This window comes from Actinomadura sp. 6N118, from assembly GCF_044326415.1.
Lineage (GTDB): Bacteria > Actinomycetota > Actinomycetes > Streptosporangiales > Streptosporangiaceae > Spirillospora.
Map to the genome: position 1 here is coordinate 227,394 of NZ_JBIRAZ010000011.1, position 57,179 is coordinate 284,572.

Annotated in this window: 51 protein-coding genes and 1 riboswitch (2 of these 52 cut by a window edge); of the genes, 19 read left to right on the top strand and 32 right to left on the bottom strand. The window is 69.5% G+C overall.

What is annotated here, in order from left to right; all coding sequences use genetic code 11:
• The 7 genes from ACH34W_RS28275 to ACH34W_RS28305 all read right to left on the bottom strand — a co-directional run.
• A protein-coding gene (locus tag ACH34W_RS28275) for a sensor histidine kinase (RefSeq protein WP_395964125.1) crosses the window boundary here: on the bottom strand, positions 1 to 254 show its 5' portion. It extends 967 nt beyond the left edge of the window; 254 of the gene's 1,221 nt are visible here — the first part of the coding sequence; its start codon is at positions 252 to 254; the stop codon falls past the left edge of the window.
• A complete protein-coding gene (locus ACH34W_RS28280) occupies positions 251 to 940 on the bottom strand; it encodes a response regulator transcription factor (protein ID WP_395964126.1) in 690 nt (229 codons plus the stop codon). Before ACH34W_RS28280 ends, ACH34W_RS28275 begins: the two co-directional genes overlap by 4 nt.
• Positions 941 to 1,007: 67 nt before the next feature.
• Positions 1,008 to 2,354, bottom strand: coding sequence for a cation:proton antiporter (locus ACH34W_RS28285; RefSeq protein ID WP_395964127.1), 1,347 nt, complete (start codon positions 2,352 to 2,354; stop codon positions 1,008 to 1,010).
• Positions 2,317 to 3,843 (bottom strand): cytochrome P450, encoded by a 1,527-nt coding sequence (locus ACH34W_RS28290; RefSeq protein ID WP_395964128.1) that lies wholly within the window; start codon positions 3,841 to 3,843, stop codon positions 2,317 to 2,319. Before ACH34W_RS28290 ends, ACH34W_RS28285 begins: the two co-directional genes overlap by 38 nt.
• Entirely contained in the window at positions 3,837 to 4,877 is a 1,041-nt protein-coding gene (locus tag ACH34W_RS28295; RefSeq protein WP_395964129.1) for an alpha-hydroxy acid oxidase, read from the bottom strand. Before ACH34W_RS28295 ends, ACH34W_RS28290 begins: the two co-directional genes overlap by 7 nt.
• Entirely contained in the window at positions 4,861 to 6,456 is a 1,596-nt protein-coding gene (locus ACH34W_RS28300; RefSeq protein WP_395964130.1) for an NAD(P)-binding domain-containing protein, read from the bottom strand. Before ACH34W_RS28300 ends, ACH34W_RS28295 begins: the two co-directional genes overlap by 17 nt.
• Positions 6,457 to 6,495: 39 nt before the next feature.
• Positions 6,496 to 7,998, bottom strand: coding sequence for a class I adenylate-forming enzyme family protein (locus tag ACH34W_RS28305; RefSeq protein ID WP_395964131.1), 1,503 nt, complete (start codon positions 7,996 to 7,998; stop codon positions 6,496 to 6,498).
• Between the two features lie 92 nt (positions 7,999 to 8,090).
• Here ACH34W_RS28305 and ACH34W_RS28310 point away from each other — a divergent pair, with 92 nt between their 5' ends.
• Together ACH34W_RS28310 and ACH34W_RS28315 are read left to right on the top strand one after the other, a co-directional pair.
• Positions 8,091 to 8,780: a sulfotransferase family protein gene (locus ACH34W_RS28310; RefSeq protein ID WP_395964132.1), complete on the top strand. Its 690-nt coding sequence runs from the start codon at positions 8,091 to 8,093 to the stop codon at positions 8,778 to 8,780.
• A gap of 308 nt (positions 8,781 to 9,088) precedes the next feature.
• On the top strand, positions 9,089 to 9,526 hold the full coding sequence (locus tag ACH34W_RS28315; protein WP_395964133.1) for an SRPBCC family protein: 438 nt from the start codon (positions 9,089 to 9,091) through the stop codon (positions 9,524 to 9,526).
• Positions 9,527 to 9,539: 13 nt separating this feature from the next.
• Here the strand turns inward: ACH34W_RS28315 and ACH34W_RS28320 are convergent, their stop codons facing one another.
• Entirely contained in the window at positions 9,540 to 9,851 is a 312-nt protein-coding gene (locus ACH34W_RS28320) for an L-rhamnose mutarotase (protein ID WP_395964134.1), read from the bottom strand.
• A 14-nt stretch (positions 9,852 to 9,865) separates the two neighbouring features.
• Complete coding sequence (locus ACH34W_RS28325) at positions 9,866 to 10,516, bottom strand: GntR family transcriptional regulator (RefSeq protein WP_395964135.1); 651 nt, start codon at positions 10,514 to 10,516, stop codon at positions 9,866 to 9,868.
• A gap of 95 nt (positions 10,517 to 10,611) precedes the next feature.
• On the opposite strand from ACH34W_RS28325, the gene ACH34W_RS28330 reads away from it, so the two are divergent.
• The 5 genes from ACH34W_RS28330 (at position 10,612) to ACH34W_RS28350 (ending at position 19,070) form a co-directional block, all read left to right on the top strand.
• The gene (locus ACH34W_RS28330; RefSeq protein WP_395964136.1) at positions 10,612 to 11,721 is read left to right on the top strand and encodes a glycerate kinase; all 1,110 of its coding nucleotides are present in this window, start codon (positions 10,612 to 10,614) and stop codon (positions 11,719 to 11,721) included.
• Between the two features lie 90 nt (positions 11,722 to 11,811).
• Entirely contained in the window at positions 11,812 to 12,624 is an 813-nt protein-coding gene (locus ACH34W_RS28335; RefSeq protein ID WP_395964137.1) for a methyltransferase domain-containing protein, read from the top strand.
• Positions 12,625 to 12,742: 118 nt separating this feature from the next.
• On the top strand, positions 12,743 to 14,476 hold the full coding sequence (locus ACH34W_RS28340; protein WP_395964138.1) for an FAD-dependent oxidoreductase: 1,734 nt from the start codon (positions 12,743 to 12,745) through the stop codon (positions 14,474 to 14,476).
• Between the two features lie 107 nt (positions 14,477 to 14,583).
• Positions 14,584 to 15,819, top strand: a complete 1,236-nt coding sequence (locus ACH34W_RS28345) for an Ig-like domain-containing protein (RefSeq protein ID WP_395964139.1) — start codon at positions 14,584 to 14,586, stop codon at positions 15,817 to 15,819.
• A gap of 71 nt (positions 15,820 to 15,890) precedes the next feature.
• Entirely contained in the window at positions 15,891 to 19,070 is a 3,180-nt protein-coding gene (locus ACH34W_RS28350) for an ATP-binding protein (RefSeq protein ID WP_395964140.1), read from the top strand.
• 113 nt (positions 19,071 to 19,183) lie between these two features.
• Here the strand turns inward: ACH34W_RS28350 and ACH34W_RS28355 are convergent, their stop codons facing one another.
• From ACH34W_RS28355 to ACH34W_RS28365, 3 genes are all read right to left on the bottom strand, one after another.
• The gene (locus tag ACH34W_RS28355; protein WP_395964141.1) at positions 19,184 to 19,978 is read right to left on the bottom strand and encodes an ABC transporter permease; all 795 of its coding nucleotides are present in this window, start codon (positions 19,976 to 19,978) and stop codon (positions 19,184 to 19,186) included.
• Positions 19,975 to 20,925: an ATP-binding cassette domain-containing protein gene (locus ACH34W_RS28360; protein ID WP_395964142.1), complete on the bottom strand. Its 951-nt coding sequence runs from the start codon at positions 20,923 to 20,925 to the stop codon at positions 19,975 to 19,977. Before ACH34W_RS28360 ends, ACH34W_RS28355 begins: the two co-directional genes overlap by 4 nt.
• Before the next feature lie 78 nt (positions 20,926 to 21,003).
• A complete protein-coding gene (locus tag ACH34W_RS28365; protein ID WP_395964143.1) occupies positions 21,004 to 21,753 on the bottom strand; it encodes a GntR family transcriptional regulator in 750 nt (249 codons plus the stop codon).
• Positions 21,754 to 21,877: 124 nt separating this feature from the next.
• Here ACH34W_RS28365 and ACH34W_RS28370 point away from each other — a divergent pair, with 124 nt between their 5' ends.
• The gene (locus tag ACH34W_RS28370) at positions 21,878 to 22,264 is read left to right on the top strand and encodes an ATP-binding protein (protein WP_395964144.1); all 387 of its coding nucleotides are present in this window, start codon (positions 21,878 to 21,880) and stop codon (positions 22,262 to 22,264) included.
• Positions 22,265 to 22,266: 2 nt separating this feature from the next.
• Here the strand turns inward: ACH34W_RS28370 and ACH34W_RS28375 are convergent, their stop codons facing one another.
• Together ACH34W_RS28375 and ACH34W_RS28380 are read right to left on the bottom strand one after the other, a co-directional pair.
• Entirely contained in the window at positions 22,267 to 23,472 is a 1,206-nt protein-coding gene (locus tag ACH34W_RS28375; protein ID WP_395964145.1) for an FAD-dependent monooxygenase, read from the bottom strand.
• A gap of 121 nt (positions 23,473 to 23,593) precedes the next feature.
• Positions 23,594 to 26,359, bottom strand: a complete 2,766-nt coding sequence (locus tag ACH34W_RS28380; protein WP_395964146.1) for an ATP-binding protein — start codon at positions 26,357 to 26,359, stop codon at positions 23,594 to 23,596.
• A gap of 129 nt (positions 26,360 to 26,488) precedes the next feature.
• Here ACH34W_RS28380 and ACH34W_RS28385 point away from each other — a divergent pair, with 129 nt between their 5' ends.
• Complete coding sequence (locus ACH34W_RS28385; protein ID WP_395964147.1) at positions 26,489 to 27,085, top strand: TIGR03086 family metal-binding protein; 597 nt, start codon at positions 26,489 to 26,491, stop codon at positions 27,083 to 27,085.
• A 120-nt stretch (positions 27,086 to 27,205) separates the two neighbouring features.
• Here the strand turns inward: ACH34W_RS28385 and ACH34W_RS28390 are convergent, their stop codons facing one another.
• From ACH34W_RS28390 to ACH34W_RS28415, 6 genes are all read right to left on the bottom strand, one after another.
• A complete protein-coding gene (locus ACH34W_RS28390; RefSeq protein WP_395964148.1) occupies positions 27,206 to 28,468 on the bottom strand; it encodes a DUF4032 domain-containing protein in 1,263 nt (420 codons plus the stop codon).
• A gap of 4 nt (positions 28,469 to 28,472) precedes the next feature.
• Positions 28,473 to 29,810, bottom strand: a complete 1,338-nt coding sequence (locus ACH34W_RS28395; protein WP_395964149.1) for an ABC transporter ATP-binding protein — start codon at positions 29,808 to 29,810, stop codon at positions 28,473 to 28,475.
• A 2-nt stretch (positions 29,811 to 29,812) separates the two neighbouring features.
• Complete coding sequence (locus ACH34W_RS28400) at positions 29,813 to 30,643, bottom strand: carbohydrate ABC transporter permease (protein ID WP_395964150.1); 831 nt, start codon at positions 30,641 to 30,643, stop codon at positions 29,813 to 29,815.
• Complete coding sequence (locus ACH34W_RS28405; RefSeq protein WP_395964151.1) at positions 30,643 to 31,575, bottom strand: carbohydrate ABC transporter permease; 933 nt, start codon at positions 31,573 to 31,575, stop codon at positions 30,643 to 30,645. The genes ACH34W_RS28400 and ACH34W_RS28405 overlap by 1 nt, the downstream gene beginning before the upstream one ends.
• Positions 31,576 to 31,626: 51 nt before the next feature.
• Positions 31,627 to 32,988 (bottom strand): extracellular solute-binding protein, encoded by a 1,362-nt coding sequence (locus ACH34W_RS28410; protein WP_395964152.1) that lies wholly within the window; start codon positions 32,986 to 32,988, stop codon positions 31,627 to 31,629.
• A 386-nt stretch (positions 32,989 to 33,374) separates the two neighbouring features.
• Complete coding sequence (locus ACH34W_RS28415; RefSeq protein ID WP_395964153.1) at positions 33,375 to 34,388, bottom strand: SCO0930 family lipoprotein; 1,014 nt, start codon at positions 34,386 to 34,388, stop codon at positions 33,375 to 33,377.
• 142 nt (positions 34,389 to 34,530) lie between these two features.
• Here ACH34W_RS28415 and ACH34W_RS28420 point away from each other — a divergent pair, with 142 nt between their 5' ends.
• The 3 genes from ACH34W_RS28420 (at position 34,531) to ACH34W_RS28430 (ending at position 38,485) form a co-directional block, all read left to right on the top strand.
• Positions 34,531 to 35,790 (top strand): hypothetical protein, encoded by a 1,260-nt coding sequence (locus ACH34W_RS28420; RefSeq protein ID WP_395964154.1) that lies wholly within the window; start codon positions 34,531 to 34,533, stop codon positions 35,788 to 35,790.
• 53 nt (positions 35,791 to 35,843) lie between these two features.
• Entirely contained in the window at positions 35,844 to 36,932 is a 1,089-nt protein-coding gene (locus tag ACH34W_RS28425; protein ID WP_395964155.1) for a quinone-dependent dihydroorotate dehydrogenase, read from the top strand.
• Positions 36,933 to 37,183: 251 nt separating this feature from the next.
• Positions 37,184 to 38,485 carry a sodium:proton exchanger gene (locus ACH34W_RS28430; protein ID WP_395964156.1) on the top strand — a complete coding sequence of 434 codons (1,302 nt, stop codon included), beginning with the start codon at positions 37,184 to 37,186 and terminating at the stop codon, positions 38,483 to 38,485.
• On the opposite strand, the gene ACH34W_RS28435 is transcribed toward ACH34W_RS28430, so the two are convergent.
• The 4 genes from ACH34W_RS28435 to ACH34W_RS28450 all read right to left on the bottom strand — a co-directional run bounded on the left by ACH34W_RS28435 (position 38,454) and on the right by ACH34W_RS28450 (position 42,429).
• On the bottom strand, positions 38,454 to 39,941 hold the full coding sequence (locus ACH34W_RS28435; RefSeq protein ID WP_395964157.1) for a methyltransferase: 1,488 nt from the start codon (positions 39,939 to 39,941) through the stop codon (positions 38,454 to 38,456). The genes ACH34W_RS28430 and ACH34W_RS28435 overlap by 32 nt on opposite strands.
• Before the next feature lie 40 nt (positions 39,942 to 39,981).
• A complete protein-coding gene (locus tag ACH34W_RS28440) occupies positions 39,982 to 40,812 on the bottom strand; it encodes an N-acetylmuramoyl-L-alanine amidase (protein WP_395964158.1) in 831 nt (276 codons plus the stop codon).
• Positions 40,813 to 40,949: 137 nt separating this feature from the next.
• Positions 40,950 to 41,186: a hypothetical protein gene (locus ACH34W_RS28445; RefSeq protein WP_151561099.1), complete on the bottom strand. Its 237-nt coding sequence runs from the start codon at positions 41,184 to 41,186 to the stop codon at positions 40,950 to 40,952.
• 229 nt (positions 41,187 to 41,415) lie between these two features.
• The gene (locus tag ACH34W_RS28450; RefSeq protein ID WP_395964159.1) at positions 41,416 to 42,429 is read right to left on the bottom strand and encodes a LacI family DNA-binding transcriptional regulator; all 1,014 of its coding nucleotides are present in this window, start codon (positions 42,427 to 42,429) and stop codon (positions 41,416 to 41,418) included.
• Positions 42,430 to 42,694: 265 nt separating this feature from the next.
• Between ACH34W_RS28450 and ACH34W_RS28455 the strand changes: the two genes are divergently transcribed.
• Positions 42,695 to 43,402: a TetR/AcrR family transcriptional regulator gene (locus ACH34W_RS28455; RefSeq protein ID WP_395964160.1), complete on the top strand. Its 708-nt coding sequence runs from the start codon at positions 42,695 to 42,697 to the stop codon at positions 43,400 to 43,402.
• Positions 43,403 to 43,787: 385 nt separating this feature from the next.
• Here the strand turns inward: ACH34W_RS28455 and bldC are convergent, their stop codons facing one another.
• Together bldC and ACH34W_RS28465 are read right to left on the bottom strand one after the other, a co-directional pair.
• Complete coding sequence (gene bldC / locus ACH34W_RS28460; RefSeq protein WP_012850682.1) at positions 43,788 to 43,991, bottom strand: developmental transcriptional regulator BldC; 204 nt, start codon at positions 43,989 to 43,991, stop codon at positions 43,788 to 43,790.
• Between the two features lie 238 nt (positions 43,992 to 44,229).
• On the bottom strand, positions 44,230 to 45,108 hold the full coding sequence (locus ACH34W_RS28465) for a hypothetical protein (protein ID WP_395964161.1): 879 nt from the start codon (positions 45,106 to 45,108) through the stop codon (positions 44,230 to 44,232).
• Between the two features lie 175 nt (positions 45,109 to 45,283).
• Here ACH34W_RS28465 and ACH34W_RS28470 point away from each other — a divergent pair, with 175 nt between their 5' ends.
• Together ACH34W_RS28470 and ACH34W_RS28475 are read left to right on the top strand one after the other, a co-directional pair.
• Positions 45,284 to 46,369, top strand: coding sequence for a Leu/Phe/Val dehydrogenase (locus tag ACH34W_RS28470; protein WP_395964162.1), 1,086 nt, complete (start codon positions 45,284 to 45,286; stop codon positions 46,367 to 46,369).
• 322 nt (positions 46,370 to 46,691) lie between these two features.
• Positions 46,692 to 46,907 (top strand): DUF3073 domain-containing protein, encoded by a 216-nt coding sequence (locus ACH34W_RS28475; protein ID WP_151561104.1) that lies wholly within the window; start codon positions 46,692 to 46,694, stop codon positions 46,905 to 46,907.
• A gap of 113 nt (positions 46,908 to 47,020) precedes the next feature.
• Here ACH34W_RS28475 and ACH34W_RS28480 read toward each other — a convergent pair whose 3' ends face one another.
• From ACH34W_RS28480 to purF, 3 genes are read right to left on the bottom strand one after another with little or no spacing between them, the layout of a single operon-like run.
• Positions 47,021 to 47,719, bottom strand: coding sequence for a vancomycin high temperature exclusion protein (locus tag ACH34W_RS28480; protein ID WP_395964163.1), 699 nt, complete (start codon positions 47,717 to 47,719; stop codon positions 47,021 to 47,023).
• Positions 47,720 to 47,733: 14 nt separating this feature from the next.
• Positions 47,734 to 48,759: a phosphoribosylformylglycinamidine cyclo-ligase gene (gene purM / locus ACH34W_RS28485; RefSeq protein ID WP_395964164.1), complete on the bottom strand. Its 1,026-nt coding sequence runs from the start codon at positions 48,757 to 48,759 to the stop codon at positions 47,734 to 47,736.
• Positions 48,756 to 50,210 (bottom strand): amidophosphoribosyltransferase, encoded by a 1,455-nt coding sequence (gene purF, locus ACH34W_RS28490; RefSeq protein WP_395964165.1) that lies wholly within the window; start codon positions 50,208 to 50,210, stop codon positions 48,756 to 48,758. The genes purM and purF overlap by 4 nt, the downstream gene beginning before the upstream one ends.
• Positions 50,211 to 50,339: 129 nt before the next feature.
• Here purF and ACH34W_RS28495 point away from each other — a divergent pair, with 129 nt between their 5' ends.
• On the top strand, positions 50,340 to 50,705 hold the full coding sequence (locus ACH34W_RS28495) for a hypothetical protein (protein ID WP_395964166.1): 366 nt from the start codon (positions 50,340 to 50,342) through the stop codon (positions 50,703 to 50,705).
• Here ACH34W_RS28495 and ACH34W_RS28500 read toward each other — a convergent pair whose 3' ends face one another.
• Both ACH34W_RS28500 and ACH34W_RS28505 read right to left on the bottom strand, forming a co-directional pair.
• Complete coding sequence (locus ACH34W_RS28500; RefSeq protein ID WP_395964167.1) at positions 50,706 to 51,332, bottom strand: LamG domain-containing protein; 627 nt, start codon at positions 51,330 to 51,332, stop codon at positions 50,706 to 50,708. It abuts the gene before it with no gap.
• Positions 51,333 to 51,414: 82 nt separating this feature from the next.
• Positions 51,415 to 51,858, bottom strand: coding sequence for a sterol carrier family protein (locus ACH34W_RS28505; RefSeq protein WP_395964168.1), 444 nt, complete (start codon positions 51,856 to 51,858; stop codon positions 51,415 to 51,417).
• Between the two features lie 155 nt (positions 51,859 to 52,013).
• Here ACH34W_RS28505 and ACH34W_RS28510 point away from each other — a divergent pair, with 155 nt between their 5' ends.
• From ACH34W_RS28510 to ACH34W_RS28520, 3 genes are all read left to right on the top strand, one after another.
• Positions 52,014 to 53,795: a serine/threonine protein kinase gene (locus ACH34W_RS28510; RefSeq protein WP_395964169.1), complete on the top strand. Its 1,782-nt coding sequence runs from the start codon at positions 52,014 to 52,016 to the stop codon at positions 53,793 to 53,795.
• Between the two features lie 169 nt (positions 53,796 to 53,964).
• Positions 53,965 to 55,137, top strand: a complete 1,173-nt coding sequence (locus ACH34W_RS28515) for a S8 family peptidase (protein ID WP_395964170.1) — start codon at positions 53,965 to 53,967, stop codon at positions 55,135 to 55,137.
• A 161-nt stretch (positions 55,138 to 55,298) separates the two neighbouring features.
• A riboswitch (cyclic di-AMP (ydaO/yuaA leader) is annotated at positions 55,299 to 55,484 on the top strand.
• A 2-nt stretch (positions 55,485 to 55,486) separates the two neighbouring features.
• Positions 55,487 to 56,422, top strand: coding sequence for a coiled-coil domain-containing protein (locus ACH34W_RS28520; RefSeq protein WP_395964171.1), 936 nt, complete (start codon positions 55,487 to 55,489; stop codon positions 56,420 to 56,422).
• A gap of 90 nt (positions 56,423 to 56,512) precedes the next feature.
• Here ACH34W_RS28520 and ACH34W_RS28525 read toward each other — a convergent pair whose 3' ends face one another.
• A protein-coding gene (locus tag ACH34W_RS28525; protein ID WP_395964172.1) for a hypothetical protein crosses the window boundary here: on the bottom strand, positions 56,513 to 57,179 show its 3' portion. 197 nt of this gene lie beyond the right edge of the window; the window shows 667 of its 864 coding nt (coding positions 198-864); its start codon lies beyond the right edge, outside the window; it ends in the stop codon at positions 56,513 to 56,515.

The following is a 57,179-nucleotide window of genomic DNA, read 5'->3' on the forward strand; positions in this document are numbered from 1 at the left end:
GAACGGTGGACGGCGTTTCCCCGGACCTCGAAGAGCCAGACACAGCACGGCGGGTCGGCGACGGGCGCACCGCGCGTCGCCGCGGCGAGGTCGCTGCGCGCGGCGGCGTCCTGGCCGCTCACCGTGACGGTGTACACCAGGGTCCCGACCAGCACGACGACCAGGGAGATCACCCCGGCGATCTGCAAGGTGATCATCCGCCGGGTCCGGAGCAGGAGGCGGCGTTCTGGATCGGAGTGGTCCCCGCCGTTCACAGCTCGCCCACGCGGTAGCCGACGCCCCGTACAGTGCGCACGACGTCCGGCCCCAGTTTGCTGCGCAGGTAGTAGACGTAGGTGTCGACGATCGACTCGGCCCGGGCGCCGTCGAAGACCCCGCGCCGCAACGAGGCGCGCGTGTGGACATGCCGGGGGCGGACGGCGAGCGTGCGCAGCAGACGGCACTCCTGGCCGGACAGCGTCACGTTCTCGCCGGTCGGCAGCCGCACGACCTGCCCTTCGGAGTCCAGCCAGCCGGCGCCCAGCGGCAGCAGCAGCGCCTGATCGAGATTGCGGCGGTGCAGGGCCCGCACACGCGCCAGCAGCTCATCGACGTCGAACGGCTTGACCAGGTAGTCCTCGGCACCCGCGTCCAGCCCGGAGACCCGGTCGGCGACGGTGCCGAAGGCGGTGAGCACCAGGGCGGGGACCGTCACGGCCTGCCGGCGCAGGCGGCGGATGAGCTCCACGCCGTCGAGCGCCGGCAGGCCGCGGTCGATCACCATCGCGTCGTACCGCCGCGTCAGACCCAGGTGCAGCCCGCGCTGCCCCTCCAGGGCCAGGTCGACGGTGTATCGGTGTTCGGTGAAGAGGTCGACCAGCATCTGCCCGAGGTCGCGGTCGTCCTCGACGATGAGCAGCCGCCGAACGGGCCGGTCGGCTGACCCCGATGTCTCGGCCACGCGTTAACGATCTCATCCGCCGTCCATGGACCGCCAGAGTTGGGGCAATTGTGGACAATTCGGGAGATCATTGAACCGGTCCCGCAACTGACACGTCCGGCGACGGCTCCCGGGCGGCCTCATGCCGCTCGGGGCCCAGGGCGGGTTCGAGCCGTGCCGGCAAGGCCAGTTTGTAGAGCGGCAGGGCGCTCCCCGTCGTGATGATCGCGACGAGCACGAGCATGGCGAACAGCTCCTGCGTGATCATCCCGTGGAACAGGCCGATGTTGATGAAGATGAGGATCATCAGCCCTCGCGCGTTCATGAGCGCCCCCACCGCGTACGACTCGCGCCAGGAGAACCCCATCCCCCGCATCGCCAGCGCGCAGCCGAAGTACTTCCCGGCGAAGCCCGCGACCATGATGGCGAGGAAGGCCAGCAGCATGGTGCCGCCCGAGATGCCACTGAGATCGGTGTTGAGGCCGGAGAACGTGAAGAAGACGGGCAGCAGCAACGTCGAGACAACGCCCATCATCCGGTTGTGCAGCACCTCGCGGAACGCGGGATCGCGGGGCATGGCCAGCCCGGCGAGGAATCCGCCGAACACCGCGTACACCCCGATCCAGTCGGTGAGCCAGCCCGCCGTGAGCGGCACGAGGATGACAACGTAGATCGCCGTCGGCCCGAGGTTGCCGGTCCGCGTGAACTCCCGGCCCAGCGGGCGCAGCAACCGGCGGACGACAACGAGCATCAGCACGGCGAATCCGGCGGTCAGCACGATGGTCTGCAGCGCGTCGTCCAGCCCCGACCCCAGGTGCACGGCGGTCAACACGGCGAGAAGGCACCACGCGAGGGCGTCGTCAACGGCGGCCGCCAGCAGTGACAACCGTCCCGGCGGGGAGTTCTCCAACCCTCGCTCGTACAGGATCCTCGCCAGCATCGGGAACGCGGTCAGCGACAGGGCGCCTCCGACGAAGAAGGCGAACTCCACCCGGCTCACGTCAGGCGGCGACAGCGTGCCCCACAGGACCAGCCCAGCGCCGACTCCCAGGGTCAGCGACGGGATGATGCCTGACGCCGCCAACAGCCCGGCCCGCCGCTCCTCACCCTGTATACGTGAGCCGTGATCCAGCCCTGCGCCGACAAGGAACATGTAGAGCGTCAACCCGATCGTGCTCAGCACGTACAGGATCGGTCTGACCTCGGCCGGGAAGATCGCCTTCTGTGCCTCCGGGAACAGCGCGCCGAACAACGTCGGGCCGAGCAGCACACCGGCGACCATCTCGCCGAGGACGCGTGGCTGCAGCACCATCAGGGCGAGGCGGCCACAGATCCCGGCCGTCAGCAAGATCACGACGATGGCGGGGAAGACCTTGAGCATCAGATCGAGATTGGGGTCACCGCTGCTTGCTACTGCCTGGGCAAGTGGGGGCATGGGGGGTCTCCGCTCCTGAGATTCCTGAGAAGTGGCGTTCGCAGAGTCGAAGGCGGCGCGCATGCAGGACCATGGCGGTGCCGAGGACGAGCTGGACGAGGCTGCGCCAGACGTCCTCCCACCTGTCGCGCAGCCGCATGAACAGCAACCGCATGAAGAGCAGCCGCATGCGTGGCGGCCGCGTGCGTGGCAGCCGCATGAAGAGCAGCCGCGTGCGCAGCAGCGCCGGGCGGTGGCCGGCCGCGGGCGCCCGGCTGTCCCGCGGGATGAGCAGGGCCGGTCCGCGGTTGGGCAACGACCGGGTGTGCGAGGCGGATGTGGTGAGCACGTACCGGCGAAAGATCTCCCGCGCCGCGACGCGCATGGTGATCGGTGCCATCCGCCAGGCAGGGCAGGGCCGGTTCGCGGCGACGCCGAACGGGATGTGGTTCACGTCCCGGCCGCTCGTCCGTTCCGACCATCGATCGGGATCGAACCGGTCGGGATCGGTGAAGCCCTCGCGATGGATCCGGGGATAGTCGAAGCACACCACCGACCCCTCCGGAATGCGGATCCCTGCGCGGCCCCCTGCCCCGCTGAGCTCGATGTCGTCGGTGGTGATGCGGTGAGCGATGCCGAAGAGCGGATAGAGCCGCAGCGTCTCCGCGATCACCTGGTCGAGATAGTGATCGTCGTTGTCGGCGCGCACCTTGTCCTGGAGTTCGGGATGCTGGGCGAAGACCATCAGCAGATGGGCCATCGCCTCCGACATCTGGACGACCGCGGTGTTGAAGAACGTGCCTTGCAGGTAAAACGCCTGCTCCTTGGCCGACAGCCCCTCCGGGAGCGGGCATCGCACCTCGTCCAGCCGTTCGGAGAGGTACGCGGTCAACCGGCGGCGCCTGTCCATGTGCCGCAGCCCGCAACACTTGAGCGCGGTGACGACGTCGTTCGCGTTCCCCACGATCAGGTCACGCGCCGCCGGGGGGCAGGGCCGGCCGAACACCAGTTCGTAGTAGAACGCGGCCCAGACCGGCATCATCAGGTCGCGCAACCGGACGAACCCCTGGCCCGCCCGCACCTCACTCGCGACACATCGGCGGGTGAGATCGTCGGCCTCGCTGCGGCGGAGGGCAAGGAAGGTGCGCGTGGCCTTGGCCACGGCGTCGTACCGTTCCCCCGCCTCCAGGTGTTCCTGGTGCACATCGGCCCCAGGCGACAGCCAGTACCAGAACAGGTCCGACAGCGCGGCTCCCTTGCTCCGGCCACCGGCCGCCGGGTGCGAGTAGAGCTCCTTGAACTGCTCCACGCCCACCAGATCGCCGGGGACGGTGATGGCAGCGTCGCCGTTGATCCGGGCGAAGACACGGACCCGCAGCGCCACGATCCGGCCGGGCAGCCACCACGGCAGGCTCACCAGGGCGGCGATGAACGCACCGGCCGATCCCACTTTGAACGCACCGGCCGAACGCAGTTTGAACGCACCTGCCGATCCCAGCTTGATCAGCATGACCGTCGCACCATGCCCGGATCGAGGTCGTGAACGGACACGCAGCCGCACAGCGTGAGGGCCTGTTCGATCTCGGCGCGCAGCAGCCCGAGCACCTGGCCGGCGCCGCGTTCACCGTCGGCCGCCAGCCCCCAGACGACCGGACGGCCGACCGCGACCGCGTCCGCCCCGAGTGCCAGCGCCTTCAGCACGTCGGTGCCGCGCCGCACGCCTCCGTCGAGCAGCACCGGGACGGCCCCGCACACCGCGGCCACGATCTCGGGCAGCATCTCGATGGTGGTGGGGACGGTGTCGAGCTGGCGCCCGCCGTGGTTGGAGACCATCACCGCTGCGGCCCCGTGCAGGATCGCCGTGCGCGCGTCCTCCGGATGCAGGATCCCCTTGAGAACGATCGGGAGCGCTGTGATCTCCCTCAGCCGATGGAAGTGTTCCCACGAGATCGAGGGCGACATGACGATCGGCCGGACTCCGGCGTCCCCGTCCCGGAGGTTCTCGCAGCACATGCCGTCCGGCAGGTCGTCGAAGCCGTGCCGGAGCTCCCGTTCGCGCCGCCCGCGCGCCGGCGAGTCGACGGTGACGACGAGGGCCCGGCAGCCGGCCGCCTCCGCGCGCCGCACGATCGATTCGGTGAACGCCATGTCCGGCTGGATGTAGAGCTGGAACCACAACGTCGCCTCGGGCGCCGCCACCGCGACGTCCTCGATGGCGACCGTCGACGCCATGCTCACGATCATGATCGTCTCGGCCGCGGCGACCGCCCGTGCCGTCGCGCGTTCGCCCTCGGGATGGGCCAGCCGGTGGAAGGCGGTCGGGGCCACCAGCACCGGCATCGCGGCCCGGCGGCCCAGCAACGTGACGTCCAGCTGGCGCTTCTCGGCGCCGCGCAGCACACGCGGCAGCAGCGCCAGCCGTCCGAACGCGGCCTCGTTGGCCCGGAGCGTCACCTCGTCACCGGCGCCACCGGCGAAGTAGTCGTAATGCGCCGGATCCAGCCGTTCGCGCGCCAGGGCCTCGAACTCACGCAGGCTGAACATGGCGGGCGAAGAAGACGCGCAGGGGCTCGACGTGCACCTCCTGGGAGGTCCACTCGTTCTCCAGGTTCTCCGTGATGTGATGAACGACCGGCGGCGCACCCCCCGGCGGGTAGTAGCGGACCACAGGATGCAGGTAGTGGCCTTCTGCTGCCCGTGCGGCGTCGCTCTGCCGGATCCGGCCCACCCCGATGTCGAACGGGTCGACCTGGTCGTGCTCCGGTCCGTACTCCAGCGTGATCCTGAAGCACCCGCCGTCGTGCGGGACCGGCGGGTCGAGATCGACCGGCAACTCCTCCAGGTAACGCGCCTCGCCCTGCCCGTCCGATCTCTGCCCATCCGACCTCTGCCCGTCCAGGGCGATGACGTCGCCCAGCAGCCCGAACTGCTGCCACAGCGCCGAGGTGCGGTTGACCCGTTCGATCACCGCAGCCGCGAGCGCCTCCGGCGTCGCGGGAAGCTCGCGGGACGGCCACGCGGAATCGTGGTAGCGGTGCTCCAGGATGCGGTGCAGCGCACGGACGCCGTACCGGAAGCCATGGATGAACCCGCTTGTGCCGCGCTTGAAGTCGCGGGACTGCGTGATCGTTCCGGCGAAGTAGAGATCGGGGACGTCGGCCGACTCGTACGCGGGCGTCACCGCCGGGAACCTGTCCTGGATCGTCAGCGCGGGCCGGCAGCCCGCCTCGAAGATCGAGCTGTCGAACCGGAAGCCCGTGCACACGATCACCCGGTCGTACGGGATGTCCTTGGTGACCTCGTTGGCGCGGGCGAAGCTCACCGTCACCAGATAGGTGCCGTCCGCCTGCTGGTCCACGCGCTTCACATCGCCGTCGAGGAGCGCGTTCTGGGACTTGAGCTGGTACGTGTCGAGCAGGCCGTTGTTGATCGCGCGAAGATGCCCGACGTAGTGGGTCCGCCACGCCATGCGGATGGAGTTGGGCCCGGCGACGTGGATGACCGCGGCCGTCTCGATCAGGTTGTCCGCGGTCTCGAAGGCCGAGTTGCCCTTGCCGATGATGAGCACCCGCTGATTGATGTAGTCGGCCGGATCGACGGACGCGGTGCCGTAGCCGTCGGCCGTCTCGATGCCCGGGATGTCGGGGATGTTTGGCTGGGTGACGCCGGTCGCGACGACCAGCCGCCGAGCCTCGTACGTCCTGCCGTGCTGGTCGGTCACCTGGAAGGCGCCCGTGTCCCCGGCACGGTCGATCTGGACGGCGCGCGCGTCGTAGACGACCGGCAGATCGCAGGCGCGGGCAAAGTCGCCGAGGTATCTCACCATGTCGTCCGCGTGGGGGAAGTACCGGTCGCTGTAGCGCGTGAACAACAGGTCCGGGTCGTCTGACAGGAGCGAGTTCCAGTCCATCCGGAGGTTGAGCTCCGGGTCGTCATAGCCCGTGTACTTCTTGTTTATCGAGATGAGGGTGCGGTGGCGGGGGAAGGTCTGGAAGAACATGCCCGGCGTCGGTCCCGCTTCGAGGATCAGGTGACTCCGGCCGGAGCGGGTGAGGAAGTACCCCAGCTGAAGCCCCGCGGGACCTGCACCGATCACCAGGTAGTCCAGGGTGTTGTCCGGCACGGTCGCCTCCGTGGGAGCGATGTCGTTGAACAGACAACCTCAATGCTCGCGGGGAATCCTCAGAGAACGATCAGAAAGCAGTGTGGGATCAGAAAGCAGGGCCGCCTTGTCGGGCTTGCCGCTCGCGGCGACCGGCACACCGGACACGGTCGTGATCGTCTGTGGCACGCTGTCGGCGCCGAGCTCGGCGTGGACCAGCGCGCGGAGCGCCTCGCGGTCCGGCTCCCGCCCGTCCAACAGCACGACGAACGCGTGGACGGCCTCGCCCGTCCGGTCGTCCGGTGCCCCGACGACGTAGGCCTCCATGACGTCCGGATGGCGGGCCAGCGCGCCTTCGATCGGCCCCGCGTACACCACCATCGCGTTCACCATGATCGCGTCGCGGGTACGGCCCGTGAGGTACAGGAAGCCGTTCTCGTCCAGGTGACCGAGGTCGCGCGTACGCAGCCAGCCGTCCCGCAGGGTGTCGCCGGTCTCCGCCTCGTCCGCCCAGTAGCCCGTCATCAGGTACGGGCTACGCACGTAGATCTCACCATCCCGCACGCTGATCTCCACTCGCGGATGCGGACGGCCGACAGAGGCCAGAACCCCCGAGGGCCCGCGGGCGATGTCGGCTGGAGTGAGCATCGAGATCGAGCCCGCCTCCGTCTGCCCGTACCCCTGGTAGACCACCGGCCCGAGCCGCTGCACCGCCGCTGCCAGCCGATCCGGGCTGAGCGGCGATCCGGAGACCATGAGCCCGCGCAGGCTGCCGACGTCCACCGGCTCGTCCCTGAGCACCTCCAGCATCGTGTGCAGCCTCGGCACGGTGATGATGGAGCCCGTGATCCCATGGCGCTCGATCGCGTACGGGAACAGCGGCCGCCCGTCCTCTTCGGGGATCACGGCCGTGCCCTCCCCCAGCACGCACAACGCCAAGAACTCCATGACGACCATGCTGGCCAGCGTCCCGAACACCATGTACCGCTCGAACGCGCCGGCGAGCTCCCGCGCGACCGGAGACCACAGGGGCGGCTGCCATGCCCAGTGCTCGCCCAGCGCCCGATAGGTGATCGCACACCCCTTCGGCCGCCCGGTGCTGCCGCTGGTGAAGTTCAACGCGGCGACGTCATCCGGGCGCGCCGTCACCTCCACCGGCCGCCGCTCGTCGGGACACTCCTCAAGCGACATCACCGGGATCGCGCCGGCCGCCGAGAGCAGCTCCGGCGTCGCAGTCGAACGATCCACGACAAGGACCTCGACACCCATCCCAAGCACATGGGCGAGCTGCCCCGCCGCGTACCCGGGCCGTACCCCCACCACCCTGCACCCCAGCACATGCGCACCCATGTGCGCGGCGAAGGCCTCGGGCGAAACGGCCGTGCAGATCGCGACTCCCTGTCCCGGCCCCAACCCGGCCTCGCGTAGCGCGCCCGCCCAACGCCAGATCAGCTCCAGCAGCTCACCCCGCGAAACGCTCCGGTCGCCCTGCTCGAAGACCGTCCTGCCCGGAGAACTCCGCAGCGCGTCAAGAACAGACCCTGGAAAGCCCACACCGTCCATCGTTCAGCTCCATTGCCACGGCGGCCATATCGACATACAACCGGCTCATCGCCCTGCAAAAGTAGACGGCGCAGATCAGAAACGGATCAGATGTGAAGGTCATCGGCGCGGGCTTCGGCCGGACGGGCACGAGATCGTTGAAGGCGGCGCTGGAAACACTGGGCTTCGGGCCCTGCTACCACATGTCCGAGATCATCGCCGAGCCGTCGCGGGTGCGCCAGTGGCTCGACATCGGCGAGGGACGCTCGTCCGACTGGGACGGGGTCTTCGCCGGCTATCAGGCGGCGCTCGACTGGCCCGCTGCCTCCTACTGGCGCGAGCTGGCCGAGCACTATCCCGACTCGAAGGTCATCCTGACCGTTCGCGACCCGGCGAAGTGGTACGCGAGTGTCAGCGAGACCATCTTCGCCAGCGCGCTCGCCGAACGGCGCCCGCTCCCGCTCCGCCGCCGGGTCGTCCGCTGGCTGGTACGCCGCCGTTCGCCCGACTTCGCCCTCTATCCGCGCATGGCCAGAGCCACCGTCATGGACCGGGTCTTCGACGGCCGGATCGACGACCGCGACCATGTCATGAAGGTCTTCGAACGCCACATCGCCGAGGTCAAGGCCACGATCCCGCCCGAACGCCTGCTGGTCTTCGAGGCCGGCGACGGCTGGGACCCGCTGTGCGAATTCCTCGGCGTCCCCGTCCCCGCCGAGCCGTACCCGCAGGTCAACGAACGCGCGGCGTTCCGGCGCAAACGGCCCCGCAGGCTGCTCGGCCTCATCGTCCGCGGACACTGAAGCCGCGCGAGCAGGCCCGGCACCAGGCCCATCGCCACGTTGATCGCCAGATCGGTGGCGAACAGCATCAGCCCGCCCACGAGCAACCGCTCCAGCCCGGCGGTGTCCGTGACGAGCGAAGCCGCGAGCAAGTCCCACCAGAGCTTGACCGACCAAGCCCCCAGGCCCAGCCGCAGCGCGAGCCGTCCGATCACCACCAATGCGTCCATGCAATGCAGACTCGGCGTACCCCCTGACACTCATCGCACAACGCGCTGACGATTTCCGATCAATCGCTGACAGCCCCGCGGGTGCGAGAGGATGGCGGCATGGGAAAGGTCACCGCTACCGCAGAGAAGACGCTCACCGCCGGCACCGAGAAGGTGGTCGCCGCGCTCAGCGACTACACGGGAGTCCGGAGCAGAATGCTGACCGAGCACTTCAGCGAGTACGAGGTGCGGGAAGGCGGGCAGGGCGAGGGCACGGTGGTGCACTGGAAGCTGGCCGCCACCAGCAAGCGCGTGCGTGACTGCCTGGTCTCCGTCACCGTTCCGAGCGAGCACACCCTGGTGGAACGGGACGCCAACTCCTCGATGGTCACCACCTGGACCGTCGCGCCGGAGGGCAGCGGCTCCCGTGTCCGGGTCGAGACGACCTGGGACGGCGCGGGCGGCATCGGCGGGTTCTTCGAGCGCCGCTTTGCCCCCTCCGGGCTTCGGCGCATCTACGAGGCCCAGCTGGCCAAACTGGAGACCGAGCTCCCCTGACGAGGCCCGGCCGTCAGAGCTGCCAGACGATGGGGAGGGTCTGGTCGCCGCCCTCCGCGGAGTAGTCGTGTTTGACGTCCAGAAGCTCGCCCATCCGGGCCTGCCAGACGGTGTTGATCTCCAGGCGGCCGACCTCGGCGAGCAGCCGGTCGTAGTCCTCGCAGTCGATCACGTGGAAGAGGTCGAGGCCGCTGCGCCAGATCGTCCACTCGCGGGCGCCTGCGGCACGGATAGCCGCGGTCAGCTCGGGCGGGACCTCGCGGTGGGCGGCCTCGTACTCGGCCTCCTTGCCGGGGCGCAGGCGGGTGTGCAGGGCGACGCGCATGGATCTCCCGTAGATCAAGTGAGCTTGGCGAGCAATTGGTGACGGGCCCTCGTGAGATGGAACGCGAGGGCCTCGTCGGCGCGCTCAGGCGCGCCGTCGGCGATGGCGTCGAGGATGGCCTGGTGCTCATCGGCGATCTCGGCGATGCGGAGCAGCTCGTACGCCTGCACCTGGGCCATGCACAGGCGCATCTCGGCCATGATCGAGCTGTGCACGCGGCTGAGCCGGGGGCTGCCGAGGGCGTCCACGAGTGACCGATGGAAACGCACGTCGGGCTCGACGATCGCGGTGCTCGACCCGCCGGGACCGCCCAGCTTGCGGATCTCTGCCTGGGCCTCCAGGGCGGCGGGCGGGACCAGCCGCTGCTGGGCCAGCTCGCGCATGACCTGGCGTTCCAGGAGCGTCCGGGAGAGGTAGAGATCAGCGACGTCGGCCGCGTCGAAGACCGGGACCCGGGCGCTCTTGTGCGCGCCACGGCGCAGCAGGCCCTCGCTGACGAGCCGTTCGATGGCGGCCTTGGCGGTGGGCCGGGCCACCTCGTACTCACCGGCGACCTCGGTCTCGGTCAGGACCGTGCCACCGGCCAGCCGCCCGTCGAGCATGCGCTCACGAAGCTCGCCGACCAGCGCATCGACCAGCGACGTCGCCTGCAGACGCACGGACATGAGCCCCCTTCCGGCGGGATTATTTCACAAGAACACTAGACTGACTTGCATACTTGTCTTACAAGTATGCAAGACGTCATTCCCCGAAAGGAGCGATGACTGTGCGTGTCATCTGCGCCCCTGACAAGCTGCGCGGCTCACTCGATGCGGTCGAGGCCGCCGCCGCCCTCGCCGCCGGGGTCCGCGCTGCGGGCGGCGAGCCCGTCGAGCACCCGCTCGCCGACGGCGGGGAGGGGTCGCGCGGCACCGTGCAGGAGGCGCGCGGCGGCACGGTCCTCGATGTGGACGGTGTGGACGCGTTCGGGCGTCCCTGGCGGGCCAAGGTCGGCCGCCTCGACGACGGCACCGCGATCGTTGAGGCGGCCGAGGCGGTCGGCTGGGGGGCGCTCGCCGAGGGCGAGCGCGATCCGATGCGCGCCTCCAGCGCGGGGCTCGCCGCCCCGCTCCTTGCCGCCGCCGGCGAAGCGCGGCGGGTCGTCGTGTTTCTCGGGGGCACGGCCACCATGGACGGCGGGACCGGCCTCCTCGCGGCCCTCGGGGCGGAGATCCTGGATGGCGAGGGACGGCGACTGTCAGGGAGCGGGGCCGACCTGGCACATGTGCATTCCGTCGATCTCGCGCCCGCCCGCGAACGGCTGAAAGGCGTCGAACTGGTCGTCGCCGCCGACGTGGTCAGCCCCCTGTACGGCCCGGACGGCGCGGCCCGGGTCTTCGGCCCGCAGAAGGGTGCCGACCCGGACATGGTCGAGGTGCTCGACGACGGCCTGCGGCGCCTCGCCCCTCTGCTGAACGTCGGTGCGGCACCCGGCGGCGGCGCGGCGGGCGGGCTCGGTGCGGCGCTGCTGGCGCTCGGGGCCCGGATGATGCCCGGCGCGGGACTGATCCGGCAGCTGACCCGCTTCGATGATCTCCTGGTCGGCGCAAATCTCTGCCTCACCGCCGAGGGCAAGATCGACGCGAGCACCGACGCGGGCAAGACCATCCGCGCCGTCGTGGACGCATGCGCCGAGGCCGGTGTGCCCTGCGTGGTGCTTGGCGGCACGCTCACTCCGGAAGCCCAGCGGTTGTACGAGCGCGGCGCCACGGCCGTGCTGTCCATCTCCCCAGGCCCGCGCGACCTCGACACCGCCTTCCGGGAGGCCGGATCCGACCTCACCGCGACCGCCTACGCCGTCTGCCGCATGATGCGACAGGGCCGGGTCTGAAGGGCGGGGTCGGGGTCTGGCCTTCGACGGCACGACGCGTACGCTCGAAACCAGAGGCGCGGTGCACGGGAGCCGGGGCAGGAGGTCACCATGAACCAGTCCGGCTGGCAGCTCGGCGAGTCGACCGCGGCCGGGTACGAGCGGCATCTCGTACCGGCGATCTTCGCTCCCTGGGCGGAGCGTCTGATCGGCCTGACGCCGCCCAGACCCGGTGAACGGGTCCTGGACGTGGCCTGCGGGACCGGGATCGTGGCGCGGACGGCGGCGCGGCGGATGGAGGACCGGGGCCAGATCGTCGGCGTGGACATCAACGAGGGGATGCTCGAGGTCGCGCGTGCCGTGTCGGGAGATATCAGGCCCCACATCGAGTGGCAGCAGGGCGGCGCCGGTGAGCTGCCCTTCCCGGACGAGTCGTTCGACCTCCTCTACTGCCAGCAGGGCCTGCAGTTCTTCCCCAACTGGGACGCCGCGCTCAAGGACATGGGCCGGGTGCTGGCGCCCGGCGGGCGGCTGACGCTCGCGGTCTGGCGGACGATCGACCACAACCCCGGCTTCGCCGCCTTGGTCGCCGCGCTGGAGAAGCATGTGGGCCCCGAGACCGCGTTGATCATGCGCTCGCCGTTCCCGGTGTTGTCCCAGGACGAGCTGCGTCAGATGGTGTCGCACGCCGGGCTGACGGACGTGCGGATGCGCATCGCCGTGGGCGCGGCGCGGTTCGACTCGGCGGGCGACCTGATCGACAACGAGGAGCAGGGCTCCCCGCTGGCCGGCCCGCTCGGCGACCTCGACACCGCCACCCGCGAGGCCCTCCGTGCCGATCTCGATGAGCGCCTTGAGCCCTGGACCGACGATGACGGGGTGGTCCTGCCGCTCCAGAGCCACTTCATCACCGCCCGCCGATGAGGACTTTGTCAGTCAACTGACAAGATCGGCGAAAATTATCAAGATGACTCAATAGCGCGGCGGCCCGGCAGGGCCCGATCGTAGGTTGCCTTTACGGGGCCATACGTGGAGGTGTCGCGTGACAGAGGCGTCCGAGGCGCGTTCGTACGACTACGACGTGATCGTGGTCGGGTCGGGATTCGGCGGCAGCGTGGCGGCGCTGCGCCTTGCCGAGAAGGGGTACCGGGTCGCGGTCCTCGAAGCGGGCCGCCGGTTCGACGAGGGCAGCCTGCCCAAGACGTCCTGGCGGCTGCGCCGCTATCTGTGGGCGCCGCGCCTCGGCTTGCGCGGGATCCAGCGCATGCACCTGGTGGGCGGCAAGGCGGGCGTGCTCGTGCTGGCCGGGGCAGGTGTCGGTGGCGGTTCGCTGGTGTACGCCAACACGCTGTACGAGCCGCTCGACCCGTTCTACAACGACCGGCAGTGGGGCCACATCACCGACTGGCGGGAGGAGCTCGCGCCCTACTACGACCAGGCGAAGCGCATGCTGGGCGTGACGCTCAACCCGCTTGTGACGCCGGCGGACGAGGCGATGCAGAAGGTCGCCAAGCGCATGGGCGTGGGCGACACCTGGCACGCGACCCCGGTGGGCGTCTTCTTCGGTGATGACAAGACGATCCCCGGCGAGGAGACCGACGACCCGTACTTCGGGGGCGCCGGGCCGAGGCGGAGCGCCTGCACGGCCTGCGGTGCATGCATGGTCGGCTGCAAGGTGGGTGCCAAGAACACGCTCGTCAAGAACTACCTCTACCTCGCCGAGCAAGCCGGGGTGCAGGTGCTCCCCGACACCACGGTCACCGGGATCGACCCGCGTGACGGCGGCGGCTACGAGGTCGAGATCGTACGGACGCAGGCCCTCCCCCTCCGCAGGCGCCGCCGGTTGACCGCCGAGCACGTGATCCTCGCCGCCGGAACGTACGGCACGCAGCAACTGCTCCACCGCATGCGGGCGAGCGGCCGTCTGCCCAACCTCTCCTCCCGCCTGGGCGAGCTGACGCGCACCAACTCCGAGGCCCTCCTCGGCGTGGAACGCATGACCGGCTGGCACCGCAAGGGCGACATCGACCACAGCACCGGACTGGCCATCACCTCGTCGTTCCATCCGGACGACAAGACCCACATCGAGCCGACCCGATACGGCCCCGGCGACAACCTGATGGGTCTCATCCGGACCCTGCTCATCGACGGCGGCGGCCGTGCCCCGCGCTGGGCGAAGTTCCTCGTCGAAGCGGTCCGCAGGCCGGGACTCATCGTGCGCGCGCTCTCGATCCGGGACTGGTCCAAACGGACGATCATCGCGCTGGTCATGCAGACGGCCGACAACTCCGTCACGGTCACGCAGAAGAGGCGCGGGCTGCTCAGGCGCCGCCGGCTCACCGCGCAGCACGGCATCGGCGAGCCCAACCCCACGTGGATCCCCATCGCCCACGACGCGGTACGGCTGCTGGGCGAGGAGCTGGACGCCCAGCCGGGCGGCACGTGGTTCGACCTCTTCAACATCCCGACCACCGCGCACTTCCTCGGCGGATGCGTCATCGGGGACTCACCCGACACCGGAGTGATCGACCCGTACCACCGTGTCTACGGTCACCCGGGCCTGCACATCGTGGACGGTTCGGCGATCACGGCCAACCTGGGCGTCAACCCGTCGCTCACCATCACGGCACAGGCGGAACGCGCCATGGCCCTGTGGCCCAACCGGGGCGAAGGGGACACGAGACCGCCGCTCGGCTCCGCGTACCAGCGCCTCACCCCGATGACACCGCGGCATCCGGCCGTCCCGGCGCACGCCCCCGCAGCCCGCCGCCGCTGACCAGCCCGCCGCTGACCAAACCGACCGTTATCAAACCGTGATAAACATTTCCCCTTCGACCGGCATCTCATGATCAGTATTGGCCCGAACGGCTGAGGGGGATCTGGGTGCGCGGTAGAGCCATGGTGATGGCGCTGGTCGTGGGACTCGCGACGGCGGCCTGCGCGGGCGGCGGCGGCGACGGCACGAAGTCGACCAGCCAGGGCGGCGACGACGGCACGCCCAAGCTGACCATCACTCCGGCGAACGGGAGCGGCAACGCCCGGCCCGACGCGGGCGTCTCGATCACCGCGGCGGGCGGTACGCTCAGCCAGGTCGCCGTCAAGCTCAAGGGCCTCGACGTGCCGGGCAAGCTGTCGCCCGACAAGACCAGCTGGCGCTCGACCTGGACGCTCGTCCCGGGCGGCCGCTACCAGGTCTCGGCGACCGCGGCCTCACCGAAGGGCAAGTCGACCACCGCCACCGCCGCGTTCCGCACGGTCAAGGACACCGCCGCCACCAAGATCAACAACGTGGTCCCGAGCGCGAACGAGACGGTCGGCACCGGGATGCCGATCTTCATCCAGTTCACCAAGCCGGTGCCGGAGAAGGCCCGGGCGGCGGTGGAGCGGGCGGTCGAGATCTCCTCCACCACCCCGACCGAGGGCGCCTGGCGCTGGCTCGCCCCCGGCGAGTCGTTCAACGGTCTGCCCTCCCTCGTCTTCCGGCCCCGCGAACCCTGGAAGCCGCGCCAGAAGGTCTCGGTGACCGTGCACTACGCCGGACTCAAGATCGGCGACAAGGTGTTCGGAGACAAGGACGTCACGCGCAAGTTCCGCATCGGCGACTCGCACACCGTCACGATCAACTCCAAGACCCATCGGCTGGTGGCCAAGAAGAACGGCCGTACGGTCCGGAGCTGGCCCGTCAGCCTCGGTGAGGGCGGCGAGGTCGTGAACGGGGTCGACCGGCTGCTCACCACGAGCGGAGTCCATCTGACCATGGACCGCAGCCGGATGGAGCGCATGATCTCGCCGGGAAAGAAGAAGGGCGATCCCGGCTACTACGACGAGCAGATCCCGTGGGCGACCCGCATCTCCAACAGCGGCGAGTACATCCACCAGGGCATGTCCCAGGCGTACTGCCTGGGCAGGCAGAACTGCAGCCACGGCTGCGTGCGTTCACCGGCGGACGACGCGCAGTGGTTGTACAACTGGGCCTATCGCGGCGACATGGTGACGATCACCGGTACAGCCCGTTCCCTGGAGTGGTGGAACGGCTGGGGTTACTGGCAGATGCCCTTCTCCAAGTGGATGCAGGGCGGCGTCCTGAAGCAACCGGTGACCACGACCCCGCTCACCTGATCTCGGCCGAACGGCGGCCGTGTTGTCCCCAAGGCTCCAGCGAACCATTTCCGGGTGGCTAGCCTGGGCCGGTGACCATCGAGCTGCGGGTGCTGACGCGGGTGGTCTGCCGTGGGCAGGAGATTTCGAGCTCCCGGCTGCGCGGTCTCCTCGCGCTCCTCGCCGGTGAGCCGCGAGGCGGGCGGAGCGCCGCACGGCTGGTGGAGGAGCTCTGGCGGGACGAACGCCCCGAGAACCCGCACAAGGCCCTCCAGGTCATCGTGTCGCGTGCGCGGGCGCAGCTGGGCTCCGACCTCATCGAGAGCACTCCGAACGGCTACCGGCTGACGCTAGACGAGGACCGGATCGACGCGGCGGCGGCCCTGCGGCTCTCGTCCTCGGCCGTACGGCTCGCGGGTGCCGGCGACCACGCAGGGGCACTCGCGTGCGCCGAGGAGGGGCTTGCACTCTGGGAAGGAGCCGTTGAGGACACGTCTCTCGATGACCCGGTGTCGGCCCTACGTCTGGAGCGGCGGTCCGCACGGCGGTCGCTGGCGCGCGTACGAGCGCTGTCGCTGTCCCGGCTCGGGCGGCGGGCGGAGGCGATGGAACCGCTGACCGAGTCGGCCCGCGACCATCCGCGCGACGAGGAGGTGCTGGCGGAGCTGCTGCGGTGCGAGGCGGCGACGGCCGGGCCGTCCGCGGCGCTGGCGAGGTACGAGGCCTACCGGCGTGACCTGCGCGACGAGCTCGGCACCGATCCGGGACCCGGGCTCCGGGCGCTGCACCGGGAGTTGCTGGAGGAGGAGTCGCCGCCGGTCCGGCACGGCGTACGGTTCGAGCCGAACCCGTTGCTCGGGCGCACCGGCGACATCGCCGCGGTCGCGAGACTCCTGCGGACGTCCCGGGTCACCTCGATCGTCGGAGCCGGCGGCCTGGGCAAGACCCGCCTGGCGCACGCTGTGAGCCGCGAGGCCGAGCAACGGGTCGTGCACTTCGTTCCCCTCGCCGGCGTCAGGACGGATGCCGACGTGGCCGGAGAGGTCGCGTCGGCTCTCGGCGTCGGTGACTCCTGGAGCTTCTCGGGTCGCGCGTCGACGGAGGTGCTCACCGGCATTCTGCGCGCGCTCGGTCCCGGCTCCGTGCTCCTCGTACTGGACAACTGCGAGCAGGTCATAGGCGGCGTCGCCGACCTCGTCCAGTCGCTGGTGTCGATGGCGCGGAACCTTCAGGTGCTCACGACCAGCCGCGCCCCTCTGGGGCTGTCGTCAGAATCGGTCTACCAGCTGCCAGAGCTGGATCTGCCTACCGCGATCGAGCTCTTCGAGCAGCGCGCGCGGGCGGTACGTTCCGAGGTCGACCTGCCCGGCGAGGACGTGACCGAGCTGTGCCGTCATTTGGACGGGCTGCCGCTGGCGGTGGAGCTGGCGGCGGCACGCGTTCGCGTCATGTCCGTGGCCGAGATATCCCGCCGTCTGGCCAACCGTTTCGCCGTGCTGCGAGGCGGCGCACGGGACGCGCCGGCGCGGCATCAGACCCTGTACGCCGTCGTGGACTGGAGCTGGAATCTCCTCTCCCCGGGCGAGCAGGCCGCGATGCGTGTCCTGTCGATCTTCCCGGACGGCTTCACGGCGGACGCGGCGCGGCGGCTGCTCGGGGACGGCGGAGATGACGAAACCGGAGATGTCTTCGACGTGCTGGAGCATCTCGTCGACCAGTCGCTCCTCAAGGTCACCGAGACTCTGGCGGGCACCCGCTTCCGGATGCTGGAGACCGTACGGGAGTTCAGCTCGGAGCGGCGGGACGCCGCCGGGGACACGGACCGGGCGCTTGCGGGCTTCCTCGGCTGGGCTCGCGACTTCGGCGCGGCGGAGCATGAGGTGATCTTCGAGGCGACCGTGGCGGCGGCCTCCGCCGAACGTCTCCGTGCCGAACAGGACAATCTCCTGCAGGCACTGCGGCACGGCTTCGACCGCTCCGACGGCGCCACCGTCGCGGCGGCGTTCGCCGTTCTGGGCGGGATGTGGCTGGTCGAGTCGAAATACACCCGGCTGGCCGAGCTCGCTGGGAGGAGCGCCCGGGTGCTCGCGTCCTACCGGCCCGAGCCGGGTCTCGTCGACGTCACCCGTACCGCGTTGGTGATCTGCGCGGTGAGCGCCTTCATGCAAGGGCCGCACGAACTGCGCTCGCTGGCCGCGTTGCGGCGGCGGTTCCCGCCCGCGCCCTCTGACACTCTGGTCGGCGCCGTCACGGTCGTGCTGACCACTGCCCCCGGCATGCCGGGCCACCGCACCCTGGACGGGCTCTGCGAGAGCGATGAACCCCTGCTTGCCGGCGCCGCCAACCTCTGGGCAAGCTACACCTCGGAACACGAGATCGACTTTGACGGGGCGCTGGAGGCCGCTTACCGGGCGCTGGCGGCGTTCGAGCGGGCGTCGCACCCATGGATGCAGTTGCAGTGCCATTCCCGGCTCGCCGAGCTGTCGGCCCAGGTCGAACGGTGTGAGAAGACCCGGCATCACGTGCGCGCGGCGTTGGAGGCGGCGAGGAGGGTGCGGCCCGAGCCCGACGTGGACGGCTTGGGCCTCGGGCTGGTGCAGACCGACCTGCTGTGCGGCGACGTGGACGAGGCGGAACGCCGGCTGGACGCGGTGACGAACGATTCGGAGGACGCGTTCGGTGTCCTCCCGGCCATGCTCAGCCTGCGAGCCGAGATCAAGCTCATGCGCGGCGACATCGAGACGGGCCTGCGCCTGTGGCGGATGGCCGTCGAGGAGTGGGAGCGCAGCCTCCAGCCGATCTACGAGGACGTGCAGGCCGGCCGGGAACCGTGGAGCATGGAGACCCTGGCGGCCGCCGTGATCGCGCACGCCCACCACCGCCGGCTCGACCTCATCGCGGGCATCGTCGCGGACCTGCCGGAGCGCGTGACCGCACTCATCTCCGACCCCGTGCCGAACGCCCCGTCGTACCTCGTCCAGTTTCCGATCTGGGGCGCGGGCCTGCTGGCGCTCGCGATGGTGGACCTCGACCGCGGGACACGCGAGGGCGACGCGGCCGTGGTGCGTTCCGGTGTGCGGATGGTCGCGCTGGCCGAACGGTTCTGGTATCTGCGGCGCTTCCAGCCGACCATGTCCTCCCTGCGCGCCCGTCGCGTCGCCGAGGAGGCCGATGGACCGGCGTACACCGATGCGGTGTCGGCCTACGCCGGTCTCGAACGGGACGAACTGCGCGCCGTCGCCCTGACCGCGATCGATGACCGGCCGCACTAGAACCGGCCGCACTGGGCACGTCCGCGCAAGGCACGTCCGCGCAAGGCACGTCCGCGCAAGGCACGTCCGCACCAGGCACGGCCGCACTGGGCACGCGGCGGTTGCACATGTCGCTAGCGCGTCTGCTCGCGGTTGAACTGGCTGCGCGACCAGAGGAAGCAGACCACCGTGATCCCGGTGCACCACGCCACCGCGATCGCGGCGTTGTTCCCGATCGGCGTGCCGAGGAGCAGCCCGCGCACGGTCTCGATGACGGGCGTGAACGGCTGGTATTCGGCGAACCAGCCCAGCCAGGCCGGCATCGAGTCGGTGGGGACGAAGCCGCTGCCGAGGAACGGCAGGAGCATCAGCGGCATGGGCGTGTTGCTGGCGGTCTCGGGGCTGTCGGCCTTCAGCCCGAGCCCGACCGCGAGCCAGGTGATGGCGAGCACGAACAGCGTGAGCACGCCGATCACCGCGAGCCATTCGACCGGCTCGGCGTTGGGCCGGAAGCCGACCAGCAGGGCGACGCCGAGGACCACCGCGACGCCGAGCATCGTCTGGATCACGGCTCCGACCACGTGCGCGGTGAGGATCGACGGCCGGAAGATCGCCATCGTGCGGAACCGGGCGATGATGCCCAGGGTCATGTCCGTCGCGACCAGGACCGCCGTCGCGGTCGCCGTGCCGACCACGGAGAACAGGAAGACCCCCGGGGTCACGTAGTTGACGTACGCCTCCCGGCCGCCGCCGCCCCCTCCACCGAGCCCGTCGCCCAGGGTCGCGCCGAACACGTAGACGAAGAGCAGCAGGAACACGACGGGCATGCCGATCAGCACCAGCGTCATCGACGGGTAGCGCAGCATGTGCTTGAGACTGCGGCGCAACATCGTCGAGGTGTCACGCACGGCGTACTTCATGGTGCTCATCGCACGTCCTCCTTGGGCCGGCCGGTCAGGGACAGGAACACGTCGTCGAGATCGGGCTTGTGGATCGACAGGTCGACGACCTCGATCGACTCGGCGTCGAGCGCGCCGAGCAGGAGCCGCAGCGACTTCACGCTGCCATCGCTCGGGACCTGCAACGTCAGCTCGTCCTCGGCCTGCGGGACCCCGCCGAGGACGCGCGCGGCCTCCTGGAGCCCGTGCGTGTCGGCGAACCGCAGCCGGACGTGCCCGCCCGGCACGAGGCGCTTGAGCTCGTCCGCGGTGCCCTCGGCGACGAGCCTGCCGTGGTCGAGCAGCGCGATCCGATCGGCGAGCTGGTCCGCCTCCTCCAGATACTGGGTGGTCAGGAAGATCGTCACACCGCCGGCGACCAGCCGCCGGATGATCTCCCACATGGCCCGCCGGCTGCGCGGGTCGAGACCCGCCGTCGGCTCGTCCAGGAAGATGATCTGTGGGTCGCCGATCAGCGTCATCGCCAGGTCGAGCCGTCGCCGCATGCCGCCCGAGTACGTGGCGGCGGTCTTCCTGGCCGCCTCCACCAGATCGAACTGTTCGAGCAGCTCCGCGGCCCTCGGCCGCACCCGCCGCTTGTCCAGGTGGTAGAGGTCGGCCATCAGGCGCAGGTTCTCCTCGCCTGTCAGCAGGTTGTCGACGGCCGAATACTGCCCGGTGACGCCGATCGCGGCGCGTACGCCGTCGGGGTCCACCGCGACGTCCCGGCCCGCGACCCACAGCTCGCCGCCGTCGGAGCTGATCAGCGTGGACAGGATCTGCACGGTGGTGGTCTTGCCTGCGCCGTTGGGGCCGAGCAGCGAGAAGATCGTTCCGCGCGGGACATCGAAGTCGATGCCGTCGAGCACGACCTTGTCACCGAACGACTTCCGCAGGCCGGCCACGTGAATCGCCGTTCGCGAGGGGTTCGAATTCATGCCCCGAGCGTGCGGGCGCCCGGATTCACGGCGGTTTCACCGTGGTTTCACGCCCCGCGCGGACCTGAAACCGGCGTGTCAGTCGGCGTGCGCGATGGGGATGACGTACGAGAGCTCGTACCGGTCGACGGGGACCACGATGTCGGCCGTCTCGACCGGCCGGTCTCCCGCGTACGTGCGCTGGACCACCATCATGATCGACCCGAGCGGCTCGCCCAGCCGCTCGACCTCCTCCGCCATGATCGCGCGCGCCGTGACGATCTCGGAGACCCGCGTCACCTCGACGCCGATCAGGCGCATCCGGGCGACGACGCCGAGCCCGGCGTGCGGGCCCTTCTCGGGGAACATCACCGGTGTGCCGCGCGTGATGGCCAGCGGCTCCCACGAGGTGGACGCCATCACGGGCTGGTCGTCCGCCAGGAACACGTACCGGGTCCGCATGACCGGGTCGCCCGTGGCGATGTCGAGCCGTTCGGCGATCGCCGGCGTCGCGGTGGTGGTCTCCGAGGACGAGCGCCAGGTGCTGGCCCGTCCCTGCGACTCCATGTCCGCTGCGAAGGGCGAGCCGCCGCGGTCCTCGCGGTACCAGCTGCGCGAGAGCCGCCGGACCTCCGGACGGGCGCGGACGAACGTGCCCGCCCCCGGTCTCGCCTCCAGATAACCCTCGGCGGTGAGCAGCCGCACGGCCTCGACGGCCACCCGATCGGAGACTCCGTGGTCGTGGGCGAGCTCGTGTCGCGAGGGCACCCGGTCGCCCGGCGCGAGGCGACCGTCGACGATCTGCCGTCGCAGATCGTCGGCGATGCGCAGGTAGGCGGGCTGAGACAAGGCGACTCCGAGCGGCCGGCCGCGGACTGTTCCGCACCATAGCTTGACAACCTGGGTACCCAGGTTCAAGCTGTGTACTCAGCTTACCGAGCGTCAGCATTCGATCGCGCGGAGGTGTCCTCCCATGGAGTGGACTCTGACCTACCCGGGTCTACCGGCCATGGTGCCCGCAGCCCGAGCGTTCGTCAGGGCGATGCTCGAAGAGACTCCCCGCTCCGCCGACGTCGAGCTGGTGACCTCGGAGTTCGTGGCCAACTCCCTCCGCCATACGCCGGCGGGGCTGAGCGGCGGGACGTTCACGGTGGCGGTCACCGTACGGCACGGCTGGGCACGCGTCGCCGTCACCGACTCCGGCTCGGGCGACTGGCAGCATGCCGCGAGCCGCCCCGGCGACGATGAGGAGTACGGCCGTGGGCTCCTCATCGTCGAGGTCTACGCGGACAAGGCCGGCCACGATGTGGGCGAGGACGGCCAGACCATGTGGGCAGAGTTCACCTGGCGGCCCCGCTGATCTCAATACTCCTTGAGGGTGAGGCCGTTGATGATGTCGGCCGCTTCCTCCAAGTCGGGCACGGCCACATCCAGCTCGGCGTCGCCACCCATGTCCGCAGCCGCCTGGGCCTCAATGCGGGCCTTGTTGGTGTAGGCGAGCTCCTGGTTACGCCGCACATACTCGCGCAACTCCTGCTCGTACGCGGCGAACGCCTTCACGTGGTCGCCGTTGGCGGCCTTCAGCTCGCCCGCCAGCACATATGCCGCGACCATCGCCATGGTGGTGCCCTGACCGGACAGCGGCGAGCCGCAGAAGGCCGCGTCCCCGAGCAGCACGACCCGGCCGTCGGACCACGTGTCCATGTGGATCTGCGCCATGGCGTCGAGGTGGAAGTCCTTCGCCTCCCACATGTACTCCAGCATCCGTGGCAGCTCCCAGCCCACACCGCCAAGGCGGTCGGCCAGGATCCGCTTCTGCGCGTCGATGTCGCGGTAGTCGTAGTCCAGCGTCACGTCGGTCTCGAAACCCATGTAGACGCGGCATTCGGTGTTGTCGCGGACGCTCATCACACCGCCGCCCCAGGAGCCGCCCGGGACCTGGTGGAACAACTGCCAGCGATCCAGCTCCAGGTAGTTGGGCATGCTCCACACCGACAGGTAGGTCCCCATGTGCGTGATGTAGTCCGCCTCCGGGCCGAACACGAGCCTGCGGGTATTGGAGTGCAGCCCGTCGGCGCCCACCACCAGGTCGAAGGTTCGCGGCTCGCTGTTTCTGAACGTGACGCGCACGCCGTCGCCGTCCTGCTCGATCGCGGTGATCGAGTCGCTGAACAGGTACTCGACCTTCCCGGCCGACTCAGCGGCCTCGGCCATGATGACCGACAGGTCGTCGCGGAGGATCTCGACGTCCGGGCTGTCCAGGTCGCCGCCGGTGATCGTGCGATCGGTAGTGCTGAACAATTCCTTGCCGTCGGCGTCCACCATCGACATCCCGCGCATCTGGACTCGCCGGTCGCGGATCGTGTCCAGCACTCCCATCCGCTCGGCGACCTCCAACGCCGGGCCTCGTACGTCGATCGCCTGACCGCCGATGCGCAGCGCCGGGGTCAGCTCCACGATCGTCACGTTGAATCCGTACCGGACCAGCCAGTACGCCAGGGCCGGTCCGCCGATGCTGGCACCGGAGATCAGTACATTGCTGTTCTTCATGCCGGGGGCGTTCTTCATTTCGGGCTCCTCGGTCAGGTGTCTCTCACTCGATGACGAGAGACTCGCCGGCAGTGCTGACCGGGAACGCACCACCGGCTGACGGCCGCTGACCGCTGCTGACCGCGGGCTAGAGCGCGAGTTAGAGGACTGCGTCGAGATCGAGGCGGGCCAGCTCGGCCCGGGTGGAGACACCGAGCTTGGGGAACGCGTTGTAAAGGTGCTGGCCGACCGTTCGCGGGCTGATCAGCAGTTGCGCCGCGATGTCCCGGTTGGTCGCGCCGGTGGCCGCGAGCCGGGCGACCTGCAGCTCCTGCGGAGTGAGGGACGCGGCCGCCTCGATCTTCGGCTTGCGGGAGCCAGCCCTGTCCCCTGCGGCGCGCAGTTCTTGCCGGGCCCGTTCGGCCCACAGCCGGGCGCCCAGGCGTTCGAAGCTCTCCAGCGCGTTGCGGAGCGGTGTACGGGCCTCACGCTTGCGGCGTTGGCGGCGCAGCCACTCGCCGTACGCAAGCCAGGTCCGCGCCTGCTCGTACGGCTGGTCGCTCTTCTGGTGCAGGCCCAGGGCCTCCATGAAGAGCGCCTCGGCGCAGTCCGCGGGGCTGAGCATCGCGCGGCAGCGCAGCAGGATCGCGACGGCCCACTCCTCCTCGGAACCCGCCGTCCACTCCTCGACCTGATCCAGCGGCCCGCGGGCGGCGTCGGGGCAGTCGATGTGCACTGCGGCGTCGACCAGGTCCGCGACGCTCCGGCTGGCGACGAACGACCAGCCGCGCCAGTGCTCGGACATCCGGTCGAAGGCCGCGCGGTGCCGCCCGAGACCGAGATCGAGCAGCGCGAGCGCCCACTGGCCGCTGAGCACGCTGTGCGGGTACTGGTGGTCCTCGCCGTACCGGATGCCCTCGTTCGCCAGGACACGGCAGCGTTCCTCGTCCCCTTCGAGAGCGGCGAGCCAGCCGAGCCAGCTGCTGAAATGCGCCGTGATCGGGCGGTGCCCGGTGTCGGTCGCCAGTTGCAACCCCTCGGCCGCGGTGACCGCGGCGATCTTGTGACGGCCCAGCAGGATCTGTGCGTACGCGAGGTGGTGGAGCCCCACGGTGAGGTGCCCGATCTGCCCGGTGCCGCGCCAGTCGGCGACCATGGCGGCCGCGAGCTGGTGGACCAGCGCGGGGTCCTGGCCGGCGATGAGCAGCAGCTGCGCGGTGAACTGCCGCAGCCAGTCGGTCTCCGGCACGACGTCGCGCGCCCGAGCGGCGAACGCGCGCAGCAACGGGTACGCACCGGGTACGTCGTCGCTCCCCAGGCGGCTGAGCGCCTCCACCGCACCGATGTAAGGAACGACCGGATCGTCCGGGGCCAGCCGCAGCTCCCGGAGCTGCGCGACGCCGTCGGCGACCACCTCGGCGTCGGCGCCGTGCCAGGCGTTGTGCACGCCGATCACCAGGAGCTTGCCGGACCACCCCGGGTGCACCTCGGCGACCTGCCGCGCTCCGCAGATGAGCGCCCGTCCCGACTCGCGCGGCGAGCCGCTCTCGAACTCCACCAGCCCGCGCACGACGGCCAGCAGGGCATGGTCGGCCGGGTCCTCGGCTGCCTTCGCGAACCGTTCGGCCAGCTTGGCGGCACGGTCGAACTGGCCGGCGTCGGTCGCGGCGAGCGCCGCCGCGGCACCCCGGCGGACCACCTCCCTCGGGTCGGTGGTGAGCTGCGCGGCACGTTCGTAGGCGGCGACCACGGCGGCGTGGCCGTTGCGTTCGGCAGCTCGCCGCGCGGTGCGTTCGAGCATGTCGGCGACCTCGTCGTCGGGCCCGGTGGCGGCGGCGGCCAGCTGCCAGGCACGGCGGTCGGCGTCCTGGTCCTCGTCCCAGGCACGGGCGAGGGCCTGGTGCGCGGCGCTGCGTTCGGCCAGTACGGCACGCTGGTAGGCGGCCGAGCGCACCAGCGGATGGCGGAAGCGCAGCACGCCCCCGCTCACCGTGAGCAGCCCCGCCCGCTCGGCGGGCTCGATGGCGCCGACCGGGATCGCCAGCATGCGTGCGGCGCGCAGCACGACGCCGACCTCGCCCGAGTCGTCGGCCGCGGCGACCGTGAGCAGGCTGCGGGTGCGCGCCGGGAGCCCCTCGATCTGGCTGACGAACGCGCGTTGCACGCGGTGGCCGATCGGCAGCGGGCTCACCGGCGACCAGCCCTCGTCGGCGGCGGAGCGCGGCAGCTCGATCAGGGCCAGCGGGTTGCCGCCGGCCTCGGCGAGCACCCGGTCCCGCACCTGCGCGGGCAGGTCCGGTGACAGGTCGGCGAGCAGTGCGGCCGCGTCCTGTTCGGCGAGCCCGGCGACGCGCAGCTCCGGGATGCCCCGGATCGGCACCACCTCGGGGTCGTCCCGCATGGCGAACACCAGGGCGACGCCTTCACTGCGCAGCCGGCGGGCGGCGAACACGAGTGCCTCCACCGACGCCTGGTCAACCCATTGCGTGTCGTCGACGAGGCACACGAGCGGTTTGTCCTCGGCGAGGTCGGACAACAGCGTCAACGTGGCCAGTCCGACGAGGAACCGGTCTTCTCCCGGCGCCGCCGCCCCGCCCCACCCTCCGCCCAGCGTCCCGACGAGTGCGCCGCGCAGCGCGGCCTCCTGCGGTGCCGCGAGCTCGCTCAGCCGGTCGTCGAGGCGGCCGTCGTAGGCGTTCAGCAGCAGGTGCAGCCCGGCGAACGGCAGCTCCGCCTCGGTCTCGGTCCCCACCGCGCGCAGCACCCGCATCCCGGCGGACTCCGCGGCCTTCGCCGCGTGGTCGAGAAGGGCGGACTTGCCGATCCCCGCCTCGCCGTGGACGCACAGCGCGCCACTCTGGCCCTGCCGCGCTCCGGCCAGCAGCCGGTCGATCACGGCGACCTCTGCCTCCCTGCCGTACAACACCACACCACCCTAGATATGTCTCCTGAGAAATATCTCCCTCAAGGGCCACTTCCGTTCCATCTGGAATAGAGCATTCCGTTCTGATACACTGAGAGAGTCATGAAGCGGGACGACAGAGAGGCCTTAACGATGAGCGACACGACGCAGTGGACGGTTCTGAACGAGGCGCACGAGATCCTGCGCGCGGCCGTCCGGGGAGTCCCCGCCGACGCCTGGACCAAGCCGACCCCGTGCGCCGACTGGAACGTCACCCAGGTGCTCCAGCACGCCACCGGCGACCAGCTCGGTTACGCCGCGTTCATCACCGGCGGTCCGGGCCCGGAGGACAACCCGTTCGCCCCGTCCGGCACGCTCGCAGACAGCCCCGAGGCCGTCGTGGAGAGTGCCATCCAGGCCTCGGCCGCCGCCTGGTCCACCGTCGCCGCGGACGCGGCGGAGGTGCCGGTCCCGATCCCGCCGAACAAGATGACCGCCGAGATCGGCGTCGGCGCCTGCGCGCTGGACGCCGCGGTCCACGGCTGGGACATCGCCGTGGCCACCGGCCAGCCGTCGCCGCTCACCCCCGAGCTGGCCCGCGCGCTCATGCCCGCCGCTCAGGCGACCATCACCGATCCGATCCGGCAGTACGGCATGTACGCAGCGCCGCAGGAGGCTCAGGCGGGCGACGACGATGTGGCCGCGCTGCTGCGCTTCACCGGCCGCAGCCCCAACTGGACGGCCGCCTAAGCCGGACTCAGGCCGCCTGAGCCAGGATCAGGGGGCCTGAGCCAGACGCAGGCGGCCTGAGCCAGGATCAGGCCGCCTGGCAAACCACCAGCAGGCAGTCCACGAGGTGGTTCGGGACGATCACGGAGTTCCGGTGAGGTCGTCGGGGACGTGCGGGAGGACGTTCTCGAAGTAGTCGAGGGCGGCGGCCATGGTCCCGACGTCCTTGCCGGCTCGTTCGGACATGAACCAGCGGTGATCCAGGACCTCCAGGAAGATCTCCACCTCGTCCAGCCTGCCGCGGAGCTCGTCCGGGATCGACTGGACGACCATCTCGTACACCTCGGCCAGCCACCGGTTGGACGCGACCACCTCGGGGATCTGATGGCCCGCCTCCCGCTCGAGATGGGCGCGGAAGGCCGCGATGTCGTTGAGCAGGCGGCGGGCCTGGTTCTCCTGGGCGTCGATCCCGGTGCGGGTGTAGAGGATCCGGCGGTGATGACCGGGCTCGGCGACCCGAGTGCGCACCCGCATGCGGATGCCCTTGCCATCCGCGTCTCCGTCGGTACCGACGCCGACGCCGGCGTCTGTGTCGGCGTCGACCAGCTCCACCTCGTCGACGTCGAAGCCGAGCTCGTTGATGCGGCGCAGCCGTTCGGCGATGCGGTACTGCTGGTCGTCGGGGTGCAGGCTCTCCTCGCGGGTGAGCTCGTCCCAGAGCGCCTCGTACCGGTGCACCACGTCGTCGGCGACCTCGACCGGATCCACCTCGGGCGGGAGCTGCCCGGCGGCGAAGAGGTCGAAGAGCTCGCCGGCGATGCGTTCGCGCGCGAGGTCGACGTCGTAGTGCCGCTGCCCCTCGCTCAGCCCCGACGGATGCAGCTCGGCGGTCTCGGCGTCCACGTGGTACGCCGCGAACGCACCCGCGTCGAGCCGGAACAGCGTGTTGGACAACGAGCAATCGCCCCACATGAAACCCGCCAGGTGCAGCCGCACGAGCAGCTCCACCAGGGCGTCGAGCAGCCGGTCGGTGGGATGGTGCCCCCCGCGCGGGTTGGCGAAGAGCGACCGGTACGAGATGGCGTGGTCGAGGTAGCGGGTCACCAGGATCGCGTCGAGGTCGGGGCCGCGGTCGACGACGGCCCCGACCACCTCGACCGCGGGCAGCCCGAGCTCGTGGAGCTGCCGCAGCAACCCGTACTCGCGGCGGGCCAGCCGTTCGTGCAGCTCCTTCAGCGCGTAGAGCGTCCCGCCCTCCGCGACGAACCGCACCACGTGCCGCGACAAGCCGCGCTGCCGGATCTCCACCAGCCGTTCGTCGGTCCAGTGCTCCAGCGGCAACCGCCACGGGAGGGTGAGGAGCCCCGCGGCCGCCTGCCCCGGTGGCCTGAAGACGAAATGCATCAGGTCAGTCGGGGCTCGTGGGCGGCTCTTGGTCGGGTTTCACCTTCGTCCCGCCGTTATTGGCCTGGCCGGTTGAGGTCTGGCCGGTCGGAGCCTGGCCGGCTTGGGCTTGGCGCTGCCGCAGCCGGGCTTGTTCGGCCTGGCGGCCCAGCGCCGCGACCCGTTCCTCGTCACGGGTGAGGTTCTCGCCGGTCGCCGGGTCGAAGATGTGCGCCCGGCTCGTGTCGATCCACAGCTCGGCCTCCTGCCCCTCGGTGATCATGCTGGCCGGGTCGAGGGCGACGACGGCCTGCGTGCGCAGCTGGTCACTGTCCAGCTCCCGGGACAGGTCGCGCAGCTGGGCGGCCAGATCCTCGGGCGCCTCGTAGGGCACGTAGGCGTACAGCTCGTTGCCCAGCCACTCGGTGACGTCGACGTGCGCCTGGACGACGGTGCCGCGGGCCCGTTTCTCGTCGCTCACCAGCGAGGCGTCCTCGAAATGCTCCGGCCGGATGCCGACCAGCACCACCTCGCGGTCGCCGATCTCGGCGGCCGTGATCTTGTCGGGCAGGCCGAAGCGGCCCAGCGGAGTGTCCAGGAACGTGCCCTCGGCTGTGCTGTCGAGCGTGGCGGGCAGGAAGTTCATCGACGGCGAGCCGATGAACCCGGCCACGAACAGGTTGGCCGGCTCCTCGTACAGCTCGCGCGGGCTGCCGACCTGCTGGAGCACGCCCTTGCGCAGCACCGCGACCCGGTCGCCGAGCGTCATGGCCTCGGTCTGGTCGTGCGTCACGTACACCGTGGTCACGCCGAGCCTCCGCTGGAGGCGGGAGATCTCGGCACGCATCTGACCGCGCAGTTTGGCGTCCAGGTTGGACAGCGGCTCGTCGAACAGGAACGCGTCGGCCTGCCGCACGATCGCGCGGCCCATCGCCACCCGCTGCCGCTGCCCGCCGGACAGGTTGGCGGGCTTGCGCTCCAGGTGCTCGGTCAGCTCCAGGAGCTCGGCGGTCTCGGTGACGCGGCGGCGCACCTCCTCGTCGGGCTTCTTGGCGAGCCGCAACGGGAACGCGATGTTCTCGAAAACGGTGAGGTGCGGGTAGAGGGCGTAGTTCTGGAAGACCATCGACAGGTTGCGCTGCCGCGGCGCGATCTTGTTGACCACCCTGTCGGCGATCTTCATCTCGCCGGAGGTGATGTCCTCCAGCCCGACGATCATGCGCAGCAACGTGGACTTCCCGCAGCCGGACGGCCCGACGAGGATCATGAACTCGCCGTCCTGCACGTCCAGGCTGACGTCGTTCACGGCCGGGAAGCCGTCGCCGTACTGCTTGACGATGTTCTTCATGGTGATGGCGGCCATGGCTACCCCTTCACTGCGCCGGACGTCAGCCCGGCCACGATGCGGCGCTGGAACAGCAGGACGATGACCACGACCGGGATGGTCACCACGACGGCCGCGGCGCAGATCGCCGTCGTGGGCTGCTCGAACTGGGAGGCCCCGGTGAAGAACGCCAGTGCCGCCGGGACCGGGCGGGCATTGTCGGTCGAGGTCAGCGAGATCCCGAACACGAAGTCGTTCCAGCAGAAGAAGAACGTCAGGATCGCCGCGGTGAAGACCCCGGGCGCGGCCAGCGGCACGATCACCTTGCGGAACGCCTGCCAGGTGGTGGCGCCGTCGACCTGCGCGGCCTGCTCCATCTCCCACGGGATCTCGCGGAAGAACGCCGACAACGTCCAGATCGCCAGCGGCAGTGCGAACGAGATGTAAGGGATGATCAAGCCGGGCCAGGTGTCGTACAGCCCGATGTTGCGCCACAGGTCGAACAGCGGGCCGACCAGCGACACCACCGGGAACATCGCGATGGCCAGCGCGAACGACAGGATCGCCCGCTTGCCCGGGAACTCCAGCCGGGCGATCGCGTACGCCACCAGGGTCGCGAACGTCACCCCGACGACCGTGGCGATCAGCGAGATGCCGATCGAGTTGATGAGCGCGGAGGTGAAGATGCTGGTGTCGAAGACGGTCTCGTAGTTCTGCCAGGTCCAGTCCTTGGGCAAGAAGCCCTTGACGTTGCCGACCTCACCCGGCTGCTTGAACGACAGCGACACGATCCAGAGCGTCGGCAGAAGCGTCCAGAGCAGGATCAGCAGCGCGCCAGCGAGCCACAACCATCGGGAACGTGCGGTGTCCATCAGCGTTCTCCCCTCGCCTGCGCCAGATCGACCCGGAAGCCCTTGATGAACACCGCCGCGATGAGCACCACGGACAGGAACAGCAGCACGCCGACCGCGTCACCGAGCCCGATCGCCGTGCGCGTGATCGTCTGCCGGTATGTCAGGAACGACAGGCTCTCGGTCTGGTTCTGGCCCGCCGTCATCACGAAGATGCTGTCGAAGATCCGCCAAGCGTCGAGAGTGCGGAACAACACCGCGACGAGGATGGCGGCCTTCATGTTGGGGATGGTCACCCGCCACAACCGCTGCCAGGCGGTCGCGCCGTCCACGGTGGCAGCCTCGCCGAGGTCGCGCGGCACCTGCGCCAGCCCGGCCAGCAGCAGCAGCGACACGAACGGCGTGGTCTTCCACACCTCGGACAGGATGATGACCGACAACGACGACCAGCGCCCGGTGAACCAAGCGTAGTCGCCGAGGCCGAGCCATCCGTTGACGAACCCCGAGTTGAGGTCGAAGGCGTAGCGCCAGGCGAACGCCGAGATCACGGTGACGATGCCGTACGGGATGAGGATCGAGGTCCGGACGGTCCGCCGCATGAAGATCGCGCGATGCATGACCATCGCGAACGCGAACCCGAGAACGAGCTCAATGCCGACGGTCACCGCCGTGACGAAGAACGTGGTGAACACGTCCTGCCAGAACAGGCCGTCGGTCAGCGCGGTGATGTAGTTGCCGAACCAGACGAAGCGCCGGTCGTCCGGAGCGGTCAGCCGGTAGCTGAACAGCGACAGGTAGAGGGCGTTGAGCAGCGGATACGCGGTGACCAGCAACATCACCACGATGGCGGGGGCCGAGAGCAGCAGGCCCAGCCGGCGCTCCGACTTCGCCCGATCGGTGATCTCTGCGCGGCCGGTGCCTGCGGGGAGCGGTTCGTCCGGGGTGCCGGTCATGGTTCTCTCCTGTGACTCATGGCCGTTCTGTTCTTCATGGCCCTCCTCCGGTCACAGCAGCCGCTGGTCGCGCAGCACCTTGGGGATGAAGTCGTCGGTTTCCTTCGGAGTCGAGTTGGGGTTGACCGAGGCCGGCGGGTGCCACTTGCTCTGCACGCCGCTGGACACGTCCGGGTAGTACGGCGTGATCGGGCGCGGCGCGGCGGCGTTGATGGAGTCGCGGATCAGCGTGGCCATCGGGAACTGCTTGACGATCTCGGGATCGTCGAAGACCGCCGGGCGGGCCGCCGGATTGCCCTCGGCGAGCATGTAGGCCTTCATGTTCGGCTCGCTGGTGATGCATCGGGCGGCCTCGACCGCCTCGTTCTCGTGCTTGCCATACGCGCCGATGCCCAGGCTGATGCCGCCCAGCGGCGGCTTGCTCTGCTGGCCGGCCGTCACCTGCGGGTAGCGCGCCCAGCCGATGTCGGCGGGGATGCTCTTGTCGATGACGCCCGCCTCGGCGTCGGCGAGGTCGGCCGCGTAGATGTACGGCCAGTTGATCATGAAGCCGCCGCGGGCGCCGTTGAAGGTGTTGCGCGCCTGGTCCTCGATCTCGGTGGAGAGCGTCGGGCTGGCCGCCCTGGACCGTGCCAGCTTGGAGATGATCGCCGCCGTCGCCCGGCCCGCCGGGCTCTCGAACTCGACGGTCGCGTCGGAGCCGCGTTCGGGGTTGGTGATGATGCGGCCGCCCGCGGAGGCCATGAGGGCGCTGATCCACACCATGTAGCCCTCGTACTTGTTGCCGGTGACCGCGACCGTGGTGTTGCTTCGCAGGGCGGCGTCGATCAGCTTGTCCCAGGTGAAGTCGGCGGCGGTGGGATCGACGCCGGCCTTCTGGGCGGCTGACTTGCGGTACCAGAGGAGCTGCGTGTTGGCCCAGAACGGCGCCGCGTAGAGCTTGCCCTCCCACCGCGCGTTCTCGACCGAGGCGGGGAAGACGCCCTGGGTGAACTGCGTCTCCTCCGCCGAGCTGAACGGTCGGAGGAAGCCCGCGTTGGCGGCCTCCGCGATGAACACAGGGTCGAGGCTCATCAGGTCGAGGCCGGAGTCCTTGGCGGCGAGCCGCCGGACGAGTTGTTCGCGTTGCTGGGTCGCGTCGTTCGGCAGCACCGAGGTCTTGATGCGGTACTTGCCGTTCGCGGCCTGGGTGCAGGCCGCGGCGAGCTTGGCCTGCCCGCCGTTGTCGGGGTTGGTGTACCAGGTGAGGGTCGGCGTCCCGCTTTCGCCGCCGCAGGCGGTCAGGCCGCCCGCCAGCAGGACCAGCGCCACCGAAGCGCGCAGGGGGCCCGCACGGCTTGTCCGGCTCCGGCGGCCACGCCGCCCGCCGCCGCGTCGTCCTCGTCCGGCCCGTGCTCGCTCGACCTTGCCCATCAGGCCTCCCGAAGCTCCGCTCGACCTGCGCGGACTCGCCTCTCCGAGGCCGCGGCCGAGCGGGCGGATTGATCTCCACTCAAACACCGGTATCGGAGGCTGTCGAGCACGGATGCATGACAGGTGAGTAAAGGGCAACCCAAGAGACACATTATTCACACGGGCATCAACCGTGAATCGAGCATCACCGGCAAGGCGCTGGGCATGAATCCGACGCTGGGCATGAACGACAGGGCATGAATCCGGGATGAAAGAGTTGCGGCGTGTTGGTCACCCGGGGACCCACCGGATGACCAACACGCCGCAAGTCGAGAGGTGCGGATATGGCGCCTAGAGCGGAGCTAGCTGGCTCTTAGAGCGGAACTGGCTCTTGGAGTGGATTCGGCTCAGTAGCCGCCACCGTAGCCGCCGCCGTCACCGCCGCCGGCCTTGGCGGTGATCTTCTTGCCCTCCGGGGAGACGGCCCACCAGACGTTCTGCACGGCCTGGCCCTTGGTGTCGCCGGCCTTGGCGTCCTTGGCGAAGTAATACATGGGCCAGCCGTTGATGAGGAGCTGGCACTCACCGGGCTTGCCGTCCTTGCGCTCGATGAAGCTGATCAGGCTCTTGTCGACGCCCGAGACCTTGAGCTTCTTGAAGCCGTTGAAGCGCACGATCGGCCACTTCGCGCGGCAGTCGCCGAAGCAGTTGCTGACCTTCGGCTTGTCCTTGTCGAACCGGTACATCGTGCGGCCCTTGCCGTCCGTCACGATCATGCCGAGGGCCGGGTCCTGGCGCACCTTGATGGTGGTCCAGCCTGCCCAGCCACCCCCGCCTCCGCCGCCTTCGTTCTGCTGCGGCGGCTGGTTGGGCTCGGCCGCCTTGGCGGCGGCCTTCTTGCCGGTGGGCGCGGCGGCGTACCAGGTGCCCTGGACACCCTGCCCGTTGGCGTCGCCCGGGCTCTGGTCCTTGGCGTACCGGTAGAGCGGCCAGCCTCCGAGGGTGACCTGCCATTTGCCGTCAGGCCGCTTGACCTTTCCGACGAGCGACTCGTCCACACCCTTCACCTGGACGGCGGCCTGGCTGGCCATCACCGGCGGCCAGGCCGTCGCACACTCCTCCAGGCACGTAGAGGCAGGAGGTCTGGCGGTGTCCTTGTCGAACCGGTAAAGCGTGCGGCCCTCACCGTCGGTGACGACCTTGCCCAGCTTGCTCACGCTGGCGACTTCCAGGGCGGGGCTCTCGGGTGCCGCGGGCTCATTGGCCGGTTGCTGCGGCTGCTGCGGTTGCTGTACCTGTTGCGCCGAACCCGCCGAGGTGTTCTTCTGATTTCCACCCGTCTCCTGGCCACAGGCCGTGAGGAGAACTCCAGACGCGGTCAGGGCGGCCGCCGCGGGGATCGCCCAGCGTGGGAATTCCATGTCGTGCCCTCCATGTGAGTCGCTTTCGCTCGAGGCGGAGCAGCCGCACCGCTCTCCCCGGATCGAGGGGCAGTACGGGCGTGAACGGCGAACGGGTTCAATGCGTCAGACTTCGAACAGCCGGAACGAGGGGAGCACGACGGTGACCACGGCAAGGAGGACAGACGAAGAACCGGTCAATCTGACCAAGGCACCGTCGGAGGGATCCGAGGGTCCTGCCCAGGCGTTCCCCGCCGCACCAGCGCGTTCCTCGGTCCCGGCGGGGCCGGCCTGGATCGTGATCCCGGCCCGGATCGTCGCGCTGGTCGTCGTGCTGCCGATCCGGCTCGTGTACGACCTGCTCGTGGTCGCCGGCCGCGGCCTCAAGGCGGGCCTGAACGGCGTGTTGTGGGCGTTGGCGTGGCCGTTCCGCCAGCTCTACACGTGGGTGCTGCGCCCCCTGGGCCTGGGCATCGCGGCCGTGGGCCGGGCCATCGGTGCCGGGTTGGCCTGGGTGGGATCCGGTCTGGCCTGGCTGTTCAACGTCACGATCGTGAGCCCGCTCGGCTGGCTGCTGAACGTCGTCGTGCTCGGCTTCCTGCGGATGTTCGGCCGGGGCAGCGGTCGCCTCGGCCGCTGGTTCTACCGGATGGTGCTCTCCCCGATCGGCCGCTTCTTCGCGTACGTGGGCAGGGGCGTCGGCGCGGGCCTCCTCGCGACGTGGCAGGGGCTCCTGTGGCTGCTCAACGTCCTCATCGTCGTCCCTCTGAGCTTCGTCGGCGGCGGTCTCAAGTGGCTCCTTGTCGGCGCCGGTCACGTGATCGCGTACGTCGCGAAGGGCGTCGCCACCGGCATCGCATGGTTGTTCGCAGTGCTCATCGTGCTGCCGCTGGCGCTGCTGTGGCAGTACGTTCTGCGCCCGCCCCTGGCCGGTCTCGCCTGGTTGTGCCGGCTGATCGGCTCCGGGCTCGCCTACGTCGGCCGCGGCATCGGCACCGGGCTCGCCTACATCGGCCGCGGCATCGGCACCGGGCTCCTCGCGGGATGGCGCGCCACCGCGGGCGCGCTCAGCTGGGCGTGGCGCATGGCGGGCCGCATCCTGCGGTGGCTGGGCCGCGTCCTCTTCGTGATCCCCGCGCTGGCGATCTGGAACTACGTTCTCAGGCCCGTCCTTCATGGCCTCGCCGAGGGCGCCCGGATGGCCGGTCGTTTCCTGCGCTGGCTCTGGAACGTCTTCGTCGCCACCCCGGCTCGCTGGGTCCGCGACGCCGTGCTCCGCCCGGCCAGGACCATGGTCCGGGAGATCTGGCGGATCACCGTCCGCGAACCCGCACGCTGGATGAACGCGAGCATCGTCGCCCCCGTACGCCAGACCGGCCGCGACGTCCGGCTCCAGATTCGCCGCTCGTTCCGCCGGACCTGACGAACGGACCCCGGCGCACGGGCTCAACTGATTCATTGAGACAATCGGCCACGATGTACAAGCTGCTGTTCACCCAGGTCATCGCCCGCTTCATGGACGCCGAGACGGCGCACCACACGACCATGCGGGGGTTGCGCGCGATCCAGCGTGCGGGTGCCGCCCCGCTGATCCGCAGGATCCTGGCGCCGCGCGACCCCGCGTTGACCGTGCGCGCGCTCGGCCTGGAGTTCTCCGGGCCTCTGGGGCTGGCCGCCGGATTCGACAAGGACGCCGTGGCGTACGAGGCGCTCGGCGCGTTCGGCTTCAGCCACGTCGAGATCGGGACGGTGACCGGGCAGGCGCAGCCGGGCAACCCCAAGCCCCGGTCCTGGCGGTTGCTGCCAGATCGGGCCGTCATCAACCGGATGGGCTTCAACAACGAGGGATCCGCGGCCGCGGCGGCACGGCTGCGCGAACGGCGGCCGGGGACGATCGTGGGCGTCAACATCGGCAAGACCAAACTGGTACCCGAGGCGGAGGCCGCCGCCGACTACGTGACGAGCACCGAGCGCCTGGCTCCCTATGCCGACTACCTCGTGGTGAACGTGAGCTCCCCCAACACTCCCGGCCTCCGTGACCTGCAGGCGGTCGAGCACCTGCGGCCCCTGCTGGCCGCCGTACGGGAGGCCGCCGACCGGGTGACCCGGCACCGGGTCCCGCTGCTCGTCAAGATCGCCCCCGACCTCGCGGACGGCGACGTGGACGCGGTGGCGGACCTCGCCCTGGAACTGGGCCTGGACGGGATCATCGCCACCAACACCACCATCGGTCGCGAGGGACTGGCGAGCGATCCCGAACTGGTCAAGGAGACCGGCGGGCTCTCGGGTGCGCCCCTCAAGGAGCGTTCGGTCCAGGTGCTCAGGCGGCTCCGGGCTCGCACCGGCGACCGGCTGGTGCTGATCTCGGTCGGCGGCATCGAGACCGCCGACGACGTGTGGGAACGCCTCCGCGCCGGGGCCACCCTCGTCCAGGGCTACACCGGGATGATCTACGGCGGTCCGCTCTGGGCACATCGCATCAATCGCGATCTCTCCCGCCGCCTGCGCGGCAGCGCCTTTGGAGCCATCACCGACCTGGCTGGCAATTCTCGTTCAGCGGGCTGAGCCACTAAAACGGAGCCATAACATTTCCCTGAGAAATGGCTGGCATCATCCATTTAATAGAATCCAGACGGCCGTGCATCGATCGATGCAACGCCCATTCCGAGCCTTCTGAGCAGGCATTTCACCGTACGCAGATGATCTAGTCGATCCCTGGGGTGGCACTCAGCCAACTGAATGCGAGAAGCGTTTCTTTGCCCTCCGGCGACGGGGGCTATGGTGTTTCCAGACCCGAATGGCGGCACCGTGCAGGTATGTCCGCTGAGACGATGTCGCGCGCGACCCTGAACACCCGTGTCGCCGTCACGCTGGCCATCGCCCTGCCGGCGGTCGTGCTCCGGTTGTCAGGGATGCATGTGGCACCGGTGGCGGGCATGATCGTCTTCGGTGCGGGGGTGCTCGCCGCGGCCGTGGTGCTGATGTGGGCGGCGGAGACGGCGCGCGCGGACATGTCGGGGGCACTTGCACTGGCCCTGCTGGCCCTGATCGCGGTACTCCCCGAGTACGCGGTGGACCTCTACTACGCGTTCCAGGCGGGTTCCAAGCCGGAGTACACCTCGTACGCCGCGGCCAACATGACCGGCGCGAACCGGCTGCTCGTCGGTGTCGGCTGGGCGCTGGTGGTGCTCGCGTTCGCGCTCGGCGCGCGGCGGCTGGCCAAGCGCGGCGAACCGGTGCCGGCCCGGCGGGACGTTCACCTCGCCGGACACCACCGCATCGAGCTCGGGTTCCTGGCCATCGCGGCGGTCATCGCGTTCATCCCGCCGCTGGTCAGTGAGATCGGCTGGTACGTCTCCATCCTGCTCATCGCCCTCTACATCGCGTACATCGTCCGGATCGCCGGATCCGGCGCCGAGGACGTCGAGCAACTGGTCGGCGTCCCGGCCGTGCTGGTCGAGCTGCCCACTAAGCAGCGCCGCGCGGTCACCGGGGGCGGTTTCCTGCTGGGCGCACTGATCATCTTCGCCTCGGCCGAGCCGTTCGCCGAGTCGCTCGTCGAGGCGGGCGCAAGCCTGGGCATCGACGAGTTCCTGCTCGTGCAGTGGCTGGCGCCCCTGGCCTCCGAGGCGCCGGAGCTGATCGTCGCCGTGGTCTTCGCCTGGCGGCTGCGCGACAACGACGCGATCGGCGCGCTGCTGTCCAGCAAGGTGAACCAATGGACGCTGCTCATCGGCAGCCTGCCACTGGCCTACAAGGCCGGTGGCGGCGACTGGTCGCTTCCGCTTGACTCCCGGCAGACCGAAGAGGTGTTGCTGACCGCCGCCCAGACCGTGCTCGGGCTGGCCATGCTGATCGACCTCTACTTCAGGCGGGCGGAGGCGGCGCTCCTGTTCGTGCTGTTCGCGATCCAGTTCGTGCTGCCGGGGGAGGCGGCCCGGCTGTGGTTGTCGGTGGTCTACCTGGCGATCGGGTTCTCGATCCTCATCATGCGGCACCGCGAGCTCGGGAAGGCGATGGCGATGGCGGTCGCTCCCCGGAGAGGACGTCGCGCCCCCCGGAGAGGACGTCGCGGCCGGAGACCGGTCAGGCGATCTCGAAAAAGCCGTCGGCGATGAGTTCGGGCAGGACGGCGGCCGCGTGTGCCCGTACACGATCGGGGTCCATCTCGGTGAGCTGGGCGATGGCGGACAGCAGGGGTTCCAGCGGTAGCGAGCCGTCGCAGACGCCGGCCAGCCCGGCCTCCACCGTCCCGACCCCGGCCGCGCGGTGCAGCCGATCGGTCTGCCGGAGCAGGATCCGCTCTGGATCCTCGGCGCCGGGCGGGCCGATCTGCTCCTGAACGATCCCGCCGGCGGCACGAAGTGACAGCCGGGCCAGGGCCCCCTCCTGTGCACAGGCTGTGGAAAACTTTTCGGCCTCTCTCAGCCCGGCGAGGACCTGGTCCACATAGGCCCCGACAGGTTGTTCCACGGCATGCCGCAACTCTTCGATCCGTACGACGGGCCGGGCGGTGTCCGTGCGCCGCAAGGTGATCCAGCCGAATCCGATCCCCGTCACCCGCTGCTGCTCGAAGTACTCCAGCCACGCGTCGTACCGCGCCGCGTACTCGGGCGTCCCGGCCTCGACCGAGTCGCGCAGCCAGAGCTCGCAGTACTCGGCCGGATCCTGGACGTCGCGCTGCACCACCCAGGCGTCACAACCCGATTCGCGGACCCACGCGCCGACGCGCTCCTCCCACGGCACACCCTCGATATGCAGCCAGTTCGCCAGCAACTGGCACGTGCCGGCCTCGTTCAGCAGCCCCGGCCCCTCAACGACCAGACGGCGGCAGAACTCGTCGCCGTGCAGCCCCGATTCGCGGTAGACGAAACCGCCCTCGGGTGGCGCGATCACGAACGGCGGATTGGAGACGATCAAGTCGAAGGTCCGGCCCCGTACCGGCTCCAGCAGTGACCCCTGTAGGGCCTCCACTCCCTCGACCTCGGAGAGCGCGAAGCTCAGCGCCGACAGTTCGAGGGCCCGCGCGTTGACATCCGTCACTGTGATCGCGCGCGGCCCGAGCTCCCGCGCCAGATGCACAGCCTGAACGCCACATCCCGTCCCAAGATCAAGCGCGTTATCCACAGGCCTGTGGACAACCAGCCGCGCCAGGCTGCCCGAGGCACCCCCCACGCCGACCACATGATCAGGCTTGAGGAGGACACCGGCCCCAGGCCTTGCCTTGAGATCGGACACCGCGTATCCGGCATGGCCTGTGCCGCTCACCGACTCCAACGGCTCGGCATGCACCAGGGCCCGCAGCTCGCCACCGGACCGTTCCGCCAGCCCCACCGCCACGAGGTCGTCGGCCACATCCTTCACAGCGGCCTCGTCGACCGCCACCTGCAGCCAGAACAGCCGGATGAACGCCTCCAGCGGCGACCCGCCACCCGTGGCCCGCAACGCCGGCACGATCTCGTCCCGCGCCAGCGCCCCGCCCGCGACCGGGCCGAGCAACTCCCGTACACCCGCGACGGTGTACTCCGCGTACTCCGCGAAAGCGCCGCGAACGCGGCTCAGCGAATCAGACACCCGCCCTATCCTGCCCGCCTCACGGTCGACGGAAGTACGGTCAGCGGAAGTACTGGATCAGCCCTGTGACGAAAGACTCAGCGATGCGCTGCCGGAACGAGGCGCTCGACAGCTTGGCAGCGTCCCCGGGGTGGTTCATGTTGCCGGTCTCGACGAAGACCTTCGGCACCGTGGACAGGTTGAGCCCGCCCAGATCGTCCCGGGAATCAAGGGCGTTGGTGCCGATGTAGGTGGAGTACGGCATGCCTGTGCCGTTCTTGTAGGCATCCCGCATGGCCTTGCCGAGCTTGCGCGACGCCGGGACCATCTGGGCGTTCTGCCCCTTGACCGTCAGCGGCTCGATCACGTGGAAGCCATGGCCGCTCGGCGGACCACCGTCCGCGTGCACCGAGATCGCCGCGTCCGCCTTGGCACGGTTGCCGATGGCGGCGCGCTCGGTGATGCACGGCCCCACCCCGGTGTTGTTGTCCCGGGTCAGGACGACCTTGGCGCCCTTGGCCTTCAACAGCTTGGTGAGCCGGGTGGACACGTCCCAGTTGAAGGCCGCCTCGCTGTAGCCGGCCGCCGTCGCGGTGCCCGTCGTGTCACACGCCTTGCGACCGTTCCCGATGCTGACCTGCCGATTAATGACCTCCGGGCGCTTGGCGTTACCCCCGTTGTGTCCCGGGTCGATCAGGATGACCTTGCCCTTGAGCGAGCCCGTGTCCCGCACTTGCTTGGGCGTCTCCTTGGGTGCCCCGGAAGCCCCGGAAGGAGCCGCCTGAGGCGGCTGCGCAGCCTGACTGCCCTTGGTGGACGAGCCACCATTGCACGCGGTGAGGGCCGCCAGGCACAGCACCAGGCCCATCGCGCCGCTTCGGTGGAATAGCAAGACTCGTCCCCCTGTGATTTCTTCGTTACCAACCCTGCCAGTCTGCACATCAGCATGGGTTCGTCAAACGAAGTCCGCACAAACGCAGCCGCGGCCGTGCCCCCGCACGGCCGCGACCACGAGTCAGCCGAGCAGAGTCAGCGGAGCAGGTCCTCCTTGCCGAGGAGCGCGGCGAGAGCGCGCGCCTCGTCCGCGTCGAGGCCCAGCACCACGCGGGGTCGCCCCCACGGATGATCAATCGAGTGGGCCACATAGCTGGCGACGGACTCCGAGACCTGTTCGGCCAGTCCACGCGCATGTCGCCATTCCGACCACGCGCGTTCCAACTCACTCGCCGCGCGCTGCGCGCACGACACCAATTCCGGATCACGCACGGAATGAAACCCCCCTGGGTGAACATGGTCCTTCTCCGTGTCCACTCGGCAGAGTCCCCGGCCGGAGACCGGCCCGGGCATGCGGTTCCCCCGACCCGCCGAACGGTGCACCCATTAAGGCCCCACGAACGCCCTGCGGCCCGCCGATTACGGCAGGCTTGGCCAGCCCCTTACCACTTCAGGCCATTGATCGACCTCCCCAAGACCACCCGATCATCCCGACCGGCCGTCACGCGGGGGCCAGGCCTGTGGTGGAGCGGACCACCAGGTGGGGGACCACGAGGTTCTGGCGGGCGGCGCGGGCGGGGTCGTCGATGCGGGCGGTGAGGAGTTCGGCGGCCACGCGGCCCATGTCGCGGCGGGGCTGGTCGACGCTGGTCAGGGAGATATGGCGGATGGCGGCCAGGTGGGTGTTGTCATAGCCGACGACCGAGAGATGCCCGGGGACCGTGAGCTCCAGCTCGTCGGCGGCGGAAAGGGCTCCGGTGGCGACGAGGTCGTTGGGCGCGAAAATGGCGGTGGGGCGGGGGGTCCGCGTGAGGAGGGCGCGGGCGGCCCGGTAGCCGCCCTCCTCGGTGAAGTCTCCGGCTTCCACGACGACCTCGGCGGCGAGGCCGTGGCGTTCCATGGCCCTCTCGTAGCCGGCGCGCCGGTAGCGGGCGGTGGTCGAGGGCGCGCCCTCGATGTGGGCGATGCGGCGGTGGCCCAGCTCGACGAGGTGGTCGACGGCGAGACTGGCACCGAGTTCGTCGTCGTCGACGACGATGTCGACGCCGGAGACGTCGCGCTCGCCCACGACGACAACTGGGACGCTCGCGGCTGCTTCTTTGAGGGAGTCGGGAACAACGCTCAGGAGAACGAGGCCGTCGACGCGCATCTCCAGGAAGGCTTCTACGGCCTCGGCTTCGAAGAGGGGGTCCCAGCGGCCGCTGCCGACGAGCATCCGGAGGCCCTCGCCGTGCAGGCTCTCCTGCAGGCCGTCCAGGAACTCGGCGAAGAACGGGTTGTGCAAGTCGGCGACGATGGCGCCGATGAGGCGGGTGCGGCCCTCCACCAGGCTCCGGGCCACGGCGTTGGGCCGGTAGCCGAGCTCTCGCGCAGCCTGGAGCACCGCCTGGCGGCGGCGTTCGCTGACGTGCGGCGATCCGCGCATGACGAGGGAGACAAGCGACTTCGAGACACCGGCCCTCTCGGCTACATTGCGGATGGTGGGCTTGGGGGGCCTTACATCACCAGCTGACATGGCTCTCCGTCCGGGGGGCCTGCAGGACCTGCCGCCAGGGCGCTCCGAGCCCTTTGGCACAGGGACGGAACGCCTTCCCCACTCGGGGGGAGATGCCATGATGCCTCGCCTTCACCCCAAATCGTCGCAACAGTGAGTAACGGGCATCCGCCAATGCCAGTTCTTGCCTGTGGTGTCCTGGATCACAGGGCGGATCCCGGGACAAACGGCCCCCGTCGAGGCTGCCCACACCGACCCTGCCTCCGCCCTCAGATACGCTGCCCAAGTGGGAGATCGTGCGGTGGCAGGCGGTAAGGCAAGGGGTGGGCAGGGTTCCACCCCGGCTCAGCAACGCGGCAGGCGCCGGCTGAGCGTCGACGAACGCCGCGACGAGCTGATCGAGGCCGCGCTGGAGCTGTTCAGCACCAAGTCGCCGGAAGACGTCTCCATCGACGACGTCGCGGCGGCGGCCGGCGCTTCCCGCGCGCTCGTCTATCACTACTTCGGCGGAAAGTACGAGCTCTACATCGCGGCGCTGGGCAGTGCGGCCAAGCAGCTGTCGGTATTGCTGGAGCCCCCCACCGAGGGCACGCCGCTCGAACGCCTGAAGATCTCTCTGAAGCGCTATTTCGATTTCGTGGAGAGCCATGCGCCGGGGTTCACGGCGCTGCTGCGCGGCGGCCCCGCGGACCGGTCGGGTGAGGTCGGCGAGATCGTCGACGGCATCCGCCAGTTGCTGCTGGGCCGGATCCTGCACGCGATGGACGTCGTGACCCCCACGCCCGTGCTGCGCATCACGCTGCGTTCATGGATGGCATCGGTCGAGACCGCCGGCCTGGACTGGCTGGAAAACCGGGATGTCTCCCGCGAGGAGCTGGAGCGCCTGCTGGTCGACCATCTGGTGGTGCTGATGCATGTCGCAGGCCAGCACGAACCGGCGATAGCGGCTCTCTTCGACCGGCTCGCCCAGGAAGAAATGCCCGCCGAGGACTGAGGCCCACTGGGACCGAGGCCCAGCCCACCGGGGGCCGAGGCCCACCCACAGGCTTAGGCCCGCAAAGAGCTGAAGCCCTGGGCCGTGGATTGAGGTCCACACAGGGCTGAGGCCCGAACAGGGCCCGAGGCCCTTGTCAGTGGGCTGGGGGCGGCACAGGCGGAATGCCCCGCCCGCATGAGCGCGAGCGGGACATCCGGTTGAACGGTGCGCGGCCCAGGACGGCTGATTCTCGGATGATCACAGCCCTGGACCTTCACCCAGGGGGCCTCTGAACAGGACATCCACCCACTGCCGGGTGCGAGGTTGTTCAGCGGCCTCCTGGTCGCCCCCCAATATTCCACTGTGTGCGCCCGGCGAGCCCCCACTCGCCGGCCGGAGTGCCTTACTCCGAGCGCTGCTGCGGGATACCCGCCAGCAGCGCACGAACCTCAGCCTCGCGGTAGCGCCGGTGACCCCCCAGGGTGCGGATGGACGTGAGCTTTCCGGCCTTCGCCCACCGCGTGACGGTCTTGGGGTCGACGCGGAACATCGTCGCCACCTCTGCCGGCGTCAGCAGGGGCTCAGCCTCTGGCGTACGTGCTGACATTTGTGCGGCCTCTCCTCCGTGGACCGATGACAGCGATCCTGCGATTGATCCTCGCGCGGTCACTGATGTCCCCTATGGCCCGAAAGAGCCACTATGACATCACAACGTGTAACCTTGCCACCACTCAACGCAACAAGCAAGTCCCTGAGCGTAGTTGCGTGTTCAGTGGCGACTGGGTCACGCTGCGTGATTCTAGCGACACGTATAGTCGTATCGCGCGCAGATTCGGGAAATTTGTTCAGTTCGCCGATTCAAGGGCGCGTACAGGCCGCCAGCGGGCGAGGAGACGCTTGTACATCGCGACCGCCAGCTCGGCCTCACCGCGCTCCATCGCCTCGAGCGCGACCCCGACCTCGGCCACCGACTCGTCGGCACGCAGCGTCCGGTCGTCCAGCAGATGGACCAGACCGCCATAGTCGAGCTCGACCAGGGCGCCGGGGTGGAATCCGCCGAGCCAGCGGCCCAGCGCGTCCACCTGCCCGGCGGCCAGCAGGGTGGTCTCACCGGTTCCCTCGCCGAGGGTGTCGCGGACGATGCGGAGGGCCGTGGCGACCCGGCGCCGCGCCTCGTCCATCGCCGTGACGTAGATGAGGGTACGCGTCACAGCCGCCGTCGCAGGCCCACGACCTGGGTTTTCCCCGAAGCACGTCGTGGATTTACGTTCGTCGCCGACGGGCTCACCCAGCAGCAGGCAACGTTCCGTACGCCCGAACGCCACGAACCAGGCCAGGGGGACGTGCCAGGTACTGGAGAGAATGTGCGGCTGCAGCGAACGGCCCGTGGCCTTCCAGCGTTCGAACTCGTGCTCCACCTGGTCCGCCACCGTCGACGGCACGAACGCCTCCGCCACGCCCGACGGGAGCGCGGTGCGGAAACGGTCGAACGCCAGCCATGAGCGGAGCCGCGTCTCCCAGGGACACACATAGATCGTGTCCGCCGACCGCCGCACATAGGCGTTCCGGCTCTCCCGTTCCGGCACCGGCTCCGGCGGGAACGCGGCCAGCCGCAGCGCGGCCTCGCGTTGTTCGGCGCCCAGCGTGTGGATCCGCCGGGGGCGCCGCCGGGAGTCGGCGTAGGCCGTCCACAGGGTCCGTGCCGGTTCCGGAAAGGCTGTCACCGGTTCATAAACCCGTAGGTATGCGGCGTACGGAAGCACCTCCGCATCGTGGCATGAGCCCGGCTCGGACACGGTTCCGACAACCCCACCGAGATCCCTGTGTTACCTGGAGACTCGCCCGTGCCGCCCTGTCCGGTTCTAGTCTGATCCTTAAGACTGAGAGGAGGGCACTACCGTGCCTAACGTCTTCGGGTCGCCCCACAAGGGCACAGAACCCAGACACGAGCAGGTCGTCTTCTGCCAGGACGAGGCCAGCGGCCTGCGTGCCATCATCGCGCTCTACTCCACCGCGCTCGGCCCCGGGCTGGGCGGCACCCGCTTCTACCCGTACGGGTCGGAGGAGGAGGCGCTCACCGACGTGCTGAACCTGTCCCGCGGCATGGCGTACAAGAACGCCCTGGCCGGGCTGGACCACGGTGGCGGCAAGGCCGTCATCATCGGCGATCCCAACATCGACAAGTCCGAGGCTCTGCTGCGCGCGTACGGACGGTTCGTCCAGTCGCTGAACGGCCGCTACTACACGGCCTGTGACGTCGGCACGTTCAGCGAGGACATGGACATCGTCGCCCGTGAGAGCCGCTACGTGACCGGCCGTACGGTCGCGCACGGCGGCGCCGGCGACTCGTCCATTCTCACCTCGTACGGGGTCTACCAGGGCATGCGCGCCGCCGCTGAGCACGTCTGGGGCAGCCCCACACTCCGTGGCCGCCGCGTCGGCGTCGAGGGCGTGGGCAAGGTGGGCCACCGCCTGGTCGACCTGCTGCGCGAGGACGGCGCCGAAGTGGTGATCTGCGACGTCAGCGAGGCCGCCGTCGGACGGGTCCTCGAACGGCACCCCGGGGTCGAGGTCGTCGCCGACAACGCCGCCCTCATCCGCTCCGAGATCGACGTGTACGCCCCGTGCGCGCTGGGTGGATCCCTCGACGACGACACCGTTCCGATCCTGAACGCCAAGATCGTCTGCGGGGCCGCCAACAACCAGCTGGCCCACCCCGGCATCGAGAAGCAGCTGGCCGACCGCGGTGTCCTCTACGCCCCGGACTACGTGGTCAACTCCGGCGGTGTGATCCAGGTCGCCGACGAGATCGAGGGTTTCAACTTCGACCGCGCCAAGGCCCGGGCCACGGGGATCTTCGACACCACTCGCCAGATCTTCGTCCTGGCCGCCGACGAGGGCGTCCCGCCGGCCGTCGCTGCCGACCGCCTGGCCGAGCAGCGAATGTCAGCCGTAGGCAGACTCCGCGGCATCTGGCTTAGCTGAAAATTCCTTCAGCTCAGTGAAACCTGCCGCCGGGCCGACGTTTTCGGCCCGGCGGCCCATGCCCATCCGTGGCCTAGGGGCCAGTCTGCAGGGGCTGTCGATACAGCGTGTCGCCCCAGGTCTGTGAACCTGGAATCACCCGATACACTTGGGTTCTCCGCAGTGAGCGGGCCGCCACCGGACTGACGATGTACCGAGCCGGGCGCAAAACGGGTACGGTTGTATCCGTGACTGAACCATGGCTCATCAGGCACCGGTTCGTGTGGTGGACGCGCGCGTTGATGGGCCCACGAAAGCCCTGACCATCGAGGGGGTCGAGCCAATGGGTCGCGGCCGAGCCAAGGCCAAGCAGGTGAAGGTTGCCCGTCAGCTCAAGTACAACAGCGGCAACACGGACCTCGACCGCCTGAAGAGTGAGCTGGGAGTCCCCGACTCGACGGAGACCGACCCGTACGACGAGCTCGCCGACAAGTATGCCGACTACGCCGAGGAATACGGCGCCGCTGAGGACGACCGTAAGGACGGGACCTCCGGCTGACCCTCGGGATGAGCTGTGCCCGCAAGCGAAGCTTGCGGGCCTTCTCATGTCTTCCGGCGGCTCGAACTCTTAGGCGGTCCAACTAACATCTCTGGCCTGCGCCTGATCCCTGGTCAGGGTGTCGCAAGGGCCTGCTGGACGCCGGGTTCCGGTCGACCGAGGAGCTTGGGGTCTCGCGGGACGGTGAGGTCTCTCACGGCCTTCATCATGGCGAGGGGCTCGCGGACGTAGCCCTTGACGGTGGCGTCCTGGCGATCGGCCATGCTGTCGTCCCCCACGCCGAAGGCTTCGAGACCGGCGGCCCTGCAGAGGGCCACGGCGCGCGGCAGGTGGAAGTTCTGGGTCACCACGGTGAGCCGTTCCACCTGGAAGATGCGCTTTGCACGGGCACAGGAGTCCCACGTGTCGAGCCCCGCGAAGTCTCGGACGACCTTGTGCGCCGGCACGCCGTGGGTGGTGAGGTAGTCGCGCATGACGGTGGGTTCGTCGTAGCCCTTGACCCGGTTGTCGCCTGAGACCAGGATCACTTTGACCTTGCCGCGCCTGTAGAGGTCCGCGGCGGCGTCCAGGCGACGGGCCAGCAGGATCGACGGCTGGCCACCCCAGACGCCCGCGCCCAAGACGAGGGCCACAGGGGTCTCCGGGACGTTCTCCGGTGAGTGCCGGTAGCGAGCCGTTTCCGCGTACGCCCAGCCCAGCGGCGCCATGACGCCGTACGCCAGCAGGGCGCCAAGGATCAACAGCGGCAACGCGAGGCGGCGCAGGCGAGAAGGACTGGCCCAGGCCAGCGCACGGGAGATCATCACACTCATGTGACGCCTGGGCGTCACATGAGGTTCGCGGTGCCGCCGCCTTTGGTGATCTCGCCGAGGACCCAGGCGGGGACACCCCGGTCGGCGAGGGTCCGTACGGCGTCGTCGGCCGCGTCCGGGGCCACGATGGCGGCCATGCCGACGCCCAGGTTGAACGTCTTGTCCATCTCGGCCTGCGGGACGCTGCCGTATGTCTGGAGGGCCATGAAAAGCGGCGGAATCTCCCAGGAAGACCGCTGGAGAACGGCGTCGGCCGTCGGAGGCAGCGAACGGGCCAGGTTGGCCGTCAGGCCGCCGCCGGTGATGTGGGCGAACGCACGGACCCCTCCCCCGCGCACAAGGGCCAGACAGTCCTGGGCGTAAATGCGGGTGGGCGTGAGCAGCTCCTCGCCGAGCGGGCGGGAGAGATCGGCCAGCTGGGTCTCCAGGGCCAGATCAGTAGTCGCCAGGATGTGGCGAACGAGCGAATACCCGTTGGAATGGATGCCCGAGGAGGCCATGCCGATCACCACGTCACCGGGGTTGACCCGATCCGGGCCGAGGATCTCGTCGGCCTCCACGACACCGGTCCCCGCACCCGCGATATCGAACTCGTCGGGCTGCAGGAGGCCCGGATGTTCGGCGGTCTCGCCACCGATCAGCGCACACCCAGCCAGCGCACAGGCGTCCGCGATGCCGCCGACGATGTCGGCGATGCGCTCGGGAATGACCTTGCCGCACGCGATGTAGTCGGTCATGAACAGCGGCTCGGCGCCGCAGACGGCCAGATCGTCGATCACCATGCCGACGAGGTCGTGACCCACGGTGTCGTAAACGCCCAGCCGGCGGGCCAGATCGACCTTGGTGCCGACCCCATCGGTCGACGTCGCCAGCAGCGGCCGGCGGTACTTCAGGAACGCCGATGCGTCGAAGAGCCCGGCGAAGCCGCTGACGTCGTCCACGACCTCCGGCCGCCGCGACCGCGCCACCCGCGACTTCATCAGCTCAACGGCCTGCTCACCAGCCGCGATGTCGACCCCGGCCGCCTCATACGTGCTCACTTGGCGGTCACTTCCAGCAGATGCTTGCCGCGGGCGCCCTCCTCGACCGGGATCGGGTAGACCCCGTCGAAGCACGCGCGGCACAGCCGGTCCTTGGCGATCTGGGAGGAGGCGATCAGCTCGTCCAGCGAGATGAAGCCCAGGGAGTCAGCGCCGATCGAGTCGCGGATCTCTTCGATCGAGAGGTTGCCGGCGATCAGCTCGGCACGGCTGGCGAAGTCGATCCCGTAGAAACACGGCCACGCCACCGGCGGGCTGGAGATCCGCACATGCACCTCAGCCGCGCCCGCGTCCCGCAGCATGCCCACGATGGCGCGCTGGGTGTTGCCGCGAACAATGGAATCGTCGACCACCACGAGCCGCTTGCCCTCGATGGCCTCCCGCAGCGGATTGAGCTTGAGCCGAATGCCCAGCTGCCGGATGGTCTGGGAGGGCTGGATGAACGTGCGCCCCACATACGAATTCTTGACAAGCCCTTGCCCATACGGAATCCCTGAGGCCTCCGCATACCCAATGGCAGCCGGCGTCCCCGACTCAGGCGTAGGGATCACCAAATCGGCCTCGACCGGATGCTCCCGGGCCAGCCGCCGCCCGACCTCCACCCGCGTGGCCTGCACACTACGCCCAGCAATAGTCGTGTCAGGCCGGGCCAAATAGACGTACTCAAACAGACAGCCCTTAGGCCGCGGCTCCGCGAACGTCTCCGACCGAACCCCATCAGCGTCAATGGCGATCAGCTCACCCGGCTCGATCTCCCGGACGAACTGCGCGCCCACGATGTCGAGCCCAGCTGTCTCCGAGGCCACCACCCACCCGCGTTCACCCAAACGGCCCAGCACCAGCGGCCGGATGCCCTCAGGATCCCGTGCCGCATAAAGCGTGCTCTCGTTCATGAAAACAAGCGAGTAGGCACCCCGCGTCACCGGCAAGATCTCCCGCGCCGCAGACAGCGGCCCGCCCTCACGGGTCGCCAGAAGCGCCGTCAGGACCTCGGTGTCACTCGTGGCGGTCAACACCCCGGCGGGCAGCTTGGCGGCCAGCTCAGGCGTGTTGATGAGGTTGCCGTTGTGTGTGAGGGCCAGCCCGCCCGCTCCCGTGGAACGGAACGTGGGCTGGGCGTTCTCCCAAGTCGGGGAGCCGGTCGTGGAGTAGCGGCAGTGGCCAACAGCAATGTGGCCGCGCAGCGTGTTGAGGATCGACTCGTCAAAAACCTGAGCCACCAGGCCCATGTCCTTGAAGACGACGATCCGGGATCCGTCACTGACCGCGATCCCCGCCGACTCCTGCCCACGGTGCTGCAGCGCGTAGAGGCCGTAGTAGGCGAGCTTGCTCACCTCGGCCCGGCTCGCCTCGCCCGGCGGCACCCAAACGCCGAACACCCCACAGGCATCCTGCGGAGAGCGGTCGGAGGGGTCGATGTCGTGGCTCAGACGTCCATCACGGAGAGGCACGTACCTCAGTCTAGATGCCCTCCTCACCTGCTCCGATCAGCGCATCTCCTTAACCGACCTTTACCCGCCGAAACGGCGGGCCGAGACCACGGCGCGGGAGTGTGAGGGGCGACACCGGGGGAGGACTCCATGACGATGCCGGGCTACCAGATCTACTCGCCACCGGCGCCGCCAGAGCGCAAGGGGCTGGCGGTCACGTCACTGGTGCTCGGGGTCGTCGGCCTGCCCGCCCTTCTGCTTTGCGGCGTCGGCCTGGCTTTGGCCGTGATGGGGCTGCTGGTCGGGATCATCGCGGTCATGCGGGGGGCTGGGCGCTACACCGCCATTTTGGGCATCGTCTGCTCGGCTGTGACTCTCGTCATAGGCGGGACGGCGATCTTCTTCCTGCTCAGCAAGGCTGCTGAATGCGCTGACTCGGCCCGTTATCCCGACGAGCCGGCGCGGCGGTTGTGCGTCGAACGTGAGTTCCCGTTCGCCCGGCACACTGCGACCTGATCAGTCGGCCAGGGCGCGGACGGCTTCCTCGTCCAGGGCCGACGCGTACACCCGGACGTCGTCCAGGAGGCCGGTGAGGCCTGGCTTGCCGGGTTCGCCGCCCAGGTAGATCGGTCCGGCCGGTGTGACGACGGCGTGCTCCAGTGGCACGGCCACATCGAGTTTGCCGTTGACGTAGAGGAACATCCCGTCTGTGTCGACTACGAACGCCACGTGCGCCCACTCGTCCAGGGTGAGTACGGCTCGGCTGTCCACGTACTCCGGCCCTTTGACCGTGAACAGTTGGACCCGCAGCCGCTGGGCATCGGGATAGAGCCACATGCCGATGCCACGGGCGTCATGCTCGGCGACCGGCTTGTAGAAGAGCCCACGCCATTCGCCGGTCGGCTCGGCGTTCACGTTGACGAAGAAGGCCAGGCTGAAGCCGAAGACCTGGCTCAGCACGAGCTGTGGCCCCGCTGGCACGACGGCTCGCCCGTCCCCGTCCAGGGACAGCGCCTCGCCGTCCCGGCCAGGCACGATCTCGGCGCCCGCGTCGAGGGCGGCCTTCAGTCCCCCGCCGGTCGTGTCGTTCACCCGCGACCCGTCGATGTCCTCGACGTCGAACGTCCAGTGCGCGATGAGCATGGCATCACCTCGACCCGGTGTGCTCCCCTACGTTTCCAGCGCACCGCGACCGAGGCAAGGCCCGAACGGGGCTACCCTCACGTCAGTCGAGAGGGAGTGGGAGGTGAGCGGAAAGATCGGCCCGCGAGCCACTGGCGCGCACTTTTCCGGTCTCCAGCGCATCAGCCCAGGTCAAGCGGGCGGTCGCGAGCGAAATCCAGGTGATCGCGTCCATCTCCACCACATTGGGTGGGGTTCCCCGGGTATGGTGCGGGCCGTCGATGCACTGCACCGCGGCATGTGGTGGGACCCGGACCTCCACCGAACGGCCGGGCGCGAGTTCGGCGAGCCGGTCGAGCAGGAACCGTACGGCCCCCTTGACGACCGGCTTGGCGGGTTCGGTGACGCCGGCGTCGTAGGCCGCCAGGACGGTGTCGAACGCGGTGCGGCGGAGCGATCGGGGTTCGTCGTCGCCGGTGTGAGGGTCGAGCCCGAGCTCGGCACGCTGCTCGTCCAGAACGGCACGGGTTAGGCGGTTACGCGACATCGACACCGAGGTTATCGCGTGACTTTCGGTGGTCGTCCGACCACCTCACCCGCCACAATCGGGCTTCACCCGGTAAAAAGGGACCGGTGCCGACGCAAGGATCGGGGGGCCGGCCGGGACGGAGTCCCGGCGGGAGGAACACGGAGGTTCGTTAGATGGCCGAGGCTCTGCCCCTGCAGCCCGGTGATCCGCAGCGTCTCGGCGACTACGAGATCACCGGCCGGCTTGGCGTGGGCGAACAGGGCGCCGTCTTTCTGGGCCGCAGCCCGGCTGGCGGCACCGTCGCGGTGAAGCTCCTGCACCTGCGGCTGAGCGGCGAACCCGCCGCGCGGGCGCGGTTCGCCGGCGCGTTCGCCGCGGCCCAGCGGGTCAGCGGATTCTGCACCGCCGCGATCATCGACGCCGACGTGGAGAGCGACCGCCCGTACGTGGTCAGCGAGTACGTCGGCGGCCCCTCCCTGCACCAGCTGGTCACCGAGGAGGGCCCGCGCGGCGCCGCGGTGACCGAGCGGCTGGCGGCCGGCATGGCGATCGCCCTCGCGGCCGCGCACCGCGCCGGAGCGGTGCATCACGACTTCAAACCCGGGAACGTCCTGCTCGGCAGGGACGGCCCCCGGGTCACCGATCTCGGCGTCGCGCGAGCCCTGGAGGCGGTCTGCGCCAACCCGACGGGCCGCGTCGCCGACGATCCTTGCTACAAGTCCCCGGAGCAGTTGCGCGGGGTGGGCATCGGCCCGGCAGCGGACATGTTCGCCTGGGGGGCCACGCTGCTGTTCGCGGTGACGGGGTCGGCTCCGTTCGGGGAAGACTCCCAATCCGAGGTGATGCAGCGCATCGTCTACGACGAGCCCGATGTCTCCGTACTGCCCGAGGCCCTGCGCGAGGTGGTGGGTGACGCACTGGCCAAGGAGCCGGAGGACCGGCCAACGGCTCGCGACGTTCTCCAGCGCCTGCTCGGCGAGGACGGGACGCTGGCCGGCCGACTGCCGGAACGGATGGTGGCCGAGGGCCGCGGTCTCGCTGACGGCACCGCGCCGATCCCCGATCTCGCGCCGGTCGACTCGCCCGTGCAGCGCCCTCAGCCCGCCATCACGGTGCGGCCGCCGATCTCCGTTTCACCCGCCGTGCGGAATGAGATGGAGATCACAAGGCCTGAGCGCCCGGCCGCCGCCTGGGTCGAACAGGCACCCCCTGCCACGCGCTCCGAAGAGGCCACCCAGGCCATGCCCGCGCTCCCGCCGACTGCGGCCCCGGCCGCGCCGGGGGCTCGGAGCGCTCCGCGCACTCCGCGCGCTGCGGCAGCGCCGCCCTCCCATCCGGGCCCTGCCGAGTCCCCTGGACGGACGCCGCACCTCATCCCCGGCATGGACACCGGCGCCCAGCAACAACTTCCGGACGACCGGCATCAGCACACGGCGGTGCTGGCCGCTCCCCCGGTCTCCCGGAGACCACGGATCCCGAAGTTCCGGCGGCCCGACAATCACGTTCTCGGCGTCGCGGCCTCGCTGACCATCGGCGTCCTGGTCGGCATCGCGATCATCGCCCTGGTCCTGTGGCCCCAGCTGAACGGCGACGCAGGCGACCAGCCGCAGGCGAGGCCGGCGAACGACGACCGGCCGGTGTCGACGATCCCCGAGGTCTTCGCCGGCACCTGGAAGGGCACCGCCGTCAACGCCAGGAGCGCCGCCTCGTTCTCGATCGAGGTGACGTTCCAGGCCGGGGGGAAGATCGCGCAGGCCAGGTTCAACAACTGCGTCGGCACGCTCGCGCTCACCAGCGGGACCACCCAGCGGCTGGAGATGTCCCTGACCGTGGCCAAGCCGTGCACGAGCGGCAACGTGCGGGTGGTGCGCCAGTCGGACGGCACGCTGCAGTACGCATGGATGCACCAGCCGGGCGCCAACCCTGGCTACCAGGGAAAGCTCAAGAAGAACTGATCGGCCACGTCCGCCCCAGCTCGACCGCATCCGACTCAGCTCGACCGAATTGTCTGGTCTAGCTGCAGATATCGCAATGGATCCAATAAGGTACCCCCTTGTCGGTTCCCCTGGATCATGGTCGCCCTGCCCGTGCCCCCGCTCGTGGCCGCGACAGAAGGAGTCCCTTGTGCGGGCTGTCCCCCGAAGGCTGCTGATCACTGGCTCGATCGCGGCCTGCGTCGGTGCCGCCGCCGCGTTCCCCGTGCTGGCCGCCGACCCCGACGATCCCCTCGTTCAGGTCACCGCCGCCGAGGGCACGCCGATCCCCGGCAAATACATCGTGACGCTGAAGAGCGGCGCCTCGACCGCCGCCGCCGCGCAGCAGGTGAAGGCCTCCGCGGTGGAACGGTTCGACGGCGTGCTCAACGGCTTCGCCGCCAAGCTCGACTCCGCCCAGCTGGACAAGCTCCGCCGCGACAGCCGCGTGGCCGCGATCGAGCAGGACCAGATCGTGAAGATCAGCGGCGGCACGCAGCGTTCGCCCCTCCCCTGGGGGCTCGACCGCATCGACCAGCGCAAGCTGCCCCTTTCCAAGTCGTACCGCTACAGCTCCATGGGCCGTGGCGTGAACGCGTACGTCATCGACACCGGCCTCGACGTGAAGCACCCGCAGTTCCAGGGTCGCGCCTCGATCGCCTGGAAGGCCGCCCAGTACGCCGACGGCGCCGACTGCAACGGCCATGGCACCCACGTGGCGGGCACCATCGGCTCGCAGCGGTACGGCGTGGCCAAGCAGGTCAAGCTGCGTGCCCTCCGCGTGCTCGGCTGCGACGGCACCGGCCCGATGTCGAACGTGGTCGCCGCCGTCCGCTGGCTCCGTACGAACGCGGCCAAGCCCGCTGTGGCCAACATCTCGGTCGGCGGGTCCAAGTCCACCGCGCTCAACACCGCTGTCGCCGCCCTTTCCAAGTCCGGCGTCTTCGTCGCCGTGGCGGCAGGCAACGACAACAAGCCGGCCTGCAACACCTCGCCCGCTGGTGCGCCCGGGGTCGTGACGGTCGGCGCGAGCGGCCCGCGCGACGGCCGGGCGGGCTTCTCCAACTACGGCAAGTGCGTGGACATCCATGCCCCGGGCGTGGGAATCGCCTCGACCTACCCCGGCAACGAGCGCGAGACCCTCGACGGCACTTCGATGGCGTCACCGCACGTGGCGGGCGTGGCCGTCCTCTACCTCACCACCCACCGCAAGGCGAGCTTCGCGCAGGTAGAAAAGTGGCTGAACACCAACGCGATCCCAGGGCGCCTCAAGGGCCTCCCCACCGGCACGCCCAACAAGCTTCTGTTCAAGGCAAAGCTGTGAACCGACTCACATAGGATGTCCCGGCTCCCACGTGGCGCCCTGCTTCCGGGACTCGCAGCCATCGCACCCTCGTCAGGGGTTTAATCTTGGCGAGGCAACGAACAGTTCTTTAAAGTTCATTGGCATTCGGTCGGTGACTCGCCTCGGCAAGACAGGCAGTCTGGCCGAACCCGCCGAGTCCCGCGACATGCCGCGCGGGAACCGGGGACCCACCTGTCGGACCTCCCAGGCTCAGTCCTGGGCGGCTCGACCGGGGTGAATCCGGATCCGCACCCAGCGGACCCGATAGGGCTGACTCCCGGCCCGAACCCGTCAGCTAACCCGGTAGGCGATCGAGGAGAGGAGATACGTGGAGACCCCCACCTCCACTCGCTGGCGCCGCACACGGCTCGCATTGGTAGCCGTCGTCGGCGTCGTTCCGCTGGTCGCGAGCGCCACGGTCACCGGTCCGTCGGCGCAGGCCGACCCCGGCGACAGCGGCCGTCTGACCAAGCTGAACAAGCAGATCGAGAAGCTGGACAAGGCGTACGGCGGCGACCTGGCCAAGCTCAAGGACACCCAGCACGAGGTCAAGGAGGCCCTCAAGAAGGCCCAGAACCTCAAAGAGGACCTGACCGTGGCCCGCGGGCTGGTCGCACAGATCGCCGCCTCCCAGTACATGACGGGCGGCGCCGACCCGTCCGTGGCCGTCCTCGCCAACGACGACCCCTCCACGTATCTCAACAACGCCTCCCTGGTCAGCCACGTGGCCCAGAACCAGGCTGCCAAGGTCCAGCAGATCCAGCAGCTGGTGAACCAGCAGGAGCAGGCCAAGGTCGAGGCGCAACGCAAGGTCAAGCAGCTCGAGAAGCAGATCAAGGAGCTTCTCAACGAGAAGGCCCGGGTCAAGGAGCTGCTGAAGAAGTACAAGCCCGAGTCACCGAGCGCCGGGATGAACGGGGTCACGCCCCGCATGAAGAAGGTCCACGACATCCTGGACGTGGAGTTCGGCCCGTTCCCGATGATCGGCTGCGTGCGCTCCACCGGCGACCCGCAGGACCACGGCACCGGCCACGCCTGCGACTTCATGGTCACCACAGGCGGCCGCATGGCCACAGGCAGCGCCCAAACCCTAGGCGACCGCACCGCCGCGTACGTCATCGCCAACGCGAGCAAGCTCGGCATCAAGTACGTGATCTGGCGCCAGCGCATCTACGACATGCGAAGCCCCGGCTGGAGGGGCATGAGCAACCGAGGCGGCAATACCGCCAACCACTACGACCACGTCCACATCTCGGTCTTCTAGGCGCGCTGCGCTTTAGCGCGAGGGCGCTGCATACGCCAACAGGCGGTGCCGGGTGACAGCAGACCCGGCACCGCCTAATGACGTGCAGTACTAGACGTCGCCAGCCGACTTCTCCTGACCCTCGCCCTCCTGACCCTCGGTCTCCTGCCCCTGAGTCTCATGGTGACCCTGGGTCTCGTGCCCTTGCGTCTCCTGGTGCCCCTGGTTCTCGTGGTGCCCCTGGTTCTCGTGCCCCTGATGTCCCTGGTTCTCGTGGCCCTGGTGCCCCTCGTGGCCCTGGTGCCCCTGGTTCTCGTGGCCCTGGTGCCCCTCGTGCCCCTCGTGGCCCTGGTGCCCCTGGTTCTCGTGGCCCTGGTGCCCCTCGTGCCCCTGGTGCCCCTGGTTCTCGTGGCCCTGGTGCCCCTCGTGCCCCTCGTGGCCCTGGTGCCCCTGGTTCTCGTGGCCCTGGTGCCCCTGGTTCTCGTGGCCCTGGTGCCCCTCGTGCCCCTGGTGCCCCTGGTTCTCGTGGCCCTGGTGCCCCTCGTGCCCCTCGTGGCCCTGGTGCCCCTGGTTCTCGTGGTGTCCCTGGTTCTCGTGGCCCTGGTGCCCCTCGTGCCCCTGGTTCTCGTGCCCCTGATGTCCCTGGTTCTCGTGGTGTCCCTGGTTCTCGTGCCCCTGGTGCCCCTGGTTCTCGTGGCCCTGATGTCCCTGGTTCTCGTGGTGTCCCTGGTTCTCGTGCCCCTGGTGCCCCTGGTTCTCGTGGCCCTGGTGCCCCTCG

Excerpts from the sequence above, each read along its gene's own strand:
- ACH34W_RS28285 (WP_395964127.1), bottom strand. The coding sequence starts at position 2,354 with ATGCCCCCACTTGCCCAGGCAGTAGCAAGCAGCGGTGACCCCAATCTC.
- ACH34W_RS28290 (WP_395964128.1), bottom strand. The coding sequence starts at position 3,843 with ATGCTGATCAAGCTGGGATCGGCAGGTGCGTTCAAACTGCGTTCGGCC.
- ACH34W_RS28295 (WP_395964129.1), bottom strand. The coding sequence starts at position 4,877 with ATGTTCAGCCTGCGTGAGTTCGAGGCCCTGGCGCGCGAACGGCTGGAT.
- ACH34W_RS28305 (WP_395964131.1), bottom strand. The coding sequence starts at position 7,998 with ATGGACGGTGTGGGCTTTCCAGGGTCTGTTCTTGACGCGCTGCGGAGT.
- ACH34W_RS28315 (WP_395964133.1), top strand. The coding sequence starts at position 9,089 with ATGGGAAAGGTCACCGCTACCGCAGAGAAGACGCTCACCGCCGGCACC.
- ACH34W_RS28320 (WP_395964134.1), bottom strand. The coding sequence starts at position 9,851 with ATGCGCGTCGCCCTGCACACCCGCCTGCGCCCCGGCAAGGAGGCCGAG.
- ACH34W_RS28325 (WP_395964135.1), bottom strand. The coding sequence starts at position 10,516 with ATGTCCGTGCGTCTGCAGGCGACGTCGCTGGTCGATGCGCTGGTCGGC.
- ACH34W_RS28330 (WP_395964136.1), top strand. The coding sequence starts at position 10,612 with ATGACTGTGCGTGTCATCTGCGCCCCTGACAAGCTGCGCGGCTCACTC.
- ACH34W_RS28335 (WP_395964137.1), top strand. The coding sequence starts at position 11,812 with ATGAACCAGTCCGGCTGGCAGCTCGGCGAGTCGACCGCGGCCGGGTAC.
- ACH34W_RS28355 (WP_395964141.1), bottom strand. The coding sequence starts at position 19,978 with ATGAGCACCATGAAGTACGCCGTGCGTGACACCTCGACGATGTTGCGC.
- ACH34W_RS28360 (WP_395964142.1), bottom strand. The coding sequence starts at position 20,925 with ATGAATTCGAACCCCTCGCGAACGGCGATTCACGTGGCCGGCCTGCGG.
- ACH34W_RS28370 (WP_395964144.1), top strand. The coding sequence starts at position 21,878 with ATGGAGTGGACTCTGACCTACCCGGGTCTACCGGCCATGGTGCCCGCA.
- ACH34W_RS28375 (WP_395964145.1), bottom strand. The coding sequence starts at position 23,472 with ATGAAGAACGCCCCCGGCATGAAGAACAGCAATGTACTGATCTCCGGT.
- ACH34W_RS28385 (WP_395964147.1), top strand. The coding sequence starts at position 26,489 with ATGAGCGACACGACGCAGTGGACGGTTCTGAACGAGGCGCACGAGATC.
- ACH34W_RS28390 (WP_395964148.1), bottom strand. The coding sequence starts at position 28,468 with ATGCATTTCGTCTTCAGGCCACCGGGGCAGGCGGCCGCGGGGCTCCTC.
- ACH34W_RS28395 (WP_395964149.1), bottom strand. The coding sequence starts at position 29,810 with ATGGCCGCCATCACCATGAAGAACATCGTCAAGCAGTACGGCGACGGC.
- ACH34W_RS28400 (WP_395964150.1), bottom strand. The coding sequence starts at position 30,643 with ATGGACACCGCACGTTCCCGATGGTTGTGGCTCGCTGGCGCGCTGCTG.
- ACH34W_RS28405 (WP_395964151.1), bottom strand. The coding sequence starts at position 31,575 with ATGACCGGCACCCCGGACGAACCGCTCCCCGCAGGCACCGGCCGCGCA.
- ACH34W_RS28410 (WP_395964152.1), bottom strand. The coding sequence starts at position 32,988 with ATGGGCAAGGTCGAGCGAGCACGGGCCGGACGAGGACGACGCGGCGGC.
- ACH34W_RS28415 (WP_395964153.1), bottom strand. The coding sequence starts at position 34,388 with ATGGAATTCCCACGCTGGGCGATCCCCGCGGCGGCCGCCCTGACCGCG.
- ACH34W_RS28425 (WP_395964155.1), top strand. The coding sequence starts at position 35,844 with ATGTACAAGCTGCTGTTCACCCAGGTCATCGCCCGCTTCATGGACGCC.
- ACH34W_RS28430 (WP_395964156.1), top strand. The coding sequence starts at position 37,184 with ATGTCCGCTGAGACGATGTCGCGCGCGACCCTGAACACCCGTGTCGCC.
- ACH34W_RS28450 (WP_395964159.1), bottom strand. The coding sequence starts at position 42,429 with ATGTCAGCTGGTGATGTAAGGCCCCCCAAGCCCACCATCCGCAATGTA.
- bldC (WP_012850682.1), bottom strand. The coding sequence starts at position 43,991 with ATGTCAGCACGTACGCCAGAGGCTGAGCCCCTGCTGACGCCGGCAGAG.
- ACH34W_RS28475 (WP_151561104.1), top strand. The coding sequence starts at position 46,692 with ATGGGTCGCGGCCGAGCCAAGGCCAAGCAGGTGAAGGTTGCCCGTCAG.
- ACH34W_RS28480 (WP_395964163.1), bottom strand. The coding sequence starts at position 47,719 with ATGAGTGTGATGATCTCCCGTGCGCTGGCCTGGGCCAGTCCTTCTCGC.
- ACH34W_RS28495 (WP_395964166.1), top strand. The coding sequence starts at position 50,340 with ATGACGATGCCGGGCTACCAGATCTACTCGCCACCGGCGCCGCCAGAG.
- ACH34W_RS28500 (WP_395964167.1), bottom strand. The coding sequence starts at position 51,332 with ATGCTCATCGCGCACTGGACGTTCGACGTCGAGGACATCGACGGGTCG.
- ACH34W_RS28505 (WP_395964168.1), bottom strand. The coding sequence starts at position 51,858 with ATGTCGCGTAACCGCCTAACCCGTGCCGTTCTGGACGAGCAGCGTGCC.
- ACH34W_RS28510 (WP_395964169.1), top strand. The coding sequence starts at position 52,014 with ATGGCCGAGGCTCTGCCCCTGCAGCCCGGTGATCCGCAGCGTCTCGGC.